This is a genomic window from Marinobacter sp. B-12 (assembly GCF_056857915.1).
On sequence record NZ_JBSXOB010000052.1, the window covers coordinates 1 to 57,671 of the forward strand.

The following is a 57,671-nucleotide window of genomic DNA, read 5'->3' on the forward strand; positions in this document are numbered from 1 at the left end:
CGGCAGGATATCTTCGATTACATTGAGATGTTCTATAACCCGGTTCGCCGACACGGCAATAACGGTGGGCTGTCACCGGTGGACTTCGAAAAGCAGTACTTCACAAAGCTGTCAGGTGTCTAAGATATCGGGGGCTTGCCAGTCTTCCGAAATAAAACTAGCCATTGGCCTGCCGACTCCATGGACCGGGTGGGTGCCAGATTTCCTCCGGTGTCTTAGCGAGCGTGCCTGCCATTACAGGGCCGAGAAATTCAATCACCGCCTTTACAACCTCCGAGAACACCTCTGGCACATGGTCTTGGCCAAGGCGTTTACGGAAAGCCTGCCACTGAGGCTGCTTGCTGTCTACAAAAGCGGCAGGAAAGGGACTTGCTTCAGGGATATCCGTCCCACGCTTCCGAAAGGTGCCCTCAACCGCACCCTTGAGGTTTTCCAACCGGAATTCGTGCTGGCGCGAGAGCAACCAGATATCATAGAAGTCCTTCATCCGGCTGTTCAGCTCACCAAGGTTCACCATCGCCTGAAATTTCTCAGCAATGGACGACTCCGGCGTGTAGCACTTGATCCGTGCAGCCGGAAAATCCAGTAAGGCCGGGAGCTCCAGCCAGGATGGAAACGGAAATATGGGATCACCAAAGCCGATGTCCAGTTGCATCTGAATCTTTGCCTTGTCGAGAATGCCGGTAAATGTCACCCGCAATCCCTGGTAGTCCGCATCCTCAGTGATAGCCTCAGCCTTCAGGCTATCCGCGTCAAAACGCAAGCCATCATCCGTCACCTCAGCCGCTATGATGTCTCGCACCTGGGCCAGAATCGACTCCGGTTCATTGCTGGTCTGGCCCAACATATCAATATCCCGTGTCGGTCGGCTGTTCGGCCCCTGCATCGCCCAGAGCATTAATGCTCCCTTGAGGGTAAAACAGTCACTACAGGGCGATTGGCTGAGCCGATACAGAAACCGCTCCATGGCGTAATACTGCAACAGCTCCTGGAAGGGGCGTTTTTCTTCCCGGGATTTATTCAGCAGATTCTGTCGAACAGATGCGGCGGTGTTTTTAACCATCGTGATCTCCTTTCACTTTGTTGATTCCATTCACAGCTTTGCTTCCACATAGGGTGACATCACCTTGGCAACACGACAGATTCTGGCGTATTCCATAAGTTTGCCTGGAAGGAAGGTTTTACGGGTACGATAAAGCTCCAGCGCCTCCAGCACCACATCCATGCCGATGCGGTTCCGGAACTTGAAACAGTCCGCCAGGGTTTTCTCCGGACTGTAGACGTTCAGGATGATGCCATCCACATACACCTGTTCAATGCCTGCAGTGAAGGCCCGTCCGGAGAAGCGGTACCCGGCCACCGGCGGATAATCGAGTACGGGCAAACGGGCATTCCGCTCCACCGCCAGATGCACCTGATGGGGAATCTGGGTGGTGATTCCGTGCCAGTCCAGCGCGGAAATCAGGCAAAGCACGGCATTGGGGAAACGGGTAGCGGCGGCCATCAGATCCGGGTTTTCAATGGATGGCAGATCCGCCAGCCGATAAAGCCCACGACTGACGGGCTCAATCAGCCCCTCGTCCCTGAGCTGATAGAACTGGTACCGACTAAAGCCCCGAGCCAGGGCCTCACTCAGGCGAAGCTGGCCGCCGTGCTGGCGGAACAGGGTTTGCAGTTGTGCCCAGGAGGATCGGGCGGAGCCGGAATCAGACAAACTGTCACCACTAATTGATATCTGGTGACAGTTTGTCTGATTACCGTTTAGTGTTCAAGCGGCGGCTTCGTCGGCGTTATCTGATTCATCACTCTGCATGGCTGGGCGTTCGCTCCGGAGGCAAGCACTATACAAAATGTGGAGGAGGCTCTAAACAACAATGCGCTACAAGGCCATAGCAAACTGGCAAATCGAAAGGTACCCTTGGCGTGTCCAGATCGATCCGCGGCAGAAGACCCACACCCAGGCTCGCCCAGAATGACCATTCCAGTAAATAGCGCCGTTCAACTTGGCAACCTGATGTGCGCCGTGACCGAAGAGGTTCTCTGGTCACCCGCCCGACAATGGGTTCGCGATCAACTACCCGCCACAACCCTGCTTTGCCGTGTCGGCTCTGGACAGGCCACCTACCATCGTTTTGACCCTCGCCTGAAACAGCACCAGATTACCTACGGCAAGCGCATGATCATGGACAAGCACCAGCCCGATGCAGTTAGCGGCTGGCTTTCCGGACGGGAGATCCGCCAGAGAGAGTATTTCGGGGGGACCGTCACCACATTGAACCTGCTGGCGCACACGTGTTGCCACGAATTTGCGCACCTGCTTCAACATGTGTCGGGCAAGCGCTATCGCGGCTCCGTTCACAATCAGCATTTCTACCGGATACTGGACGAACTTCACACTAGCGGTGGCGCCGACGCTGCCAGGCATCATCTCGCCACACGGGCCGAAGACGCGGGGCTCACCGTCCCTGACGAACCTATTCCGGCGCCGGACACTCTCCAACTCATAGCCAACTGGGCAGTGGGGGATACCGTGGCGTTTGGTGCCGGCAAACGAGAGCTCGAAGGCAGGATCATCCGGGTAAACCGGAAAACCTGCACCGTGGAGGGCACCGGGCGCTGCCGTGGCTTGCGATACCGGGTCCCCCTGGTTCTGCTACGCGCTCTCGCGGACTGATGTCGCAAGCAGATCGCGCAGCTCCGGAATACAGGAGCCGCAATTTGTGCCGCATTTCAGGTTATTACCCAGGGCTTCTACCGACTTCGCCCCGTTGGCGATGGCACCAGCGATCTGGTTTTCCCCTACCTGAAAGCAACTGCAGATCATTGCGCCCGGATCTTCCACATCTACATCCCGTGCAGCCAACAGCGCCCGGCGACTGGCGTCGCAGAGTTCTGCTTCGGCAAAACAGCCATCCAGCCAACTGGCGTCCGGTATCAACGCAGGGTCGCTGTCGACCATCAACACCGATTCCAGTTGTTCGTTGACCAGCCGGGCCGCACGGAACCTGCCCTGGGAGGCGTCCGCCATGACCAGATGCGCTTTTCCGCCCAGCCACTCAGTCATCGACGCCGACCAGTCGATCGGCTGTCGCCCAGCCAGCCACCAACTGTCGCTGTAATGCAACGGCACCTGGCACCAGTAATCGGCCTGCCAGCGCCGGGGCCGATTGCGCCTGACCAGCAATCGTGCATGCCAGCGGGCGCGAAACGGCGTTATGACGGCTCGCCCGTGTTTGGCCTCCGGCTGACCCGAGACTGGGTCTGTCACTGATTCGGTAAGCAGCGTGGCAACCCCACTGGACGCAAACTGCCGGTTCCAGTGGATGGGTATAAACACCTCGCCACGGCGTTGTTCGGGGCTCTTGCGGACTCGCCCCACGTAACAGCCGTCACCACGTCTCAACCGGGCCAGATGCCCCTCCATAAGCTGGTGCGTGACCATGTCGTCGGGATGCATGTCCACATAGGGCTCCGAGCGGTGGGTCAGTAGCCTTGGGGTGTTGGCGGTTCGGGTCATGGTGTGCCACTGGTCCCGTATACGGCCGGTATTGACCACCAAGGGGTAGTCGTCACTGGGTTGTTGGGCGGCCAATCGAGTTTCGATGGCGACAAATCGGGCGCGCTGATTCGCGGTGACAAACCGGCCATCAGAAAACAGTCTTGTCGAGCCTTCAGTCTCCGCTCCAGCGCCCTTCAGAACCGGCCATTGCACTGGGGTCAGCGCCTCATAGCCGGCATCCGAAAGGTTAGCCAGCCCGGCAAGGTTAAACAGGCGCTCGCCATTGTTCTCGTGAGCGGACAGGGCCGCGTGTTCACGAAAGATATCCGCGGGCCGCTTATAGCCAAATGCCTCGCCAAACCCCAGTTTTTTGGCCACGGCACTCATGATCCACCAATCCGGCTTTACCTCAGCCGGGAGGTGCAGAAAGCGGCGCTGCCGGGAAATTCGCCGTTCCGAATTGGTGACGGTGCCGTCCTTCTCACCCCAGCCAGCGGCAGGGAGAAGAATGTCAGCGAGGTCTGTGGTGTCGGTGTGGGCAACACAGTCTGAAACAATCACAGTGGGACAACGTGCCAGGGCTTCCCGGACCCGAGCCGAATCCGGCAGGCTGACCGCCGGGTTGGTCCCCATGATCCAGATCACCCGGATATCGCCACGGTGAACGGCCTCAAACATGTCCACCGCCTTCAGGCCAGGGCCATCGGCCACCGCACCGGTGCCCCAGAAATCCGCCACGCGTGATCGGGCACCCGGGCTGTCATAATCCATGTGAGCCGCCAGGGTATTTGCAAGCCCGCCCACTTCCCGTCCACCCATGGCATTGGGCTGGCCGGTCAGGGAGAAGGGCCCTGCACCGGGCTTGCCAACCCGGCCCGTCGCCAGGTGGCTGTTAATAATGGCATTGCCCTTATCGGTGCCGGCAATCGACTGGTTTATCCCCTGGGAAAAACCGGTGACCGTTCGCGGCGTCTGAGCAAACCAGGCATAGAAGGTTTCAACATCCTCCGGCGCAAGATCACACTGCTCTGCCACCGACTCGACGCTTGGGGCAGCCGCTTGCGCACTTGCCAATGCGTTATCGAAATCCTGGCAATGCGCATCAATGTAGGCCTGGTCCAGGCCACCGTGATCGGCGAGCCAACTCAGCAAACCGTTGAACAACACCGTATCCGTACCTGGGCGCAACGCCAGGTGAAGGTCCGCCAGTTCACTGGTGGCGGTGCGACGTGGATCAATAACAACCACTCGACGCCCATCCCGCGCACTGGCCTTCATACGCTGGTAAAGCACTGGATGCGCCCACGCGGCGTTGCTGCCAGCCAGCACCAGCAAGTCCGCCAGTTCCAGGTCTTCATAGCAGCCTGGCACCACATCGGCCCCGAAGGCCCGTTTGTGCGCCGCCACGGCCGACGACATGCACAGCCGGGAGTTGGTATCCACATGAGGGGTGCGAATGAAGCCTTTGGCCAATTTGTTGGCGACGTAGTAATCCTCGGTCAGCAACTGGCCGGACAGGTAGAAGGCCACCGACTGCGGCCCGTGAGTCTTGACGCTGTCCTGTATCGCATGAGCCACCTCGTCCAGCGCCTGCTCCCATTCGCTGCGGCGCCCCCTGACAATCGGGAACAGTAACCGTCCGTCTTCCTGACCGGTGGTTTCGTGAAGGCTGGCACCTTTGACACACAGGCGCCCCTCGTTCGCAGGATGGTTCTTGTCCCCCGCCACTGGTGTGCCGCTGTCGGAATAGGCCATCACGCCACAGCCCACCCCGCAATAGGGGCAGGTGGTATGAACCGGGTCCGGGCCAGTAGTGTTGAGTACGTCCACGATGTCTCCTGAGTGTTACACGCACAAAAAACCCGCAATGTCCGGAGCCCCCTGAGTAGACGGGAACCGGGCATGCGGGCTTCGTTGCCAGCGTTCAGTACCGGGATCAAGTAGCCCCGGGCCTGGCTGTTTATGGTTGGCGTGTCAGCTATCGCTACAAATGTTTCCCATAGCCTGTGCAAATACAGGGCCACTCCCCGCGAACACCGCCCAACAGGTGTTTCAGCGAATCCTTGGGCCGCTCACACCTCCTCGTCAGGAGTCATAACAGTGCAAAAAGCCCAAAAGTGCCCAATCAGAGCGCACGTTTGACGAATGAAAACACCCGCCTACTAGCCTGAGAAACGGCTGATTCACTGTTCGCGAGGCACTTCCCGTGACTCTGGCAGAATTATTGCTGTAACTCTGGTTGAACAGTATTGCTGACAGAGTTAAGAGAGGCATCTGATGCCTGTACATCGAGGAAATCATCATGAATTCGCCACAACCCCTTCGCATCCTTCTGATTGACAAGGACCCCGAACGGGCAAGTCAGGTCTGCCAGGCGCTACGATACGAGGGCCATGAAGTCATTCGCCAGCGCCCGGATGCCACTGGTTTGACCGCAGCGGTTGCCCGCGACCAGCCCGACATGGTGATTATCGATATGGACTCGCCAGACCGGGACACCCTGGAAAACATGAGCACCCTCAACACTCACGCGCCCAGGCCCATTGTATTCTTCGCCGACCAGCCCGGTGACCGCGCCACCATTCATGCAGCGGTCAAGGCTGGCGTGAGTGCCTATGTTGTCGACGGCATACAGCCGGAACGGGTTCGCTCGATCATCGACTCAGCCGTGGCGCAGTTCGAATCCTTTCAGGCATTGAGAGCAGAGCTGGAAGAAACCCGTTCGGCACTGGAAGACCGTAAGGTTATCGAGAAAGCCAAGGGTCTGATCATGCGGCATGAGAACTGCGACGAGGAAACCGCCTATCGCATGCTGCGCAGCTCCGCCATGGAGCACAGTGAACGCCTGGCGGTTATGGCGGGGCGTGTCGTTACCCTGTTGGAAAGACGTAGCCAGAGCTCAGTGGGCTCCATCCGGAAAGCATCCTGATCAACGCTGTTAGGGAGCCCACATGGTTCGCCCAACCCCGCTTCACAAACATCCCGGATTCAATGTCCGTCTCGGCTTTGTGCCGCTGCTGGATAGCGCGCCACTGATAGTTGCGCGAGAGCTGGGGCTGTTTGATGCCGAAGGGCTGGACGTAGAACTGGTGCGTGAAGGCTCCTGGGCTTCTTTGCGCGACAAGGTCAGCTTTGGCCTGCTGGACGGTGGCCACATGCTGGCGCCAATGCCTCTGAGTATCTCCCTGGCGAGCGACCGTCCCAAAGTGCCCGTTGTGGTCGGCATGGTGCTGAGCCGCAACGGCAACGGGATTACCCTCAGCGCTCGGCTGCATCACGAACTGGTCCGTTCAGACACGGATCTGAAGAATCCCATTGCCACCGCGCGCGCGCTGATACGCGTGGCCAAGGGCAGGGGCGAGCCAATACGATTGGCCTCCGTGGCGCCCTGGTCCAGCCATGATCTCCAGCTCCGGGACTGGCTGGCCTCTGCCGGGCCAGACTCGGAACAGCACGTGCAGATCATCCCGGTATCCCCGATACAGATGGTGGACGCGTTTCGATCAAACTCCATCGAAGGCTGCTGCGTCGGTGAGCCCTGGAACAGCTTGCTGGAGTACGAGGAGCTGGGGCATATTCTCCATTCCGGCCACCAGATCTGGCAGAACGCCCCGGAAAAAGTTCTGGGTATGCGAGCCGACTGGACTGAGCAGCACGACATGATGCACCGGCACCTGTTGCGGGCACTGCTTGCGGCCTGTCAGTGGCTGGATAACCCTCACAACCACGGCCTGCTGCGGGACGTCCTGGCCAGGCCCGAGTACCTGGGTGAACAGATCAACGTGCTGGACAACCACCCGTACAGTCTGTTCCATCCGCGATTGCACCAACACTTTTTTCGCCACTCCGCCAATTTCCCCTGGCTGTCACAGGCCCATTGGCTCGCGACTCGCCTGACCCTCCGCGGGCAACTCGGCCCGGTGGACGACACCATGGTGCGCCGGGTGATAAGGCCCGACCTGTTCCGGGACGCTGCCGCCTCCATGGGCATTGACGCACCGGTTATCGACAGCAAAACCGAGGGCCGGCACCAACTCCCCTTTACCCTGTCGGGGCGCTACGGCCCCGTGGATGTTGCCAGCGACCGCCTGTTGGGAGAGCACCTCCACGACTGGCTGGCCGACAACCCCATGGCCACGCCCAATAAAGAAGCATCACGCACTAAAACAGCCACGAAAACCCGCCCTCAATAACGCCCTTCTTTACAAAAACCCAGATATTTTTATATCTATCAAAAAATTACAAAGATGGCACGCAGACTGCTTAGTCAACATAGACGATCTTGCATTCACTGCGCGGGTAAACGGCAGTGACGAAAACTGACAGAACATCAGGCATTGAGGCCTGCGCCCCGGAAACGGGGAGCAGGCTTTTTTTTGTCTGAATAATACTCCGGGAGAGCACCATGCATTTGAGAACACTGGCAGCGACATTCTTGATCTTGACGGCGGCATGCTCTGCACACGCCGACATCGGCCCGGCCGAAAAGCCAGACCTGAAACTCGGCTTCATCAAACTGACCGATATGGCGCCATTAGCCATTGCCTGGGAACAGGGTTTTTTCCTGGATGAGGGCCTGTTCGTGGAGCTGGAAGCCCAGGCCAACTGGAAAGTCCTGCTGGACGGCGTCGTGACCGGCACCCTGGATGGCGCCCACATGCTGGCGGGCCAGCCACTGGGGGCCACTATCGGCTACGGCACCCAGGCGGACATCATCACTGCCTTCAGCATGGACCTGAACGGTAACGGTATCACCGTATCCAACGACGTCTGGGAGCAAATGCGCCCACACATCGACGATGGCAGCGACGGCAACCCCGCTCATCCCATCAATGCCGCTGCCCTGAAACCGGTCATCGAACAGTACCGTGACAAGGGCGAGCGTTTTCGCATGGGCATGGTTTTTCCCGTGTCCACCCACAACTACGAACTTCGCTACTGGCTCGCTGCAGGCGGCCTGAACCCGGGCTTTTATGCGCCCCAGCGCGGCGATACCAGCGGCAACATCGACGCCGACGTTCACCTGTCGGTCACACCGCCACCGCAAATGCCCGCCACCATGGAAGCCGGCACCATTCAGGGCTATTGCGTGGGTGAGCCCTGGAACCAGCAAGCGGTGTTCAAAGGCATCGGCGTGCCGGTCATCACCGACTACGAAATCTGGCCCAACAACCCCGAAAAAGTGTTTGGTGTGACCGAAGCCTGGGCAGAACAGTATCCCAACACCCATCTCCGGCTGCTTCGTGCGCTGATCCGTGCCGCCCACTGGCTGGACGAGAACGACAACGCCAATCGTGAAGAGGCGGTCAAAATCCTGTCCCGCTCAAGCTACGTGGGCGCAGACGAGGAAGTGATCACCAACTCCATGACCGGCACCTTCGAGTATGAGAAAGGCGACGTGCGAAAGGTACCGGACTTCAACGTGTTCTTTCGCTACTACGCCACCTACCCGTATCCCTCCGATGCCATCTGGTACCTGAGCCAGATGCGTCGCTGGGGCCAGATTCCCGAGCCGAAATCCGACGACTGGTATATGGAAACCGCAGCCAAGGTCTATCGCGCGGATATCTACAAGGAAGCAGCCCGAACCCTGATCGAGGACGGCACGCTCAAGGCCGAGGATTTCCCGGACCTGGATGCAGAAAACTTTGCGCGCCCGCACCAGGGCGAGCTGATCGACGGCGTGGCCTTCACTCCGAGGGAACCGAACGCCTACATCGACAGCTTTGAGATTGGCCTGAAAGGCTCGCAAACCCCATAAGACTTGAGTGTCAGGAGACATCACATGACCACGCTCAGCCAGACCGACTCGTTATCATCAGGCCAACGCTGGCTCCGTGCGCTGATGGAAAAGCTGTCCGGCCAGAACCTGGCCGAAACCTTCCGCCAGTTGCTGCTGCCAGCCATCGGCATCGCGCTGTTCCTGGGCTTCTGGCACTTGGCCGCGCCTCAGGTGCAAACATCGCTGGGCGCCTTCCCGGGCCCGGCCGATGTATTGGAGCAGTCTGGGCAATTGTGGCAGGAACACAGCAACCAGCGGGACCGGGCAGCGCAGTTCGTCACCATGCAGGAGGAGCGCAACGAGCGCATCCTGGCAGAGAACCCGGACGCGGAGGTGAAAATACGCGACTATCCCGGCGCACCCACGTTCATCGACCAGATCTTCACCAGCCTGGGCACCGTACTGGCCGGTTTTGTGCTGGCCACGCTCATTGCCGTGCCTTTGGGCATTATCATAGGCCTCAACCGCCATTTCTCGGCGGCCGTCAATCCGTTGATCCAGATCTTCAAGCCGGTATCGCCACTGGCCTGGCTGCCGCTGGTGACCATGGTGGTGTCCGCCACGTACGTCAGTGACGACCCGATGTTCGAGAAGTCGTTCCTGACTTCGATGATCACCGTCACCCTGTGCAGCCTGTGGCCGACGTTGATCAACACCAGTGTGGGTGTTTCAGCAGTCAATCCCGATCTTTTAAACGTTTCGAAAGTACTGCAACTGTCGTTCTGGACTCACGTTCGCAAGGTCGTGTTGCCGTCATCTGTTCCGATGATCTTCACCGGCCTGAGAGTGTCCCTGGGCATCGCCTGGATGGTTCTCATAGCGGCCGAAATGCTGGCTCAGAGCCCCGGCCTCGGAAAATTTGTCTGGGACGAATTCCAGAACGGCAGCAGCGAATCCCTGAGCCGAATAATGGTGGCGGTACTGGCCATCGGTTTTATTGGCTTTTTGCTGGACCGAATCATGTTGTTGATTCAGAAGCGGGTTGCCTGGAACGAGTAGCCTCTGACTTTGGTGAAGGCCGCACCGGGCGGTATTGGCCTCCCGGGACACGCGGTGAATACGTCCCTGTACGCTCGACAAAAACATCCATGTTTTTGACGGTCCCGGGAGGCCAATACCGCCCGGCGCTCCGCAAGTTTGAGGAGATTGTTATGAGTAAGTCGCATCTAGAATTGACCAATGTGCAGATGGCCTTTGATACCAAGGATGGACCGTTTGTGGCATTGGAAAACGTAGACTTGAAGATCCGCAAAGGTGAATTCGTATCACTGATCGGGCATTCCGGCTGCGGTAAATCGACCGTGCTCAATATTGTCGCCGGGCTTTTACAGGCTACGCGAGGAGGTTGCGTACTGGATGGGCATGAGGTGAACACACCGGGGCCGGAACGTGCGGTTGTGTTCCAAAATCACTCACTGATGCCCTGGCTGACCGTGTACGAGAACGTTGAATTGGCCGTACAGCAAGTGTTCCGAAAATCCATGAGTAAAACCGAGCGGAAGGAATGGATTCTTCACAACCTCAAGCTGGTCAACATGGACCACGCCCTGGATAAACGCCCCGGAGAGATATCCGGCGGCATGGCCCAGCGGGTCGGGATTGCCCGGGCACTGGCGATGAAGCCCAGCGTACTGTTGATGGACGAGCCTTTTGGCGCACTGGATGCGCTGACGCGGGCCCACCTGCAGGATTCGCTGATGAAAATTCAGCAGGACCTGAACAGCACGGTGATCATGATTACCCATGACGTGGACGAGGCCGTACTGCTGTCAGACCGCATTGTAATGATGACCAACGGGCCGGCCGCCACCATCGGGGAGGAGTTGCACATTGAGCTGGATCGGCCCCGCAACCGGGTCACCCTGGCCGACCATCCAGAATATGTGCGCTACCGTCAGGCGGTATTGTCCTTCCTGTATGAAAAGCAGCGCTTCCCCGGCAAACGCGAGGATGAACAGGATAAGCCCACTGCTGAAGCCGAAGCGCCCAAGCAGGAAGGCAGCTCACCGGATGGGGAGAACGAGCGTTCTGAGAGCCCGGTTCGCCGCATTGCATGAGATCAAACGGAGAAGCTCGCGCCCTTCAGAAGCACTCATCCGGTGCACGTCGCCCTGTCAGAGCGCACAGCTTTCAGGTCGAGTTCAAAGCGAAATCCTTCAACTTGCTGTAAATAAAGGACTAATAATTTTGGCACGGCGTTCGCTACTGTAGATACAGGGAAGAATGTCCCGGCTAAGGATCGGCCGGACCATCAGATCATTGTTGTTGGCATTGGCGCCGGACCATCGAGTTCCTTCGGGGATCAGATGCTCCGGCTTTTTTCGTTTTGGACACAAGAAGGGCATCACCATCATGAGCGCAAAGGCAGAACAGACTCTCGTTATCTGCGGGCACGGCATGGTGGCCCAGCGCCTGCTCGAAAAACTGGTTGCTCAGCCGCACCAGCCTTTTGAGCGCATCGTGGTATTCAATGGCGAAACAAGCCCTGCCTACAACCGCATCCAGCTTTCGGCCCTCCTGGCCGGCGATGCCAACGAAGACAGCCTGCAACTGCAGCAACCGGACTGGTACCGGCACAACAACATCACCGTGAACCAGGGCGACCCCGTTACCGCCATTAACCGGGAAGACCGCACGGTTACCACTGCCAGCGGGCAGACTCAGCGCTACACCAGCCTGGTTCTGGCCACGGGCTCCCGCTCCGCCAGTCTTTGCCTGGAGGGCGAGAGCCTGGAAGGTGTCATGGGTTTCCGCGACCTGAAAGATACTCGCCAGTTGATCCAAACCAGCCAGCGCCATCGCCGCGCGGTGGTCATCGGCGGCGGCTTCCTGGGTCTGGAGGCAGCTGAAGGACTGCGCAGCCGGGGTATGGCGGTCACCGTTCTGCACCGCGGCAGCCATCTGCTGAACCGACAACTGGACGAGACCGGCGGCGCACTGTTGGAACAGGCCCTGACCGAACGCGGCCTGACCATTCGCACTCAAACGTCCCCAGTAGCCCTTCTCGGTCGCAACCTGGTGAGAGCGGTGCAACTGGACAATGAAACCCTGATCAGCACCGATTTGGTGGTGATTGCCGCCGGAATTACACCGAATACCGAACTGGCACGGGAGGCGGGTCTGGATTGCGAACGCGCCATCCGCGTGAACCCACAACTGCAAACCAGCGACCCGTACATCTATGCCCTGGGGGAATGCTGCCAGGTGGAAAACCAGACCTTCGGGCTGGTGGAGCCGGGCTACCAACAGGCCGATGTGCTGGCGCAGATATTGTGTCACTCCGACAGTCAGGCCGCCTTTGCGCCGTCCACCATCCCGACGCGCCTGAAAATCAGCGGCATCCCGATATTTTCCTGCGGCCAGACCGAAGCAGACCCCAACACCGAATCCGTGGTCTGGCAGGACTACGACACCAATCGCTACTGCCGCCTGCTGATCCGCGACCAAAGACTCACGGGCGCGGTGCTCTTCGGTGAAACCAGTGACGGCGCCTGGTACAGCGAACGCATTCAACAGGCCGATGACATCAGCCCTTACCGGGCCCATCTGGCCTTTGGCAAGCACTACTGCGAAGCCGCGTAAAGCGGCCAGGAACAGAGAGAGGAATTACCATGAGCAAGAAAACCCTGATCGTGATTGGCAACGGCATGGTCGGCCACCACTTCCTGGAACAGCTGGTGGAAACCCCGGCAGCGGCTGACTTCGACATCAAGGTGTTTGGTGAAGAGACACTGCTGGCGTATGACCGGGTTCACCTGTCTGAGTACTTTGGTGGTTCCACCCACGCCGATCTGGCCATGGGCACCGCCGACTGGTACGCCGAGAACCACATCGACCTGCGCCTGAGCGAACAGGTGACCGGCATCGATCGCGCCAATCAGACCATTACCACACCCATGGGTGATTACGCCTATGACGAACTGGTTCTGGCGACTGGCTCATACCCGTTTGTTCCGCCCATCAAGGGTAACGAGCACCCCCATTGCCTGGTGTACCGTACCCTGGAAGACCTGGACAGCATCCGCGCCAGCGCCGACGGCGTTAAAACCGGCGTTGTGGTGGGTGGCGGCCTGCTGGGCCTGGAAGCCGCCAACGCGCTTAAAAGCCTGGGCCTGGACGCCCATGTGGTGGAATTCGCGCCTCGCCTGATGCCGGTGCAGCTCGACAGCGACGGTGGCGCACTGCTGAAACGCAAGATTGAGGAACTGGGTGTGCAGGTGCACACCGAAAAGGCGACCACCGAGATCGTGGAAGGCGAAAAAGCCCGCCTGCGGATGAACTTCAGTGACGACACCCATCTGGAAACCGACCTGATTGTGTTCTCTGCCGGCATCCGCCCCCAGGATGCCTTGGCGCGTTCCAGTGAACTCGCCATGGGTGAGCGCGGTGGTATTGTCATCAACGATCAGTGCACCACCTCTGACCCGCACATTCACGCCATCGGCGAATGCGCTCTGTGGAGTGAGAAGATTTTCGGCCTTGTGGCGCCGGGCTATACCATGGCCCGCACCCTGGCCTCAGTGCTGAACGGTGACACGGAAGCGGCCTTTACCGGCGCCGACATGAGCACCAAGCTCAAGTTGCTGGGTGTGGATGTGGGCTCGATCGGCGATGCCCACGCCCAAACCCCAGGTGCCCGCAACATCCGCTTTAACGACGAGCAGGCCGGCCACTACCGTCGCATGGTGATCAGCGAAGACGGCAAGACCCTGCTGGGCGCTATCCTGGTGGGTGACAACAGTCACTACGACACGCTGCTGCAATACGCCTTGAACGACATTGAACTGCCGGAAAATCCGGAAACCCTGATACTGCCGGAAAGCCAGGGCGGCGCTCCCGCGCTGGGCCCGGACGCCCTGCCGGAAACCGCCTCGATCTGCTCCTGCCACAACGTGTCCAAAGGCGATATCTGCGGTGTGATCGACGCCGGCTGCGCCGACCTTGCCGGTGTGAAGGCAGAAACCAAGGCCAGTACCGGCTGCGGCGGCTGTGCAGCGCTACTGAAGAACGTGGTGGACAGTGAACTGGAAAAACGCGGCGTGGAAGTCAGCAAGGATATCTGCGAGCACTTCCCGTACAGCCGCCAGGACCTGTTCAACATCGTGAAGGTCAATGGCATCCGTACCTTCCGGACATTAATCCGTGATCATGGCAAGGGCCACGGCTGCGACATCTGCAAACCGGCCGTAGCCTCCATCCTTGCCACCTGCTGGAACGAGCACATCCTGGCCACCGACCACGTGCCCCTGCAGGACACCAACGATACCTTCATGGCCAACATGCAGAAGAACGGCACTTACTCCATCGTTCCCAGGGTGCCGGGCGGCGAAATCACCCCGGACAAGCTGATTGTGCTGGGTGAAGTGGCCAAGGAATACAACCTGTATACCAAGATCACCGGGGGCCAGCGCGTGGACCTGTTCGGCGCCACCCTGAGCGAACTGCCGGAGATCTGGGAGAAACTCATCGCCGCCGGCTTCGAAACCGGCCATGCCTACGGCAAGTCTCTGCGTACGGTGAAGTCCTGCGTTGGCAGCACCTGGTGCCGCTACGGCGTACAGGACAGCGTGGGCATGGCGATCTTTCTGGAGAACCGCTACAAGGGCCTGCGCTCGCCCCATAAGCTTAAGATGGCGGTGTCCGGTTGCACCCGCGAATGTGCGGAAGCCCAGAGCAAGGACATTGGCGTGATTGCCACGGAAAACGGCTGGAATCTGTATGTGTGTGGCAACGGCGGCATGCGGCCGCGCCACGCGGATTTGTTTGCGACGGATCTGTCCGATGAGGAGCTGATCAGCGCTATCGATCGGGTGCTGATGTTCTACGTGCGCACGGCGGACCGTTTGCAGCGGACCAGCGTGTGGATGGAGAACCTGGAAGGTGGCCTGGAGTATCTGAAGCAGGTGGTTCTGGAGGACAGCCTGGGCATTGGTGAGGAGCTGGAGAAGCACATGGCGGATCTGGTGGATACCTATCAGTGCGAGTGGAAGACGGCGGTTGAGGATCCTGAGAAGCGGAAGCGGTTCCGGGAGTTTGTGAATGCGCCTTCCAAGAAAGACCCGGTTCAACAGTGGACTACCGAACGGGATCAACGTCGGCCTTTGCTTGAGGAGGAGCCTGCTTAGGACTAGTGGCTCGGGGTGGAGCGCGGGGGTCAATAATTTTTCCCTTGGGAAAAAGAACTCGCTGCGCTCGGACACCTTTTTCCTGGCGGGAAAAATTATTGACCCCCACGCTCATCGGATCACCAGTTATCGCTGGTTAAAAGCGCATCAAATCAAGAGTTAACGCCTTTGGCGAATCTGAATGAAATTGGAGAACGTTATGAAAGCACGCACTTCCTGGGACGTTGTTTGTACGGTTGATGATCTTGTGCCGGAATCGGGGGTTGCGGTCTGGACCGAGGATGGTCCGGTGGCGGTGTTTTATCTGCCGCATCGGTTGCCGGCGTTGTTTGCGGTCAGCCATACCGATCCGTTTACCGGTAAGAACGTGCTGGCGCGGGGGATTACCGGGGATCTGAAAGGTCAGCCGGTGGTGGCGTCTCCGTTGTACAAACAGCACTTCAACCTGGAAACCGGTCAGTGCTTGGAAGACGAGGCGGTAGCCGTAAAAACCTACCCAGTCCTGCTGGATGGCAACAACGTCCGCGTGGAAATCCCTGCAACCAACAAGGAATCAGCCGTGGCCTAACCCGTTAGTTTCCCCGGGCAGGCTTCTGCAAGGGCCCGAAAAGCCGATTTGGGGGGTGGGGTTATTTTTTCTGCCAGGAAAAAGGTGTCTGAGCGAAGCGAGTTCTTTTTCCCAAAGAAAAAATAACCCCACCCCCCGAAGCGGCGACTCCCCCCAAGACCAACAAAACAGGTCTGTTCAGCACAAACCCGAAACTTCCCCCAAACCAGAAATGCTGCAACACTGACTCCCAGACAATAATCACAACAAGGCGAGATCTGTTCCGTGAAAGCACTGAGCCCGGTAGACCAGGTATTTCTGTGGCTGGAAAAACGCCAGCAACCGATGCACGTCGGCGGCCTGCAGCTATTTTCGTTCCCCGACGATGCGCCCGACGATTATGTCGCCCAGCTTGCGGACCAGCTGCGGGAACAGACCATTGTCACAGCTCCCTTTGACCGGCGCCTGGGCAATCGGTTCGGCCAACCGGTCTGGGTAGAGGATGAGCAACTGGACCTGGAGCATCATTTCCGCTTCGAAGCCCTGCCCACCCCTGGCCGGATCCGGGAGTTGCTGGCGTTTGTCTCCGCCGAACACAGCCACCTGATGGACCGGGAACGGCCGCTGTGGGAATTTCACCTCATTGAAGGCTTTCAGGAGCGGCAGTTTGCCGTTTACACCAAGGTGCACCATTCGCTGGTTGATGGCGTGTCCGCCATGCGACTGTTTCAGCGTATGCTCTCGCAGGATCCGGAGCAGCGTGACATGCCGCCTATCTGGTCGCTGCCAGAACGCAGCCGCAACCATGGCGACTCCGATGGCCCGTCTATGTGGCGTAACGTTGCGCATCTGCTCGGGGAATCCGGCAAACAGCTGGGTACCGTGCCTGCGGTATCAAAAGCGTTGCTGCGCACCGTCAACCGGGCCAGAAAGAACCCGGCCTACGATTCCATTTTCCACGCGCCGCGTTGTGTGCTTAACGGCAAGATCACCGGCTCCCGCCGCTTCGCCGCCCAGTCCTACTGCCTGAAACGTATCCGCGCCGTGTGCACAGCATTCGGCACAACGGTCAACGACGTGGTCATGACCATGTGTGCGACGGCGTTGCGAACCTACCTGATGAATCAGGACGCGTTGCCGGAAAAACCGCTGGTCGCCATGGTACCGGTTTCCCTGCGCACGGATGACAGCTCCGGCGGCAATCAGGTGGGCATCATCCTAGCCTCGTTGGGCACTCATCTGAACGATGCCGGTGAACGGCTGCGCTATATCCATGACGACGTGAAAACCGCCAAGGAGCGTTACGCGACCATGTCGCCGGAGGAAATCCTGAATTACACCGCGCTGCTGCTGGCTCCAGCAAGCTTCAATTTGCTGACGGGCCTGGCCCCGAAGTGGCAGACCTTCAACGTGGTGATTTCCAACGTACCGGGGCCGAAAGAACCCAGTTACTGGAACGGTGCGAGGCTTGAGGGGATGTATCCGGTCTCTATTGCCATGGACCGGATTGCCCTGAACATGACCCTGACCAGCTACTGCGACCAGGTGGAATTCGGCCTGATCGGCTGTCGCCGCACCCTGCCCAGCCTGCAGCGCATGCTGGATTACCTGGAAGAGGGCCTGACCGAGTTGGAGCAGGCGGCTGGGCTGTAGCGCCTAACCGAACTTCATTTCCTGATTGCGTTCCGAGATCTGGCTGTTCAGTGTCCAGAAATCATAAAGCACCCCCACCAGGAACAGGCCGCCCGTCAGCAAATAAATGATTCCGGTGATCCACTTGCCCATGTACATTCGGTGGATACCAAACACCCCGAGGAAGGTCAGTAGAATCCAGCAAATATTGAAACTGACCTCGCCCTCGCGGAACCGGTGATCCGCCTCCCGGTCCATGGCCGGGATCAGGAACAGGTCGATGATCCAGCCGATGAACAGCAGCCCCAGGGTGAAGAACCAGATGGTGCCGGTGATGGGTTTGCCGTAGTAGAAGCGGTGCGACCCCAGGAATCCGAAGATCCAGAGCAGGTAGCCGATGAGTTTACTGTGGGTGTCCTGATTGTCTGCCATTTGCGTTCCTGTTGGCTCGGATGCGGGCTTAGGTTTTTGCCAAAACCGACAATAGATCAATCAGATGCAGGCTTCAAACAAAGCTCGCGTGTTTTCCGCTGTCATCTTCACCGGGTTACCACCGGCGCTTGGGTCTGCAAGGGCCATTTTGGTCATTTCCTCAATGCGATCCGTGCCCACGCCCATGTCACGCAAGCGCTCGGGCACGCCGAGCGATTCCCGTAACGTCATGATGAACTGGGTGAACCCGTCAAAGCCATTGGCAATGCCCAGGTAGCGGGTAATGTCGTCGACCCGGTTTTCGATCGCTGGCCGGTTCATGGTGATGACCGACGGCAGTACCACGGCGTTGGTCATGCCATGGTGGGTGTTGTAGATCGCGCCGACCGAATGGGAGACCGCGTGGGTCGCCCCCAGGCCTTTCTGGAAGGCCACCGCGCCCATGGCAGCAGCGACCAGCATCTGCCCGCGCGCCTCGATATCGGCGGCGTCCGCATACACCCGGGGGAGGTTTTCCTTCACCAGCCGCATGCCCTCCAGCGCTATGCCCTGGCTCATGGGGTGGAAGTGGGGGGAGCAGAACGCTTCGAAACAGTGAATGAACGCATCCATGCCCGTTCCGGCCGTAATGAACGGCGGCATACCGACCGTCAGTTCCGGATCAGAGATCACAATCGACGGCAGTATCCGGGGGTGAAAGATGATCTTTTTGACGTGGGTCTGGCTGTTGACGATGACGCTGGCACGCCCCACCTCCGACCCGGTGCCAGCGGTCGTCGGTACCGCAATGATGGGGGCGATCACGTCGGCGTCAGCGCGTTTCCACCAGTCACCGATATCCTCGAAGTCCCACACCGGCCGGGTCTGACCGGCCATGAAGGCCAGCAGTTTGCCCAAGTCCAGCCCGGAGCCGCCGCCGAAGGCGATGACCCCGTCATGGTTGCCGTTGAGGAAGACGTGCCGGCCCGCTTCCATGTTGATTTCCGTGGGGTTGGGGTCAACGTCCGAGAACATGGCCCGCCCAAGACCGGCTTGCTCCATTAAATCGAGCGTCTGCTGGGTGATGGGCAGGTTTGCCAGCCCCCTGTCGGTCACCAGCAACGGCCGTTTAATGCCGGCCTCCGCGCAGCATTCGCCGAGTTCAGCGATGCGACCGGCGCCAAAACGAATATCCGTGGGATAGGACCAGTTTGCGGAGAGTGTCATTGTCAGCCCCTCGTCAGAGAATCGGGTTGTCGGTTGATCCGGATATCAGTTCACCGACTTTTTCAGGTAATACGATTTCGGGCGCGTCAGGTTGTGGTAACCGATGATAGAAAGCCCGCCACCGCGACCGGTGTTCTTGCAACCGGTCCAGCACAGCGCCGGGTCCAGGTAATCACAACGGTTCATGAACACGGTGCCGGTTTCAATCTGACCGGCCACCCGCTCTGCGCGTTCAATGTCTTTGGTCCACAGTGACGCGGTCAGGCCGAATTCGCTGTCGTTCATCAACGCGACCGCCTCGGCGTCATCTTTGACTTTCATGATGCCAACCACCGGGCCGAAGGATTCCTCTCGCATGATTCGCATGGAATGATCCACATCAATAAGGATCTGCGGCATCAGATAGGCCCCGCCCTGTTCAGGGAAAAGCTCGGGGGCGATCAGGGCCCGGGCGCCGCTGGCAACGGCTTCCTCCGTCTGCTTCCGGACATGGTCGGCAAATCGGACATGCGCCATCGGGCCGAGCGTTGTATCCCTGTCCAGCGGATTGCCAAGCCGGTAGGCACTGACGATGGCAACGGCTTTCTCAATGAACGCATCGAACAGGTTCTCTGCCACGTAAATGCGCTCAATGCCACAGCAACACTGGCCGGCATTGAACATGGCGCCGTCGATCAGTGTCTCCACGGCGGCACCCAGATCCGCATCGTCCATCACATAACCCGGGTCCTTACCGCCAAGCTCCAGCCCAACGCCGGTAAAAGTGCCGGCAGCGGCTCGCTCGATGACCTGCCCCCCATCCACCGAACCGGTAAAATTCACAAAACCGAAGGCTTTTTCCGCGATCAGCTCGGACGTGGTCTCGTGGGACAGAAATACATTCTGGAAGATCTCCCGGGGAATGCCAGCGGCGTGGAACGCCTCCGCCATGTGCTCACCGACCAGGGGCGTTTGTGACGCGTGTTTGAGAAACACCGCGTTACCGGCAATCAGGGCCGGAACGACCGTGTTCACTGCCGTCATGTAGGGGTAATTCCAGGGCGCAACCACCAGCACGGCGCCATGAGGCTCGCGCCGAATGTAGCGGTGAAAGGCGGCACTGTTTTCGATCTCGATGGAAGCCAGCCCTTCTTCCGCCAGATCGGCCATCATCCCGGCACGCTCGTCCACGCCCCCGAACTCGCCGCCATAGCGCACGGGCCGCCCCATCTGCCAGGCCAGTTTTTCCACGATGTCGTCATTCATGTCACCCAGCCGGGCGATGCCGTCGCGAACCCGTTGAACCCGGTCCGAAAGCGGCAGGGCGGCCCAGTCCGGCTGTGCGTTTTTTGCCCTGGCGACGGCCTCCCGCGCGGCTTCGAGGGAAAGTGTTGTGCGCTCCACATACACGGAACCATCGATGGGCGATATGCATTGAATGGTCGTACTCATAGCTGTGTCCTACGCTTGCTCAAACCCACGTTTGACTTCGTAATCGGTAACAACACGATCAAAATCTTCCTGCTCCCACTCCGCACAACGCACGTAGTGATCAATCACGTCGTTGCCCATGGCTTCCCGCAGCATGTTTGAGCCACGCAACGAATCGGTGGCTGCTCTCAACGTGGAGGGGATACTGCGGGCAGACTCGGCGCCATACGCATTGCCGGAGAACTCCGGTTCCAGCTCGAGCTTGCCTTCGATGCCGGCGATGGTGGCGGCAATCTGCGACGCCAGCGCCAGGTATGGATTGAGATCGGAACCGCCGATGCGACACTCCACCCGCACGGCGTCCGTGTTCGGTGCGACAACGCGATAACCGGCGGTGCGGTTGTCGATGGACCAGACCGTGCTGGTCGGGGCAAAGGTGCCGGCAGCAAACCGCTTGTACGAGTTAACGTAAGGCGCGAGAAAGAAGGTGGTGTCGTTGGCGTATTCCAGTAGCCCCGCCAGCGCATGCTCCATGGTTTTGGACATACCATGGGCACCATTGGGGTCATAGAACACTGATTTTCCGGTACTGTCCGAGAGGGCCTGATGGATATGGCTGGACGACCCGGCGGCGTTGTGATTCCACTTGGCCATGAAGCTGACACTGCGCCCGTGCTGCCAGGCGATTTCCTTGACCGCATTTTTCACCAGAACGTGGGTGTCGGCCATGGTGAGCGGGTCGGAGTAGTGGATGTTGAGCTCGGCCTGCCCGGCGTCGGCCTCACCTTTGCTGCTCTCAACCGTGATCCCCGCCTGATAGAGTCCGTTGCGGATGGGCCGCATCACGTCTTCCTCACGGGTGGTCTGGAAGATGTGGTAGTCCTCGTTATAGGGGCTGATGGGCGTCATATGGTGATACTGACGCTTCTGCATCTCCTCAAACGTCTCCCGGAAAATGAAAAACTCCAGTTCGGTGGCGGTGGTCATCTGCAACCCCATGGCTGACAGCCGCTCCAGCTGTTTTTTCAGTACCGCCCTGGGCGAGTGTGGTACGGGCTCATGGGTGGCGTGATCAATCAGGTCACACAGGATGAAGGCGGTACCCTCAAGCCACGGCAGGCGCCGCAGCGTGGTCAGATCCGGCTTCATCACATAGTCGCCGTAACCGGCCGCCCAACTGGTTGAGGCATAGTTCTCCACCGTTGTCATTTCCAGATCGGTGGCCACGAGGTACTTGCAACAGTGACTCTCTTCCCAGGCGGTGTCGATAAAGTACTGGGCCTGAAATCGTTTGCCCATGAGACGCCCCTGCATATCGGGGATCGCGGCCACGACGGTATCAATCGTGCCGTCTTCGACACATTTTTTCAGTTCTTTAAAAGACAGTTGAGCTGCCATCTCACGGCTCCACAATATCAACTAGGCTAAAAGGCGCCGCGCTCAGTGATGGGTTGATCCGGGAGTGATCGCCACTGAACGCAGGGTTGCTCCGTGACCCGCTCAGGTATAACGATAGGGCCGCCCCGCCTTCTCCATTTTTTCGTTGTATTCCTTGAGTATCTTGACGACCCGGGCCTTGGTTTCGGATTCCTGGGCGACCTCATCCCAGAAAACACGCGCCGCCTTTTCCACTTCTGCCCACTCCTTGTCCGGAATGGTGGTCAGTTTCATCTTCGTGCCGTCTGTACGCAGTTTGGCCTCGCCTCCCCAATACCACCACTGGCGGTAATAGTGCGAGCTGTCCATGGTCAGCTTGAGCAGTTCCTTGAGATGATCCGGAAGCTCGTTATAGCGATCCATATTGGCGAAGAAGGATCCCGCCCAGGCACCAGAGATGTTGTTGGTCAGGAAGTAATTGGTTACGTCCGCCCAGCCCACCGTGTAGTCCTCGGTAATGCCGGACCAGGCGATACCGTCCAGCTCACCTGTCTGCACCGCGACTTCGATGTCTTCCCAGGGCAGTTGAACCGGTACCACCCCGAACTGGCTCATGAAACGGCCGGCAGTGGGGAAGGTGAAGACGCGCTTGCCTTTGAGGTCCTCGAGACTGTGAATCGGCTCTTTGGTGGCAAAATGGCAAGGATCCCAGGCACCGGCGGACAGGTGTTTCACGCCCACCTTGGAATACTCTTCGTCCCAGATTTCATTCAGTCCGTACTGATTGAACAGCACGGGCACGTCCAGCGAATAGCGGCTGGCGAACGGGAAGTAGCCGCCGAAAACAGTGACCTCGGTGGGCGATGCCATGGAATCGTCATCGGACTGAACCGCGTCAATAGTGCCTTTTTGCATGGCGCGGAACAGTTCCCCGGTGGGAACAAGCTGATCGGCAAAATAGAGTTCGATCTGCATCTCTTTGCCGGCAATACGGTTGAAACTGTCGATCGCTGGCTTGACCACATGCTCTGCCAATGCCGGCCCGGCGTAGGTTTGCAGTCGCCATCGTATTTTCGGCTCCTGGGCGTAAAGTCTGGGCGGCGTAAGGGCGGCGGCCCCCGCCAGTGCTGCTACGGATGCTGATGCGAGAAAGTTACGTCTTGTGGTCATGGCGACCTCCTTGACTGACGCTTGTTATGGAAGCCAACCCGGCTTCCGGGGTGTTACTCGACATTCGTGTTCATCCAAAAACGTTGACGATTCATCGGTTGTAAACGTACTCCGGCAGCCAGAGCGCAATCTGTGGAAAGGCCATGATCAGCGACAGTGCCACCAGCATCACGCAGACAAACGGGAGAATTGAACTGTAGATATCGCGCAGTGAAATTTCCGGCGGCGCCATGGCCCGCATCAGGAACAGGTTGTAACCGAAAGGGGGCGTCATGTAGGCAATCTGGGTGGTAATCGTGTAGAGCACGCCATACCAGATCAGATCAAAGCCAAGAGCTGCCACCAACGGCACGTACAGGGGCGCCACAATCACCAGCATTGCGGTATCGTCCAGGAAGGTACCCATCAACAAAAACGACAACTGCATCATGATCAGGATCATCCAGGGGTTGAGCCCCAGTTGCTCGGTAAACAGATTGTCGATGGCCTTTACCGCACCCAGCCCGTCAAACACGGCACCGAAACCGAGGGCAGCGAGGATGATCCACATGAACATGCAGGAAATGGCCAGCGTCTGGCGCACGGAGGCTTCGAACACGGTCCGGTTCATCCGGCCCTTGAGGATCGCCGCGGTGAACGCCGCCATGGCGCCGATGGCCGAACTTTCCACCAGGCTGGTCCAGCCTTTCACGAACGGCACCATCATGGTGGCAAAAATAACCACCGGGAGAACGCCGGCACGCAACAGGCGTAACTTCTCGCCCAGGCTGACCTGGCGCTCCTCTTTGGGCAGCACAGGCCCGAGTTCCGGCTGAAGGCGACACCGCACGGCAATGTAGACGATAAACATAACGGCCATGATCAGCCCGGGCACAACGCCCGCAAGCCAGAGTTGCCCCACCGGCTGGCGGGCAATCATGGCGTACAGCACCAGCACCACCGAGGGCGGCACCAGAATGCCCAGCGACGAACCCGCCTGAACCACGCCAGTCACCATGCGCTTGTCATAACCCCGCCGGAGCAACTCGGGCAGGGCGATGGTGGCTCCAATGGCCATACCGGCAACCGATAGTCCGTTCATAGCCGATACCAGCACCATCAGGCCAATGGTGCCAATGGCAAGCCCGCCATGAATGGGCCCCATCCAGACATGGAACATTCGGTAGAGGTCGTCGGCGATTCTCGATTCCGACAGCACATAGCCCATGAAGATAAACATCGGCAGCGTCAGCAACGGATACCAGTTCATCAGCTTCATGGCGGATGAGAAGGGGATATCGGAACCACCGGTTCCCCACAGCGCCAGTGCTGACACCGCGGCGACGGCACCAATGGCACCAAACACGCGCTGGCCGGTCATCAGCATCAGCATCATTGAGGCGAACATGAAAAAAGCGATGAGATCGTAAGACATCAGATGTCTTCTCCCCGAATGCGGGCGATGTCTTTGAAAAGCTCCGATACCGCCTGCAACAGCATGAGTGAGAAGCCGATGCACATCACCACCTTGATCGGCCACATGTAGGGTCGCCACGCCGATGGGCTGCGTTCGCCATATTGAATCGCATAGCTCGTGCTGTCGTAGGCGCCGTACAGGAGCACGCCCAGAAAGAAAATCAGGAAAAAAATGGTGAAGACATCGAACCAGGCTTTTTGACGAACCGACCAGTTACCGTAAAACAGGTCCATGCGTACATTGGCGTCCAGCTGGATTGAATAGGGACCGCCCAGGATGTAGTACGCCACCATGGCAAACTGCGCGGCTTCGAGTGTCCATAAAGAGGGAAGGAAGAAGGCTTTGGAAATGGATGACCAAAGCAGAATAGCGACCATGACAAAGATGCCGTACATCACCGCCCTGCCAACACGGTAATTTACGGCATCCACGAATCGGATGTATCCGTTGACGAAAGGTGGCATCTACAGACCCCACTCAATGCATTAGCGAGCCAGTCAGACAGCCGCACGGCTATGGACTGCTGTTTTTCTGTAGCGAACTTTTAAGCTAGCACAGCATTTTTAATCTGTCGCATTAGCAGGGAGGCGTGGTCAGGGACCGACCTCGGGTGCCGGGTCCGGGCCGCCTTCGCGGAATTCGCTGGCCGACTTGCCAGTCCACTTGCGAAAGGCCCGGCTGAAGTTGGACAGGTCCGCGTAGCCAAGCTCATAGGCGATCTCGCTGACGGACTGGTTGGTGTACCGCAGGAGTTGGATGGCACGGTCTTTCAGCACCGCTTCCACGATTTCGCGGTAGGTTGTGTCCTTTTCCGCCAGCCGCCGTTTCAGCGTGCGGGACGACACGCAGAAACGCTCGGCCATGGACTCCAGGGACGGCAATGGCCCGGGCATCACGTGGAGCATGTTGCGGATGGCGTAGGAAATGTCGCCCTGGTCTTTCAGGGCTTTCTGCAGTTCGAACTCACACTGGTCCCGTGCCATCCGCGAGGCCTCGGCATCCGCCAGTCGCATTCGGGTATCCAGCAGTCCCTTGGGAAACACCATGGTTTCCTCAGGTTGGCCGTATTCGAAGGGCACCGGCAATTGAGGGGCGAACCTGGTGTAGTAGGTGGGTTCCGGGGATGTCAGTTGAACCTTCACACCCGGGAGCTTGCCGTTTTCCAGCGCGAATCCGCGTTTCTCCGCGTCGTCACGGTCGATCAGCTGTTCCGCCAGCATCATCAGGGTGGCACTGACGGTTTCTGCCAGGAAGCGGTACTGGGTAGGCACGTCGAATTCCGTGCGCAACCGCACCAATACATGGTCACCGGCATCGGTCACGGTCATGGTGAGAAAGGGCACCCGCAGTTGCAGGTAGCGCCGCACCGAGTCCAGGGCGCCGGCCAGGGTGGGGCTGGTCAGAGCCGCGAATCCGAGGGTGCCGTGGATGGTAACCCGCAGCTCGCGAGCCAACGTAAAGCTCAGGCCGTCTTTTCCCGCCAGGGTCAGCGCCCGTTCCACCATCACGATGGCGTCGGTAACAAACACCCGGCTGTCATTGGATTTCAGATCCTGGGGCGTGAACGCCATGCCTTCGTACAGAACACGGTCATTGTAGCCCAACTGCCGCACCACATCGGCCAGCACCCGGAGGTACACACCGGGAACCAGGAACAGTCCCAGCATCTGCCGTTCTTTTTCCGGGCCCGGGTTTGCCATGCAGGTTCCTTCTCGTTGTGTGAGATTTGTTGTGGGAAGACTCACTGCCACCGATGCTATCAGAAGCCCGGCACAGCCACACTGTGACTGGAGTCACCGGCAACCACGTCAGCATAGTCAATTGAGGCCGCCCCTGGCCCTTCCTCCACGATGGCCGTCCCCTTTTCGCATTCAAAGCCCGCGTTGACTCACACACACTGGTCCCATCCCATCAGCCATAGTGCCCAAGCGCAGGAGTAATGACATGCTGAGAACGAAAACCACTGAGTCAAAGCCGGTTGCACGCACCCCGGACAACGTTGCCATCAAGCCACAGCGTATGGGGTTTGAATTCGGGGAGAAGGTTCCCCACTACTGGCTGGACAACAGCTACATCCTGAGCCACACGATGAATGCCCTGTCTGTGCTGTTCCCGCAGGGCGAGCAGTTTTTCGTCGATGCGGTGCGGTACTACCAGGACCAGATCAACGATCCCAAGCTGAAAAAAGAAGTCAGGGGCTTTATCGGCCAGGAAGCCATGCACTCGCTGGAACATAAGTCCATGAACCAGCATGTGCGGGATCAGGGGATGCCGGTGGAGGAACTGGAAGAACACCTGGAAGTGGTGCTGGGCATTGCCAAGAAGCTGCCCAAGCGACACCAGTTGGCCATCACCTGCGCCTTGGAGCATCTAACGGCGATGATGGCAGACATGCTGCTGGAGCGCAGCGATGTTCGCGAAGACATGCACGAAACCATGCGCCCGCTATGGGTGTGGCACGCCATTGAGGAAACCGAGCACAAGGCGGTCACTTACGATGTGTTCAAACAGGTGGGCGGCACTTACGCCGAGCGTACGTTCTATCTGGCGTTCAGCACTGCCGCACTGGGTGTGGTGGCCAGCTACTTCACCACCCGGATGATGCTGAATGACCGGAAGAATTTTTCACTGAAGGATTCCGCCCTTGGCTTGTGGCGCATGTGGGGCAAGAACGGCACTTTCTCCAGCCTGGTCCCCACCTGGCTGGAGTATTTCAAGCCGGGCTTCCACCCATGGGACCACGACAACAGCGAACTGATTGCTCGCTTCAAGGAGCAGATCAACGAGTACATTGCCCCGCAGTATCAGAAGGGAAATCGCCGGACTATTCAGTAACCCTGTATGTCAGTAACCCTGTATGTCAGTAACCCTGGATGATCACTAAGTCCGTGCTGTCGCACGCGGGCCTTTGACCGGCGAAAGGCCCGCCCTGGCGACCCTGTTGCGCCCGGACCGTTTGCTGCTGAACAGGCAGCGGTCGGCAATCCGGAACAACGTCTCGGCGTCGATGGCGTGATCGGGATAATGTGCAATTCCGAACGATGCGGTCACCCGGATCAGGGCATCACCATAGGGTAGTTCGCTGTCGGCAATACGCTGACGCAACTCGTCCATTAACTGGAAAGAATCCTCGAGTTTCACATCCCGCAGAATCAACCCGAATTCCTCTCCACCCAATCGCCCCACTGCGTCGGTGATGCGCAGACGTTCGGTGAGCTGCTTGCCGATGTTTTGCAGAACATGGTCTCCAGCGTCATGGCCCATGGTGTCATTCACGACCTTGAAGTGGTCGATGTCCATAATAACCAGGGCAAATCCCGAGCCACTGCGGGCGCACTCCGCGAGGGTGCGGTCCAGCGTGCTCTGGAAGTTCGCACGGTTGGCCAGTCCGGTAAGCGCATCGGTCTGTGCAAGGGTGAACAACTTCTGCTCGGCTTCCTCACGACGGGTTTCGTATAGATGGATAAAACCCAGCATCAGGATGGCGCAGAGCACCATGTTTAGCAGGTCAATCACGCCGCCGGCATCAGCGACGAACTCCAGGTGGAAGTAGTAGGTGACACAGCCTGCTGCAACGAACGGCGCACTGAGCAGGAAACCTTCTCTCTTCCCCAACAGCAAATACGCCAGAACCGGTATCATCAGCACCCACACGAAGGCAGACACCGAGGCTTCGGGTACCAGCATGATCAGCAAGGCGAAGGAAAATCCCGTCACCAGATAACTGTAGATCCAGACCTGAAGGCGAGGCGTGCGATTGATTCGGGTGATCCCAAAGAACAGGATCAAGCTTGCAATGAGTTCCCCTGTCGCGAGCCAGATATAGCCGTTCAGAATCTGCAGGCAACCAAAAATCACCAGCGCAGAACCGGTCACGAGAAACAACGATCGCATCAGCGAACGACGTTGAGTGTCCCTGAGTCCTGAGCGGCTTTGTTCCAGCGACGCGCCAAGATCCGGGTGCAAGGGTGTATTCATGCTGCCTCTTTCCCTGAAATACAGCGAGGTTCGGGTATCGACGACTGTATGGAAAATATACAGCGGCTGCCACCGGGCTTCAATCAAATCCGTATGCTATCGCCCGGTGGCACGGTAAAGGCAGGTTAAATAACCTCAAACGTACAGGTTTTTGCGGGAAAAACGCTCCACCAGCGGCTGATAAGCGGATCCCAGCACCCGGTTCAGGGCATCTATTCCCCAGGCATCTGGCCCTACGAGAATTCGGGATTCATTCTTCAGGATGCCTTTAACGATGGTTTCAGCCGCCTTTTCAGGGGTGGTCATGGCGAGCTTGTCGAACCCCTTGCGTTGAGCATTGGCGTTTTCCGATTTACCCATACGTGCGGCGTTGGCAATGTTGGTGCGGATGCCGCCAGGATGCACGCAACTCACCGCAACTGGCTGTTTTTCAAGCTTCATTTCCTGGCGCAGAGACTCGGTAAAGCCCCGAACCGCAAATTTGGCAGCATTGTAGGCACTCTGTTTGGGCACACCGATCAGCCCGAACACACTGGAAATGTTCACCACGTGCCCGTCACCTGAGGCAATCAGGTGTGGCAGGAAGGCCCGGGTGCCATGGGCCACGCCCCAGAAATCGATGTCCATGACCCATTTGAAGTCTTCGTCAGTCATCTCACGCACTGACGCCGAGAGAGCAACACCGGCGTTGTTGATCACCAGGTTTACCTGGCCAAAATCCTTCATCACCTGTTCGGCATGGGCGTAAATGGCATCCCGGCCTGACACGTCCAGAGTATAGGTGCGAACCTCAACGTTACTGCAACCGGCTGCCGTTTCGGCAAGGCCTGCCTCATTGACGTCGGACAGCGCAAGGCGACAGCCCTTTTCCGCCAGCGCGACGGCCAGCGCCCGGCCAATACCGGAACCTGCGCCGGTGACTACCGCTACTTTGTTGTTCAGATTTTTCATGGTCCACGATCTCTTGTTGTGCGATGTGTTGCTTACTCTATCAGGTGTCGGGCTACGGGATATGGCATAAGCGCACTGCCCATCGGGGCATTCGGGCCACCTTCCGGCCACTGTCGGAATCGTGACTCCCACTCAATGAACGTGCACAATTCACCACGATCCGGTCCGATTTGGTTACAATCGCCGATCTACCCCTTTTTCTGTCACCGACGGATGTATTTTATGGAATGGAGTCTCACGCACTTCTGGCTGATACTCGCGCTCGTACTGAGTCTCACCGAGCTGACTTCCGGTGTGCTGGTGCTACTGGCACTGGGCATAGCAGCAGCATTGACTGCGGTTTTGACCGCGTTGGGCGCCCCTTTTGAATGGCAGTTGGTAGGCATGGGGGGGTTCTCCGGCGTTCTGGTTCCCATTGCCATTCGCTGGATCCGACCAAGGTTTTCGCCCAAAGGCGTCGCTTACGGAACAACGGGCACCGGAGTTGAGCACGGCAAGGCTTTCAGAACACTGAAACGGGATTTCGACGGGGCCAGCGGCATCAAGGTCAATGGTGATTTCTACCGTATACGCACCAGCGATACCGGTATGACCGAACTGCCTGAAGCCACCGACGTCATTTTCGAACGGTTTGACGGCAGCACGGCCGTTGTTCACACGATCACTCACAAGGAGCAGTAAACATGGAAAACGTTGTTTCCCCGGGGCTGGTTATCAGCCTTATTTTCGTTGTCATCGGTATTTTCATCATCACCAAGGGCCTGGTAATTGTGCGCCAGTCAGAGGTAATGGTGATCGAGCGGCTGGGTTCGTTCCACCGCGTACTGGAAAGCGGTGTGAACATCATTATCCCCTTTATCGAACGTCCCCGTGCCATCACCATGACCCGGTATGTGCGCATCGGCGACGAGTACCATCCCAGCAGCAGCTTTGAAACCCGCATTGATCGACGCGAGACGGTGATGGACTTTCCCGGCCAGCCGGTGGTCACGACCGACAACGTGACAGTTACCATCAACGGTGCTCTGTATTACCAGATCATCGACCCACGTCGGGCAGTCTACGAAGTGGCCAACATGAGCCAGGCAGTCGAGGTGCTGGCAAAAACCACCCTGCGCTCAGTGGTGGGTAAGATGGAACTGGACAAGCTGTTCGAATCGCGCAGTGAGGTGAATAACGCCATCCAGGCTGAAATGGAAGAAGCGGCATCAAAGTGGGGAGTAAAGCTCACCCGTGTCGAAGTTCAGGACATCAGCATGCCGGAGGAAGTCGAGGAAGCCATGCGCCTGCAGATGGCGGCCGAGCGTAAACGTCGCGCCACGGTAACCGAAGCAGAGGGTGAAAAGTCCGCGGCCATTGCCATGGCCCAGGGCCAGCGCGAGTCGGCCATTCTCAATGCCCAGGGTGACAAGGAATCCGCTATCCTCCGTGCCCAGGGCGAGCAGGAATCCATTCGCCTGGTATTGAGCGCCATGGGTGAGACCGAAGAGAACAAACAAACCGTCATCGGCTATCTTCTGGGGCAAAGCTACATCAAGGTACTACCGAATATGGCCAAAGACGGTGAGCGGGTCTTCGTGCCCTACGAGTCTTCCGCACTGCTGGGGTCCATGGGTATGTTCCGGGAACTGGCTGGCAGCCCCGAAGATATCGTACGCCAGAGTGTGAAACAGGATGGCCTGCGCGGTGGCATGGTGGCGTCAGCCGGTAACAGCTAGCCCCCGAACCCTCAGCGGCTCCGGCAACCCCTATTCCAGGAGGTTGTCGAGCGGCTGCTGGTATCCCGGCGCAAACACTTCCAGGAAATACATCACTTCCGGCAGTCCGTCATCCTCCAGCTTTTTCAGGATGTGACCCGCCGCTGGCTCAAACTCCTTGTTGCCAGCCTGCATCTCAGCCTGGCATTTCAACAATGCCGAGAGCCGGTCGGCCGCTTTGATCAATTCTTTCTCCTCATGGCCCCATCCGGATTCGCGAACATAGGGCGCAAAATCCTCCCGCAGATCCGCCGGTAGTAGCGCCAGTAATTCGGCCTCAGCCTTGTGTTCGATGTCTCCGAACGCTTCCCGCATAACCCGGGAATGGTATTTGACCGGTGTCGGCATATCACCTGTAATAACCTCTGTGGCATCGTGGTAAAGCGCTGCGGCAGCGATCCGGTCAGCGTTGACCCGGCCGCCAAAATGGCGGTTACGGATAATCGCAAGCGCATGAGCCAGGGTAGCCACCTCCCAGGAATGAGTGGCAACATTCTCCTCGATCGCGTTGCGCATCAGCCCCCATCGCTTGATCCACCGCAGGCGAGACACATAGGCAAAGAAATGGCTGAGAGGGCGCTTCATATCGGACGCTTCCCGTTTTGCATGAGTTTATGGTTGGCCTCTTTTGACTAAGATTAAACAATGGTAATGTGAACAGACGTTCAAACCTTGCTGCCGGGAAGCACTCCACCTTGAAACTCCGACACCGATTCAATCGCAGACATATGCCGAAAGCCACTCTTTTAATACTGGGCCTTACGCTGACTATCGTTTTTAAAACCACGGTTTCCGCACAGACCGAAATTGCTGTCGGCGTCTATGACTACCCTCCTATTGCCAGTGTGAACAGCAAAAACCAGGCCGAGGGCCTACTCGGTGATCTGCTGAGGGAGCTGGATTCAACAAACAACAACGTCACATTCCGAGTTGTCTACACCTCCCCCAAGCGCCGGCACATGGATTTCCACGCGGGATTGTACGACGTTATTTTCTTTGAAAACCCGAGCTGGGGTTGGGAAAACCTGCCCGTTAGCACCTCCCGACCGATCCTGATGGACGACGATGTCTATGTCGCGCTCAGCAAACCCGGTCGTGACCAAAGTTTCTTTGACAACATCACCGAGCGACACATCGTTGCCATCTCGGGCTATCACTATGGCTTCGCCGGCCTGTCCACGGATAACGCCGAGCTTGAGAAGCGGTTCAGCATCGAGTTTTCCCACAGCCACAGCCGCAATCTTGAACTGATCAAGGCAGACCGACCGTCACTGGCCGAAGTGGCCGTAATCAGCCGCTCCTATCTTCAGAGTCACCTGAACGACCATCCCGAGGACAGGGGCAGGTTCCTGGTGTCCGATACCCCCGATCAGACCTACCTCTTACATATCATGGCACGGAAAAATGGCCCCATCGACACGGACAACCTGGAACAGCTGCTGTCACCGCTGTTCAAAGACGGGCGTTACCAGCAATTTGTCGGTCAACGCAACCTCCAGTTACCGCCGGGCATCCCCAACCCGGCAGCGCCCTGATCCCGACCGCTGTCACCGCACATCCAGCTCAAAGCTGATGGTTACGGTGGCGGCCTCATCGGCCGTGGCATCGCGAACGGGGTCAAGCAGGTATACCTGGTTTTCCGACGCTCCATGCTCCTGCAACATTTGTTTCCGGAGCCATACCCCCCGGGATGTTGCCAGGTTGCCCAAGGCCTCCGGCGGCAGTTCTACATTCGCTATCAATCGCTTCACCAGCGCCTGCTCCCATTCCCGTTCGCCGGGTTCTGCGTTCCCGCCGGCAACGTCGTTTCGGAAAGCCTCCACCGACGCCACATAATCAGAGTCCGCGTACGCCTGCTCAAGCCGATCGATACGTGCCGACGCGGCAGCTCCATTCGCGATGCCCAGTTGCTCAAACAGTTTCTGCCGCCGCAACGCATCTCCGTCCGCCTCCGGTGCGACCGCTCCACGAACTTTGAGTGCAAGATCAGGGCGTTCATTCAAAGCCTTGCCCAGTGCCTCCAGTTTGACGTCTTCCCCATCGGCAAGCTCGGTGCGCCCCGCTTCAAAACGCACACTTCCCAGCTCTTCTCCCGACAGGCCCGCAAAGTCCGCAATCGACCCCAGCATGCTGAATGGCGAAGTGGCCGCTTTGGCGACGAGGTTTACGAATGTTCTCATCACAACCTGACCAATATTGAAGTCCGGACTTTCCAGGTCTCCGCTGATGGGCAGGTCAATATCTATGACACCTTGCCGGTCGCGCAGCAACGCCAGGCCAAGCTTGACCGGTGCACTGACGGCCTCGTCACTCGGAACGGGGCCGCCAAGCTCCAGCCGATCCAGGATGACGCTGTTTGCAGCATCCAGACGGCTGCCGGAAAACTTATAATCCAGATCAAGCTTGAGCTTGCCGCTGTCCACGCTGTATCCCAGGTAACGGCCAAAATACGGCGACAGCATGGGCAATGAAACGTTCTCCATAGTCAGCTTCAGATCGCTGGCACCATCGGTTCCCAGTGTGCCCACAGAACCATCCAATGCCATGGTTGCCACATCGCCAACCCGTCCCTGGATCGAGACCTGGCCCTGTTGCGGCGCCACGTTGCTAAGCCCGGTCACCGAGCCGCGCAACTGATCGAACCGGGTTGCGAACGTCGGGTCCAGGGTCCGATCGGTGTAGGAGATGTCACCCTCTTCCAGCATCAGCTGGCCAATACGGAAGATAAAGTCGGGTTCGCCGTCGCTACTGGTTGTTTCCTCGGCTGGCGAGGATTCATCCGAGGGCGAAGATCTGACAATCCGCTCAACATTGTGAACGCCATTGCTGTCACGAACCACGTTCACCGCGGGACCCGCCAGGGTAATGGTGCCAATTTGCAGCCGTGCAGGCGCGACGTTGTATTCCAGTGGCTCCAGGCGCACGCTCTGCCAACGGATCAGGGGCTGGTCACTGTCGCCAAGGCGCAGATCCAGGGATTCCACCCCGCCAGTACCACTAAACGTACCCGTCATCGGGTCTTGTTGTTGGTCCAGATCCAGGTTGCCATCGACGGACAACAGGCCATTCCTGACTTCCAGGTTCGCCGCCTGATTGATATAGGCCCCAAACTGCGCAAGAGCAATCCCACTGCCAGATAGCCCGGCTTCCAGCGTGAAAGGCGCCAATGTGGCCTGACCGTTGATCGAAAGTCTTCCACCGCCGTTCAGTCCAGCATTGGCGCTGTAGTTGACGGGTTCCTCCAGGCGATTGGACATCCTATCGATACTGATCGACAGGTCTTCAAGGGCCAGTTCAGCAGGAATTTGCGGCTGCTCGTCCCGCCAATTCACGTTGCTGTTGGCCAACTCCACGCCGGACACCGACCAGCGAAATGGCGCACCTGCTCCACCATCGTCACTGCCTGTTCCGTCCGTACCATCCTGGAACGGTGCTAGCAGATTGAGCTGGCCATCCGTGTCGCGATGCAGGGACAGGCTGACACCATCAATATTCACGGTACCTGTCGACAGTTCCCGTTCGTTAAGCCCGAAACGGATACCACCCACGCTCAGGCGGTCCGCGCTCAGCAGCTCATCGTCGTTTCCAGTCTCGAGGCCGAGATCGACATCGTTAATGGTGAGCTGGCCCTCCGAGGTGGTTAGATACAGCTCACCGGAAGAACGCAGTTCGTACTGCGAGCTGAGAGTCACACTGCCGTTACGAAGCTGGTAGGGAAGATAGGGCTTGAGGAAATGCTGCAGGGTTTCGTGGGACACGTTACCCAGTTTGAGGAACCCTTTTGAATAAAGAGGGGCGATACTCAGGTTGCCTTCCCACTCAATGGTCTGGCTGCCGACGGCCGCCAACAGATAATAGCTGCTGTCACCGTCGTCACGGGGCCAGGTTGCCAGGTCGTTCAATGCCAGATCCAGGGGCGTAACCCGGAATTCCTCCTGACCTTGCTGACTGAAATCCCGAAACAGCAGTTCGCCGCCAGAGATCCTGACCCGGTCAAAATAGACTTTGGGCGGCTCGCCGGGATCCGCGTCGTCGGTCGCCGGTTCTTCGCCAGCCGGGTTGTTGGCCTGCCAGTCCCGGGCGAAGTTAACACTGTAGTCCTCCAGCAAATCCAGGCGAACATAGGGTTCTTCCAGTTCGATGTCCTGCAGCCCGATGATTCCGGTGAGCAATCGCCAGACGCCGAGGTTGGCATAAAAGCTGTCAAAGGCAACCACCGGTTCCCCTTCAGCGTCCTTGGCCTCCAGCCCAAGGGCTTCGACGCTCATGGCAAAGGGATTCACCTGGATCTCTTCAATCTCGGCCTGCCATCCCATGTGTTGTTCCAGCCGCTCCGGCAGCGTTCGCTCCAGCCACCATGGCAGTATCGCAAACCCGGCGAGGGCATAGATCACTACCAGAACCAGTACCACTATCGAGATGTTTCTGGCAGACAATCGTCGTTTGCGGTTCGCAGCCACCGGGCTCTCCTTGTTTTTCATTGCTGACAGGCGCAGTCTGTCGCCAATCTGTCCACCAAGGATAGCCCGCCAGTCACCGGTTTGTCAGCCGGACAGGACGATGGACTGACATGGAGCGACGAACCCGATATTCTGTTTTCACCGTATCAGGCGACGAAATCCCTCATTCAGGAAACCCGGATGGATATTAGCGATATGCGCCGCGACTTCGAAAGCGAAGGCCTTGAGCGCGACGCCCTTGATGACAACCCCGTCAGACAATTCCAGGCCTGGTTCGAGGATGCCCGTGAGGCCGGCATTCTGGAGCCCAATGCCATGTCACTGGCCACCTCAGGCGGAGATGGTATGCCTGACATACGAACCGTACTGTTGAAATACTTCGACGACGCCGGCTTCGTGTTCTATACCAACTACGGCAGCCGCAAGGCCCACGAGCTGGCAGAAAACCCAAAAGCCGCCCTGCTTTTCCCCTGGATCGGGCTGAACCGCCAGGTGCGGATTCAGGGCCATGTGGAAAAGGTCAGCAAATCCGAATCCCTGAGGTACTTCACCTCTCGCCCTCGGGGCAGCCAGATTGGCGCCTGGGTGTCGGAACAGAGCAGGGCGATCAACTCCCGCGGTCTGCTGGAACAGAAAGTGGCGGAGATGAAGCGCCGGTTCAAGGACGGAGCGATCCCGCTACCGGATTTCTGGGGCGGCTACCGCGTGGTACCGGAACGGATCGAATTCTGGCAGGGACGGCCAAGCCGCCTGCACGACCGCTTCGAATACGTCAGACAAGACGATGGCTGGCACATCGACCGTCTACAGCCGTAATCCGCACGGCTTCACCAACCTCAGGCGAACAGGCAGGACTATGGACAATCAACAACGCTGCCCCTGGTGTGGCGATGACCCGCTCTACGTTCACTACCATGACACCGTATGGGGCCGGCCCGAATACAACGACCTGGCGCTGTTTGAAAAATTGTGTCTGGACGGCCAGCAGGCGGGCCTGAGCTGGATAACCATACTCAAGAAACAGGACAACTACCGCGCCGCCTACGATCATTTTGACCCTGAACGGATCGCCCATTATGACGAGGCCAAAGTCGAGTCCTTGTTGCAGGACACGGGCATCGTCCGTAACCGCCTGAAAGTCGAGTCCATCATTCGCAACGCGCGGGGCTATCTGGAGCTGCAGGATCAGGGCCACTCTTTCAGTGACTTCCTGTGGTCGTTTGTCGGTGGAGAGCCTATCCAGAATCACTGGCAGCGCTTTGCCGACGTACCGGTTTACACGCCCGAGGCCGAAGCCATGTCCAAAGCCTTGAAAAAGAGCGGTTTCAACTTTGTGGGGCCCACCATCGTGTATGCCTTTATGCAGGCCACGGGCATGGTCAATGACCACCTCGTTCAGTGCCCCCAACACGCCGCCTGCCGCGCGCTCGCCGATCATATCTGACCACTAGTTCCGCGGCGTTGCTCGGTTGGACTGATCTCAAACGATCCGTTGCTCGTAAGTCCGTGGGTAGCACATCATCCCCGCGTTTTACGATGAGAGTCATACGGTGAGAATAACCCTGGAAGAACTCAGGCAGTCGACCAACCCGGCCATTCAAATGGTGGGTATTATGGAGCCTGACGCTATTGAACCAGTAAAGAGTCAGGTTCAGGGGAAACACTCGTGATTGCCGTTGCCAGACTGGCGATCGTCGTGGGCGTTGGCGGCCTCCTGCCGTTCCTTGCCGCCATTCTCGGGCTTTTTGCGTTGCCTGAACACAGCGTGGCCATCTCCAGCTACTTCTACCTCTACAGCGCAGGCATTCTGGCCTTTATGGCGGGCATCTATTGGCCACTGGCCATGCAGCTTGAGAACCGCTGCTACCCTATTTCTCCCCTGGTAACCATGTTGTTGAGCCAGGTGTTCTTCATCACCGCCGGCATTGGTCTGCTGTTGCCTATTGCCGCTCAGATTGTGGTTTACACACTGGCCTATGTCGCGCTCTACGTCGTCGACGCCCGCTGGATGAGAGGCTATTGGCCGGACTGGTATCTGAAATTGCGGCTGGCACTGACGGCTGTCGTGCTGGTATGTCAGGTCGCGGCAGGCGTCTGGTTCGTGATGGCTCAGGGCTGAGCAGGCCGAAGCCCGCTCCGGACACTAACCCCGAACCTCCTCATTAGGGTCGACAAATCGGCCCTGCAACTTTTTCAGGGCACTTTTCTCTATCTGTCGCACTCGCTCCCGACTTATTCCCAGATCATCGGAGATGACCTGCAGAGTTTCCGGTTCTGGGAGCCCCAGGCCGTAACGCCTGGCCAGGACATCCTTTTCCCGCGAACTCAGTTCCGCCAAGAGAGTGGCCAGTGTCCGCTTGCGGTCACGCTGGGCCATGTCGTGGTCCGGCGCGGACTGATCGTCTGCACTGAGACTGTCACCCAGCGTAATGCTACCCTCCGTGCTCACCGGCAGATCCACCGACACTTCCATACTAGCCAGCGCCCGCAGTTCACCAATGCGGGACGGCGACACCTCAATCTCCCGCGCCAGTTCAGTCTGCGACGGCGTGCGGCCTAATGTCTGGTACAGCACCAGGGATTTTTTCTGCAACAAGCGGATTTCATCGACCACGTTTTCAGGGGTATGCACAAGCCGGGTTCCGCGCTTCATGCACCGCTTCACCTCTTCGCTGATCCACCAGTAGGCATAGGTCGAGAAACGAAAACCCTTGGTAGGATCAAACCGCTCCACGGCCTTGATCAGCCCCACATTGGCATCCTGAATGACATCCGGCATGGGAATGCCGCGGTTGGCGTAGCGCCTTGCGATATGCACCGCAAGCCGGAGGTTACTGCGAATCAGCCGCTGACGACTTGAGGTGGCAAGATGGTAGGCACGACGACACCGCGTCGAAAAAGCACAGGCGTCGCCCAAGCTTCCAACCACTTTTCGGAATGTCTGAGGGGTATCTTCCGGCAAGGCCAGCTCGGCAGATATGATCCGATAGCAGAAGGTCAGGCGCCGTGAAAGTCGGCGCTCGCCCTCATTGGTGAGCAATTCGTAACGGGACGCATCCCTGAAGTACAGCCCCACCAGGGATTCCATTTCGCCGGAATGGGCTATGGTCGGAGACGGCCCCGGGCTCTGAACATCAGTCATGGCACAGGTTCCGATCGCGAATTTCCATAGGATACGCGCGGAAAAACGCCATGGATCCCCCTGCACAGAGGAACCCGAAGCCGATAACGGCAATTACGGACAGAGTTATACCTGTTCGGATCAGGCCGCGACGATCGCGTACTCGTGGTTATGGGGTTCGATCAGAATGCCGTGGAGCGCCACAATGGTCTTCTCATAGGCATCCTCATCCACCACGAACTGGATGTCCACCTGCCGCATACACTGGTGCAGGGCCAGAACGCTGATGTCCTCGTCCGCCAGGGCCTTGACTGACCGAGCCAGGATGCCCGATACCTTGATATCACTGCCAATGGCAGACACGATCGCCACCTTGCGAGTGCTGATTTCGGCGTTGGGAAACTCGTCTTTCAATGCCCTGACCACCCGTTTAACGTGTTTGAGCGTGCTGTCCACGTAGTGGGTAATGGTGTTGGCGTTGGTGTCCTTCGATACGAAGCGCACCTTGAAGCGACCAAGCACTTCCAGAATGCGACGATCGGAACCGGGCTCACCCTGCATGTCCTGGTCGAACACCTCAATGGCAAACACGCCTTTGTTACCGGCGATAATTTCCACCTGCGGCTTTTCACTGACGTAGTCGCCGGTGATCAGCGTACCGGTGTGCTCCGGCTCGAAGGTGTTCATCACCCGCAGCGGAATTTCGTTCTGACGCATGCCCTTGCCAGCGCGCGGGTGGATGGCTTCCATACCAAGGTTCGCCAACTGGTCGGCAACGTCATAGTTGGTGCGCCCCAGGGGCACGACCTTGTCCGCACCGACAATGTTGGGGTCCGCGGAGCTGAGGTGGTATTCCTTGTGGATGATCGCTTCGCGGGCGTTGGTGATCACCGCAACCCGGCTGAAGGTCATCTCGCTGTAGCCCCGGTCGAAGGTGCGCATCAGGCCTTCCTTGCACTGGGCGTACCCCGTCACGATCGGTAGCTCACGGCTCAGATCAACGGCATCAAACGCCTGCTTGAGCTTTTCATCCAGCGGCAACAGTTCATTGTCGCGCCACCCGGTCAGGTCCACAAACCGTGCGTTGATGCCTTCCTGCTGAAGCTTCAGGGCAGTGTTGAAAGCACTGTGGGCCTCACCAATGCCGGCCAGCATTTCACGGACCGTCAGCAGATGCTCCTCAAGCTGGAACTGCCCGTAGGAACACAGACGCTGCAGATCAATCAGGCAGCCGCGAACGCCTTCGATGCGGTCGGTGATGAACTGGTCCGCCTGCTGCTTGAGCATCGGGTCCGGGAACAGCTCGCCATTGATGTCGGTCAGGAACTGGATCAGTTTGGTGAGGTCATCGCCCCAGGCCCAGTCGGACTCGGCATCGGCAAACAGGGCATAAACGCCCGGCTCACCGGTTTTCTTGTGCTCCAGCAGTTCGTCGGTGACACCGCCATAAGCGGAAACCACGAAGATGCGCTGATAGAGATCGTCCTGTTCGCGCCCGCCGAGAATGATGTTGTCGCGCACCGCCTCGTAATTGCTCATGGAGGTGCCGCCAATTTTCTCTACGGTGTGTTGTTCGCTAGTCATAGTGTTACCGTCGTTATCCTGCAGAATGAGTTTTGGGGAATGGCGAGCGTCTCAGGACGCCTTGCTCATTCCTTCCTGCATGATTTCGTCCACGCTTTGACCAAGAAGTTTAGCACCTTTGCGCAGATCATCCTCGCTGGTGGTCAGCGGCATCAGGCATTTGATCACTTCGTCATTGGGGCCGCTGGTTTCAATAATCAGGCCCTTCTCAAAAGCCCGACCGGTGATCTTGTCCGTCACTTCGGCGTGGGTGGCTTCAATGCCACGCATCATGCCCCGGCCTTTCATCTTGAACTCGCCCGGGTACTTGTCACAGATTGCCTGCAGCCCTTCAGCCAGTACCTGGGTCTTGGCTTTCACTTCATTGGCAAAGGCATCGTCTTTCCAGTAGGTCTCAACCGCAGCGCGGGCGGTTACAAAGGCCATGTTGTTGCCCCGGAAGGTGCCGTTGTGCTCACCCGGCCCCCAGACATCAAGCTCCGGTTTGAACAGCACCAGTGCCATCGGAAGACCGTAACCACTCAACGACTTGGACACCGTCACAATATCCGGCTTGATGCCCGCAAATTCGAAGCTGAAGAACTCGCCGGTACGGCCGTTGCCTGCCTGAATATCATCGACAATCAGCAGAATGTCGTGCTTCTTGCACAACTTATCGAGGCCTTGCAGCCATTCGGCACGGGCGGCGTTCAATCCGCCTTCGCCCTGGACCGCCTCAACGATGACCGCTGCCGGCAGCTCAAAACCGGAGGAGCCGTCGGACAGCACCTTGTCCATGATTTCCAGGGTATCTACGTTCTCACCCAGGTAGCCGTCGTAGAACATGAAGTCCACATTGCCCAGCGGGGTGCCAACACCACCACGATGGTGCTTGTTGCCTGTGGCCGCGACCGCGCCCATGGTGACGCCGTGGAAGCCGTTGGTGAAGGACACGATGCCATTACGGCCTTTCACCTTGCGAGCCAGTTTCAGGGCCGCTTCCACACAGTTGGTGCCGGTAGGGCCGGTAAACTGCATTTTGTAGTCCAGGCCACGGGGGTCCAGAATGTGCTTCTTGTACGACTCGATGAAATCGTGCTTGGCGGTGGTAAACATATCCAGGCCCTGGCTGACACCATCGCTTTCAATGTACTCGAGCAGCGCTTTCTTGAGAATGTCGTTGTTGTGGCCATAGTTCAGTGACCCGGCGCCGGCCAGGAAGTCCAGGTATTCCTTGCCATCTTCGGTGAACAGGTGCGCGTTCTTGGCACGGTTAAAAATCACCGGAAAGGCACGGGAATAAACGCGTACTTCGGATTCGGTCGACTTGAAAAGTTCCATTGTCTTGCCTCTTAGCATGTCAGGTTCGAGGTAACTGTGCGGTAGCACGTTGGTTGAAGCCGTTGTGACAGATTCACCTCAGCAATCTGTCGGCTAGCCCAAACAGGGGTATCGGTCGTTCAGGAAGGCTGCTACGCCGCCTTTGTGAAAGGCCCGATGCGGAGCAGGAACTCGGAGTCGTGCTTGCCGCCAAAGTGGGTGTCTTTCTCAAAGTGCTCGTGGTAGGTCAGTTCAGCACCCATGTCACGGGCAAAGGACCGGAACAGCGCCCAGGAAGCCTCATTGTCTTCGGTGATGGTGGTTTCCATGTGGGTCACGGCTTTGCACGCGTCCCTGGCCACAATCGCCTTCAGCATCCGCTTGGCGAGGCCCTGCCCACGACCTTTCTCGTGAACGGCCACCTGCCAGACAAAAACGGTTTCGGGCTGTTGGGGGGGAATATATCCGGAAATAAAGCCGACCAGATCGCCGTCTATCTCCGCGGCCACGCCGGTTTCGGCAAAGTGGCTGCACTGCAGGAGGTTGCAGTAAATTGAGTTGGGGTCCAGCGGGGGACACTGTGCCACCAACTGGTGAAGCCTGTAGCCATCATCCTTGACCGGCGTGCGGAGGGTGATGGCGGTGGTATTCGAGCCTTCTGATGTCATAACGTGATCGATTCGCCTCAAAAAGTTAGCGTTAAATTATATAGACCACAAAATATATTTCAAGTCGGCGCTCCGGAGCCGCCAGCCCCGATGACTACCTCTCACCTTTAGAATAGACATAATTACATCAACCGCCAGTGACAAATTCGTTACCCCATTGAGGACCCCATAGAGGCCCCTATAGAGGGGAACGTAATGTCGTCTGCGGTTATCGAAGTCCCTCCAACGATCCGGTCCCGGTACGACACAGCGGCCGCCGAACCAGCCGGCCAAAGCCGGTCGAACTGCGCCAACCAGCTGTCGACATCATAGGCCACGGGCAGCAGTGAGACACTCAAGCTCTGGCGCTCAAGACCGACAACCGGCTCAACCACGGGGCTCGCCAGACCAATCCGGGTAATCAGCCCACGGGGGTCCTGCAACAGGTTCCCCATTCCGGCCGACCCGTTGTTGGCAACCACACAACTTCGCTCGCTCATCATGCCCGACCACAACACTGGCAGGCAGGTGTGGGTGGAGACAATCACATCAGCGCCGCTGGCGCGGAACCACTCCGCCAGCTTCACCTCGTTACCAGCCACAAAGGATTCATGGGCCAACCCCCAACCGGCGAGGGATTCCGGATCTCCGTGAATCACCAAAACCTTTAGGCCTCCAAATAACAGGCAGCGATAACGGGGCAAAAAGGATAACCGCGCCTGAATATCGGAATGCCCTCCGGCCACCCCTTGCAACCGCTCCATGATGGCGTTGGAACGTGCTACGACGCCCTCATCCACGAAGTCTGGATAGGCACAGCCGCAGCCAGCGCCGTCATTGGGGTTGGCCAACTCATAATCCACGTTACCCAGGCTGACAGTGTGCTCCAGCACCCGATTGTTGATCTCACGGAACAGCCCGTCGGTGGCGTTAAACCAGTTAAAATCGCCGTTGAACACCAGCGTCACCCGGCGGCCCTGGCGCTCCTCTGCCAGTGCCATTCGCTCAATTTCGTCCAGAGCGTATGGGTTGCCATAGAGGCCGCCGACGATATACACCACGTCCCCTGACACCGACTCCGGTTCAGCGCACAGGGAAGCAGGATCGTAACGGTACGCCAGCGGACAACTTCGGCCCTCGGTCATGACACCACCTCCTAAACTTCACCGGCCGCCAGTGAGCGCCCGGCAAGCCGGCGGACGACCAGCGGCATAAAGAAGCCAGCGGTACAGATCAGGAAACCATAGGCGTTTACACCCAGCAGCATGGCATACTTGCCGTCACCGATGGCCCAGCTGGCGGGAATCAGCCCCGTTGCCAGCAACACGCCCAAGCCCAGGCCGGTCCAGAAGCTGAGATGGAAGCTCCAGGGCGACCAGCGGGTAAACCCGTAAAACAGGAACACCGGTGCCAGCCCCATCACCATGGTGCCGGAAATGGTGGTGGCCTTAAGAATGTCGGTGCCGGCAAACATCGGCAGGTTGCCCAACAGCGCGAACACAATCATGATCACCGCGCCCACGCGAACACTCGGCAACCGGTCTTTTGCCCGCTTCGCCAGCCGTGGCAGATCCACCGCCAGGGATTTGGCCAGTGAACTGAACGTGGAATCCAGCGTGGAGCCGGCGGAGGTCATCATCACCACACTCATGAAGAAGAGCGCAGCCAACCCAAGCGATTGCCCGACAGCCGCGGGTGCATTACCCATGGCTTCAATACCATTGAGCCGTGCGTGAACACCGACAAGACTGAAGATAAACACCGCCACAAAGCCCAGCAGTCCGGCCACCACGAAGCTCTTCAGCATGGTTTTTTCCTTGTTCACAAAGCCGCGGTCGGTTAGCACCGGGTCGTGGAAGGGGTAGCTGAACATCTGCAACAGCGCGACCAGCAACAGGTCAAAGCCGGCATTGAGTTTGAACTCACCGTCGGTGAGCAGAGCACTGGTATCATTGGCCGGCACAATCAGGAACAGCACCGCGCCGACAAAGAACACAAACACGAACGCCTGGATCACATCCGTGAAGATCGACGACCGCAGGCCGCCTTTCAGGCTGTAGGCGAGGGTAAAGACAGTAAACAACATCGCCGCAGAGTAATACTCCCACTCACCCGGCAGCCCGAAATAGCCGCCCACCACGGCGGTGTTACTCCATACTTCGTTGTACAGACGGATCAGGATCGCCGCCGCAAACGCCAGACTGGCCAGCCGACCAAAGCGCGACGTAAGGAAGTCCTGCAGGCTGCGGGCCCCGGTCTGGGTCCGAATCAAATAGATGATGTAGCCGGCCACGGGAATCGACAGCCAGTAACTGGCGTAAGCCAGGCCGCCGGTAACACCGTAAGCCGCACCAAGATTGGCGGCGTTGGTCACCGACTTGGCAAAGATCCAACTGATGAAAATACTCGCCGTCAGCGACCACTGACTTACCGGGTTACCCTGATCATCCGCCCCTTTATAGAACGAGTTGGGGTTTTTGCTCTTCGGCGACAGCACATACATCACCACGCCATAAACCACCAAAAACCCCCAAAACAGGGTCGCTTCCGTAAAGTTCATTGTCTGTCTTTTCCTCGTTATTTGTTTTAATCCAACGACTTGCAGTGACTCAACCGCGGTCTGGGGGTGGTGTTTTATCTCCGCCAGGAAAAAGGTGTCTGAGCAAAGCGAGTTCTTTTTCCCAAGGAGATAAAACACCACCCCCAGACCGCCAACTCCAAGCAACCAGTCTTAAAAAAGTCACCCAGGCGCCGAACAACTAGCCCCAAACCGGTAACAGGCAAAACACCGGTGATGCCGCAACATAATCCGCTCATCCATGCTCTCCGCCAGCGTCCCGCCAAGGTCATACTGCGGATCATCATCCACCAACGTACAGGCATACACCCGCACCCGGTCATCCCGCTTCACCAGCATGCGCGTATAAGTGCACATGAAGTGCGACCGCGCCTCTTTGGTGGGATACTTCTCCATGCAGGTTTCGGTAATCTCCGGACTGCCGTCCTCTGAGCCGGGCGTTCCCAGGTCAGGGAAGGCGGTAAATGCCAGCGTTTCAGGAATGCCCCAGTCCCGCAGAATCTCGCGGAAAGCCGCTTCCACATTCGCTGGAATCTCATCCGCGTCTGTCTGGCGAGCGATGGACACCTCAAACCCCTGATCCACCAGCCAGCGGATGCCTTCAAGTGCCTTGTCAAAGCTGCCCTCGCCCCGGTCCACGTCATGGCGGGCCCGGTCAGGAAAGTCCAGACTGACGCGGAAATGGATCGGATAGGGGTTGTCCAGCAAAGGCAGCACCTGATGGCGGCGTTTGAGCAGCGGGTCGGTGGCATTGGTTAGCACGAAACAGGGACGGTGCTGGCTGGCGTAATCGAGGATATTGATGAAATCCTTGATCACGAAAGGCTCACCGCCGGTGAAGGAGAACTGCTCCACACCCATACCCAAGGCTTCGTGAATAAAGGGTTTCACGTCACTCAACTTCATGCCCGGAATGCGGCCATCGCCGGGGTGTGACCCTTCCAGGCAAAACGGGCAGGCCAGGTTGCAGGCGGTGCCGGTATGAATCCACAGTTCCTTGAGCTTGTCGGAATCAATGTAGCCGCGCGGGTCGCCGTTGCGGGTGTGGGTCCAGCTGTCGCGGGCCCTCGGTTCCAGCACTTCCACGGCGGGAATACGTCTTTCGGCGGTTTCGGTCAGGGGCATAGCTGCTCCGTGTTGACGATGAATCTATGGGTGCCAAGAAAAGGTGCAGGCCCTATAACACCTGCACATTTTCTGTTTTACGTTGTGACTTCCCGGCCGGCCTTGTCGCCGGTCTGTTTGCCACGGCGCCAGCCGTGAAGTTTCTCAAGCAGTTTGAGAATGCCCTGGGGTGCGTGTTCACGCTTCCACTCTCCAGCGGCATATTTTGCTGATTCGTTCCAGGTCGGGTAGGGGTGGATAGTGCCCAGAATTTTGTTCAGGCCCAGGCCGTGCTTCATGGCCAGGGTGAACTCGGCCAGTATCTCGCCAGCGTGCATGCCTACCACCACGGCCCCCAGTATCTTGTCCTTACCCGGCTGGGTGAGCACTTTGATGAAGCCGTAATCTTCGCTCTCAGCGATGGCACGATCCAGGTCGTCCAGGCCATAGCGGGTAACCTCATAAGCCACGCCTTTCTCCTTTGCTTCGGCCTCACTGAGCCCAACTCTGGCCACTTCCGGCGACGTGAAGGTCACCCACGGCATCACCCGGTAATCGACCTGAAAACGCTTGAACTGACCGAACAGGCCATTCACCGCCGCATACCAGGCCTGGTGGGCAGCCGCGTGGGTAAACTGGTAAGGGCCCGCCACATCACCACAGGCAAACACGTTGGGGAAGCGCATGCTCATGTCTTCTTCCACCGGAACCGTGCCATTGGGCAGCGTTTCCACGCCAATGTTTTCCAGTCCCAGCCCCTTGGTATTCGCGGCGCGGCCAACCGCAACCAGAACCTGATCAAACGCAATCCTGACACGCTCACCGTTGTATTCGCAGTAAGCCACCTTCTCTCCATCCTCGACGGCAAACTCTTTGGCGGCGTGCCCCAGTCTCAGGTCAATACCATCCTGCACAAACTGCTTCTTCACTACCTCCGAAACATCGCTGTCTTCCTTCATCAACAGTCGGTCAGCCATTTCCACCTGGATCACCTTGCTGCCCAGTCGCGCAAAAGCGTGGGCCAATTCGGAACCAATAGGCCCGCCACCGAGTACCAGTAAGCGCTCCGGCTGGGCATCCAGAGACCACAGGTTGTCGGAGGTCAACGGCTCCATGTCGGCCAGCCCGGGAATAGGCGGCACCGCCGGGCGCCCACCTGTAGCCACCACAATACTGCGAGCGGTCAAACGCTCCGTACGGCCGTCGTTGTGGGCCACCTCCAACTCCCAGGGAGATACGAAGCTGGCGGTACCGGAGATGCACTCAACACCCAGTTTGCGATAACGCTCAGGCGAGTCGTGGGGCTCCACCTTTGCGATCACGTCTTTCACGCGGGCCATGATGTTGGCGAACGAGCCTTTTACCGGTACCGATTCCAGACCATAACGATTGGCGTGGCGCATGGTGTCCGCGGCCTTGGCGCTACGGATCAGCGCTTTGGACGGCACACAACCGGTATTCAGGCAGTCGCCACCCATTTTGTCTTTCTCGATCAGTGCAACCTTGGCTTTTACCGCGGCTGCAATGTACGACGATACCAGGCCGGCGGAGCCGCCACCGATCACCAGCATGTTGTAGTCAAATGACTCGGGCTTCTGCCAGCCGGCATACACCCGGCGCTTGCGAATAAAACCGACAATGAATTTGGCAATCAGAGGAAATACACCCAGCAGTGCGAACGAGAGCAAAATGTTCGCCGACACAATATCGCTGGTGGACTCGATGGTGGATAACTGGGTGCCGGCGTTCACATACACAAAGGTGCCGGGCAACATCGCCGCCCAGCTGACCAGTGCATAGGTTTTGAGCTTCATGGCCGTCAGACCCATGGCCAGGTTGATCAGGAAAAACGGGAATACCGGAACCAGGCGCAAGGTGGCGAGATAGAACGCACCGTCTTTTTTGATGCCACGGTCCATCTTTGCGACGGTTTCCGCGTACTTCTCCCGCAAGGTATCCCGCATCAGGAACCTGGCCACCAGGAACGCTAGAGAGGCGCCGATGGTCGACGCAATGGACACGGCAACCAGTCCATAGACATTGCCGAAAAAGGCGCCGCCGGCCAGCGTCATGATAGCCGCACCGGGCAACGACAGGGCCGTCACCACCACATAAACCGCCGCAAAACCAAGTACCGCCACCAACAGATTCTGGCTGATCCACTGTTCAATGGCAGACTGGTGCTTCTGCAGGTTTTCCAGAGTCAGTATATCGTGGCCACCAAAACTGACAAACAGCGCAACCACGATACCAATGACCAGAAGCAGGACGAGCTTTTTGGTGTTCATAGATTAATCCATAGGTTAAGAATGAAAACGGTTGCTCTGAAGACACGACACGACGCTGGATGTTACAGCGACTTCAATCTAAACTTTTTTGAGCGGTTACTCATTAGTGCCGGAACTAATAGTCGCGCATATGGACATACGATTGTCCAGGCAGTTCCAGAAGTCCAATAACATCTTTATAACAAGGCTCTAACGCAGGTGTCCTGGAGTATACGGAATGGGAACCGCAACACATCACCCTGACGAAGACATCCTCATCAATGGCCTGAAGTCGGGAAACCAGGGCGCTTTTCGCGAGGCTGTGCGTTTATACACCCCCGGAATGATGGCCGTCGCCCGCTTTTACCTTGATCACGCCTCGGCGGAGGAAATTGTCCAGGATTGTTGGGTGACGGTTATCGATGCAATTCAGACATTCGAGGGCCGTTCCGGCCTGAAGACATGGCTGCACCGTATCGTGGCAAACCGGGCCAAGAATCATCTGCGGAAGGCGAAGCGGGAAGTGAACGCGGATTTCTCGGAAGCGCTGGACCCGGACCTCGCCGCCCGCTTTGCGCCAAATGGACGCTGGGCCACACCGCCGAGCCTGAAATCCAACGAGTCCGCCCAGGCGCTGATGGAGAACGGCGCGCTGAGTGACTGCCTCGATCAACACCTGTCCGCACTGCCGGAAACACAGCGATCAGCATTGATGCTTTACGAAGCCCATCAGCACAAATCCGACGACGTGTGTAACATTCTGGATGTCAGCGCCTCTAACCTGCGCGTGCTCCTGCATCGGGCACGGCAGAAAATATTTCTGATGGTCGAGACATTTCAGGAGACAGGCGAATGTTAATGTGCCGGGACCTGGCTCGCATCGCCAGTGACTACATTGACGGCGAATTGGGCACCAGTAAGGTGATGTCTGTAAAGATGCACCTTCTGATGTGCGGTCGCTGCCGCAGCTTCATCGGCAGCTTACGGGCCAGCATAGAGCTTATGAGCGCCCACTCGAGCCAGCAGCTGGACGAAGATCTGGTGCGCCGGATCGACGAGCGCGTCAGTGAGTCGCTCAATGCCCGGAACTCCGGGGGCACCAAACCTGAGTGATCATTCAGATTCGTTCTAAAGTGCCATTGCTGGCACTGTATTTACCGGATCAAATGGAAATGAAGCGAACACTCATGCCAAAACGAGGTCTCCGGCAATGATCAAAGTCAGCGTGCTGTACCCCAAAAGTGAAAACACCCACTTCGACATCAACTACTACCGCGACACCCACATGCCACTGGTCCGCCAAAAGCTGGGCAGTGCCTGTAAACGCACAGCCATCGAATCCGGCATTGCCGGCGGGGCACCGGGGGAAGCCCCTGCTTTCATCGCCATGGGGCACCTGTACTTCGATTCAGTCAGTGAGTTCGAGACGGCCTTTGGTCCACACGCCGAAGAGATACTGGGAGATATTCCCAACTTCACCAATGCCCAGCCCACAGTGCAGATCAGCGAAGTTATTGAGTAACCCTACCTCAAAGACTTTCATCTGCCTCGAAAATCTGTGTCTCGGGATGAAAGGTATACCAGGCAAACCAGAACGCTCTGGTAGCGGGAATGAGCGTACCTGACTCGTCCCGCAGCTCTGCAGAAGGTACGTCGGCATCAAAGTGAATGCTGACCTTTTTACCTCCGATTCGGTCTTCAAGCACTCCGTCCCCATGCTCGGCAAGCTCTGGAAAAGGCCAGGCCTTACTTACACCATCATGGGTCCAACCCAATACCCAGGTTTTCGGGTGATATTTCCGGCTGGTGCTGGATACCGGGAAGTACAGTCGTTCAGAGTGGTCGTAATCCCCGTAGGGTGACTGGCGATAATTCCGGCGATGTCCGGTATCGGTGGAGAGCACTCTGCCATCATCTCCCACGCGCTGTCGCCACTTATGCCAGAGCTCATGGCGGATGGCGATCGGCTCCAACGTTGTGCCCGCGAGGGGGCCGGAAATGGCACGCCCCTCGATCTGAGACCAGAGCGATTCAGTCTGGTGATCGTACATCAGCAGGTCGCTGTTATAGAGCAGGCCTGAAACGCCGAAGGTCAGATCACGCCCGTCCACTTCCGGATCAAATGCCATACCGGTACCACATAAGGGGCAGAAAGTGATGAGAACGGCCTCTCCGTTTGCTTCGTGGTTAACGATCTCATGCCAGTTCAGAATACCTATCGGAAAAGCGTATCGCGCCTGCTCCTGGTCATAGGTCATGACCAGGTCGCTCTCCCGCCACGGCAGCGCCCCGTCAGCAGGCTCAAACTTTGGGTTGTCAATGGAGGGGATTCCGTCGCGGGGCGGCCCGCCCTGTTGCTACTCCGGCTCGGCGTTTTTGTTGTTTTTCTGTTCTGGACCCTGGATAAACTGGTTCAACCCGAGCACGCCGTTAAGGTGTTCGCCTCTTTCTACGGGCTTGGTGGCCTTGGCGAAACGGCCTTCTACATCATTGGCATTGCGCAACTCGTACTGATTCTGCTGTTTGTGGCGGGCCTGCTGAAAACCTGGACCTACGGCGCGATCCTGATCTTCCACGGTGTTTCTACGCTGTCCGCTTTCGCGAAGTACCTGCAGCCCTTTGATAATCTTCTGTTTTTTGCGGCCTGGCCCATGCTCGCGGCCTGTGCGGCGCTGTTTCTGCTTCGCGATTACGATACCCTTACGCTGTCCAGGCAACCGGTTCCCACCACAGCGTAGAACAGACCTTCGGCGCTGTAACAGTTACCCCGGTTGCTTGTCTTGAGTATCAAACCCGCGCTCTAACGAACAACAATCGGGGTAACCGATGCTACTGAACTGGCTATCACGGCGCCTGGCCGCCTATCTTTCGAAACAGGTCACCGAGCAGTCGGTGCGCACATGCGCCTGGGAGGCTCTGGAAAGGGTGATTCAGCCCGGTGATGTCCTGCTGGTGGAGGGAAACACCCGAATCAGTGTGGCTATCAAATACCTGACCCAGTCAACCTGGTCACATGCCGCTTTATACCTGGGGCCGGATGCAGGACTTGGAGCCGCAGACAATGGCGAGCCGCATGTTTTGGTCGAGGCGGATCTTGAGGAAGGCATTCGCCCACTTTCACTCTCGTTTTACCGCAACACCCATACCCGTATCTGTCGCCCGGTCGGGCTCAGTGACCACGACATCAGCAAGCTGATTGACTACTCGACAAGCCGGCTCGGCCATCAGTACGACCTGAAAAACGTCTGGGATCTGGCACGCTATCTTTTCCCGACGCCACCGGTACCGTCCCGTTACCGACGTTCACTGCTGGCCCTTGGCAGCAGTGACCCCACGCGGGCGATCTGCTCTACGTTCATTGCCGAGGGATTCCAGTCGCTCCGGTACCCGATATTACCGGTAAGCCTGTCCGAATCAGAGGACGATCTGGTTTGCGCCGCCCAGAAGCGCGAGTACTTCCGGATTCGCCATCACTCTCTGTTCGCACCCCGGGATTTCGACGCTTCCCCCTATTTCGACGTCATCAAACCCACTTTGGAGCAGGGGTTTGATTACCGGAAATTCCAGTGGGCGGAGTAAACCCGCCCATTCAGCTGTATTCGAAATTTGTTTCGCCCCGAAAACCCTGAAAATCCGGTTTGCCCAGCAAAAAGCCCTGCAGTTCATCGCAACCAGCCAGCGCCAGCCAGCTTGCCTGCGCCTCGGTTTCGACACCTTCGGCGATAACAGCACAGCCCATATTGTGAGCCATGGCAATAATGGTTTTACAAAGAGCCTCATCCTGCTCGTTATCAGGCAAACCTGTTACGAAAGTACGGTCGATCTTGATGCGAGATACCGGCAATGCCTTGAGGTACGCCAACGATGAATAACCGGTGCCAAAATCATCCACCGCCAGAGCGAGGCCCAATTCGCGGAAGCGTTTCAGGGTAGCCATGGCGCACTTAACATCCTCCATCAATGCGGTTTCGGTAATTTCCAATTCCAGTTGTCGAGCCGTGACGCCATAACACTGCAGCAGAGCCGAAATCCGGTCGGCGAAATCCTGATCGTGCAGCTGCAACGCGGACACGTTCACCGCAATACGCCCCGTAAATCCCTGGCCGATCCAGCCTTTCAAGGTAACAACAGCCTGCTCCAGGACCCATTCCCCGATTCTGACGATAAGCCCGGTTTCCTCCGCCAGCGGAATGAACTCCGCCGGTGATACCGGGCCATGCACGGGGTGATACCAGCGAAGGAGCGCCTCATAGCCAGTGCACCGTCTCAGTCGGTCAAACTGGGGCTGGTAATACAGTTGAAACTGCTGATTCTGGATCGCCACTTTCAGGCTGTGGATCATCTCCTGCCTGCGTAGGACCTGCTCTCCGAACTCCGACGCAAAGAACTGTATCCGTTGGCTCGGTGACTTTTTTGCCCGATGCATGGCAATTTCCGCATGACTGAGCAGGGTTCTGGCGTCCTGGCCGTCCAATTGCCTGACAGCCACCCCTGCACTGACCTCGCATTCATAGGTTTTCCCGCTCACCGGAACCGACCTCTCACACGCTTCTATGATCGAGGATATCCGGGCTTCGATACTCTCGGCCGGGGCTCGGCCAGCCTCTCCAACCAGCAACCCGAATACATCACCTCCCAGCCGGGCCACATGGCCATGATCGGCGATGTAACCTGCGATCCGCCGGGCTATCTCCTGCAACACACGGTCACCGGTGTCATGGCCGGCCAGGCCGTTAAGCGCCTGGAAATCATTCAACCCAAGAACCAGAACGGCTTCTTTGCGAGGGGCATCATGGCGGGCTTGATCAAAGTAGCGGTCCAGCTGCTCCTCGAAGAGACTGCGGTTGGCAAGGCCGGTCAGTTGATCGTATAAGGTGCGGATCTCCAGTTCCTGCTCCGTTCTCCGGAGGCTGCGGGTTCGCTCATCCAGCAATTGGTCAAGCTCCCGGTTCAGCAACCGAAGCCGTGCAAGATAAGAGGCACTCTGTTTCAGCATGCTATTGAAGGCACCTTCCACCTCGCCGAATTCATCACAACGCCCGGCGGGCATAAGGTACCTCAGAGGGTGTTCGGCATCATCACCGGCACGGGAAATACGCGCTCTGAGTTTCAGCAACGGAGACAGCATCATTCGATCGACCACAAACATGGTGACAACCGTGACAAAAACCGCAATCAGTAGTGACAGGCCTAGGATGCGAAAGACAAACGCAACCAGTTCAGAGGGCACATCACTGACATCCACCCGCCCCAGAACCTGGTAATCCGACAGCATCGGATCAGAGCCCCAGGAAAGATCAATCGTTCCCCTCGGCGTTCTTGGTGCGGCCCGTAATACCCCGTCGGCAGGCTGTGGCGACTCAATGGCCTCTCCCGCCCCATATCCGACACCCTCTCTGCGCAGGGAAACCCCAACCAGCGGACTACTCGCTATCAGGGTTTCAAGTGCTGCAGGGCTTATCTCACGGCTACCGATATGTTTAAGGAATGTGATGATCGCCTGACTGGCAATATCTACCCGCTCACTCAGCAGATCCTCCTCATAATTGCGATAGGACGGTATGAGAATGGCCACCTCAATGGCGAGAATGGCGACGAAGGCCGCCACTGTGAGATTTCGGCACAAACGGCAGCCCGCCAGCTGTCTGGCCCACTCCTGGAAAGAGCGCTTTGAAGGCGGTTGATTCACTACAGCTAATTCTTCGCTGATCCTTTCCGTTTCTGGTCCCACAACCGGTTTCATAGGCCCCTCGCCGTTTCTCTGTGTTTCCAGAGAGACACTCAAAACGCAGATTGATTACAAAAAAGGGTGGGGTTTTGGCCCCACCCAGGATCGACAGCAGACTCACTGATGCAAAGCGACGTTATTGCTTGTCGATGAATTTCTTTTGCTCCACTCGTGAGTATTCGGTCAACGCAGCCAACTCTTCAGACCCCCATTCCAGAGGCTCAGCCGCCATCGGCGCCACCATGCAAATCTGGACCATTTCATCCAGATACACCATATCCATGCCGAAATCACGTTGGCCCATGGCCACAACGTGGGGATACTCGTTTTTGAACGTCGGGTTGTAGAGCCCTCCGTTTACATGACAGGTGGCACAGGCAAGACCGTTGGAGGACAGGTTGGTGTCGTTGAACAACTTCTCACCCTGGGCTCTCAGATCGGCTACATTGCCCTGATAGGGCGTGTAATCTTCAGGCCGACGAACCGCCTTCTTGAGACTGGCGGATACACCTTCAGCCTCGCCTTCCGCTTCTCCCTCAGCCTCTCCTTCCGCTTCGCCTTTAGCGCGACCCTCCGCTTCTCCTTCGGCACGGCCCTCGGCTTCGCCTTCTCCTTTGGCAGAACCTTCTGCCTCACCTTTAGCCTCTCCTTCTGCTTCACCCTGCGCGGCTTCAGCGGATGGGACCAGCCCGAAAGGCGCGCCAGAGCCAGCACTGAAACCGGCTACTGCCACCACCGTCATCATGGGAACGGACACCATGAGGTTCCGGGATAGTTTGCGTAAGAGCGCCTTTCGATGTTCGTTGGTAGACATATCAGTAACCTCTCGTGGTGTTGTTTTTTGCGCTCGGATTCAAGCGCTTCTGGCCATGTCCGACGTCTGCCTTTGCAGGTAGCGCAAGGTCGAGGGATGGACTCCGAAGTCGCCACCAACGTCCACACCGGCCTGCTCGGCAAGCATTCCGATAATGGCCATGTGGTGAATGGTGTGGCTGGCCAGAAACACCAGTTCACGATCCACGCTGGTGGTTACCACCTGCCTCTGGCCGTCACTGTTGTGCAACATTGCAAGCTCGGCGGCATACTTTGTGCCAAACCTGTTGCGCAACGTCTCCAGAATGTCTGAAAGACGGTTGCCTGCGGTCTGGCGGTCTGTTTCCAGCAACAGGTCCCTGTTTCGGTTTTCATAGTCAAGCAATACCCCGGGGGACGCGGTCGCCGCCAACAGGGCACTGTAATGATCAATGATGTGACGGACGTGCTTGCCAATCACATGTTGCTTCCTGTGACCAAAACGTTGCCGGTAGAGGTTTCCGGGCAAGGCTTCCAACAGGTCGACAAGCTGCCCGATGGCGTGGGCACTCTCTTCAACAACATCATTCACGACCCGACGTCTGTCTGAAACTGGCTGTGTCATGGTAGTCATCCGTTGTCTATTGGTCGGTTGATTTCTGGAAGCGACCGTGTGGGCACAGGCGCTACCCGTGCCCACCCGACCAGCGGCTCAGCTCTCGGCTTCTCCTTCGGCCTCACCCTCTGCTTCGCCTTCTCCCTCTGCTTCACCTTCACCTTCACCTTCACCTTCGGCCTTGCCTTCCGCTTCGCCTTCGCCGTAGCCTTTCTTCCCGGCTTCACCCTCAGCTTCCGCCTCTCCGGCGGCAAGCATCAGGTAACCCGGTTCTGCCGTAACATCAGCGGCTGAGACGTTGAACGCCGAGGCACCCATAACAACTGCGATTACGGGGCCGGTGTAGGCCATGCCCCGGGCAAGCTTGCCGAGCAGTCTGTGTCTCTGTGTTTCTCTGGACATGATGTGTCCCCTCTGGTTGTAACGTGACTGCCAGGTTTCGTACCCGGCCTTTCTATACCCGGAGCCGAAGAGCGCATGGGCTCAACGGCTCCCGGATGCCTGTTGCGGCGCCTTCTCAGAACACCGCCCGGACAGCGCCGCAGCAGCGGCCTCCAGATTATTCATATCCACCAGATAGCGTTCGCAGCTTTCCAGCCAGACCGCCAGCCTGGTGAAACCTTCCGTATTCAATGGCAGACCGCCTTCCGAACAACAGCAGGGAATCAGATGCCTGAGTGCGTCGTTCACGGTCATGGCCTGTAACCCGGCTTTGTGCGGAAGTGACTCTTCCGTGGGCACAAGCACCGCGAATACCTGACCGGTGTTGCCGGTCAGGCCCGATTGCGCGGGCACAAACACGCCCTCCCGGCCGATGTCCTGAAGCGGCAATCCCAGCCCCTCAACGCGATACTCGTCCGAAGCCGGCAGCAGCGCCCCGCGGCCAGAATCAACACGCCAGTGAGCAGACAGCGCCAGGGTGAACGCGTCACGCAGGGCCGGCTCGCAATGGCCGACCATAAACAGCGGGGCAGACTGGCCAGGGCCAACGAGCAGGCCGGCGTCAACGGCGATGTCATCACGCCTGGCGGCGTGCGTTGCCAGGCAGTTGGCAAGCGCAGCAGCGACCGCTGAAAGCGGCAACCGGGAATGGATCACCTGGCCATCGAGAATCAACGTGAAGCCTGGCGTATCGCGGACAATTTCGAGCCGGGGGAGCGAGTCCCTACCCGCCTCATCGGAAACAGCCATCGGTTCAAGCAGGTTTTCGATCCGATTGACCAGCGGTGCGCTGTCGGTAAAGAACCGGGCCCGGAAGCGACCGCAGGACAGCACCATCGACATCATGGCGGACGTCTCCGGGAACGGTGGCCGGAGGGCTTCCGGAGTAGCCCGGGCCGCCGATTGCCCCTCCGACTGAATCAGAAACCGATTGTTGACCCAGTCGGCCAGCGTGTTCCAGACATCGTTGCGGATCGCCCAGGCATCCGGGGCGGCAGGCATGCTTTTGGCGGCGGAATCGACCAGTGCAGACGCGATGTCGTCTGGCCCGGCGCCCTCGGTGGCCATCAGCCAGATCAGCGAAGCGGTCTCATTCAGGCTGCTCAGATGGCCCAGGCGGGTGTCATAGAGATAGACCTGATCTTCACTGAAGGTGTCCTCAGCCGACCAGCGCTCAAGCTGAGGCTGTTGCAGGGGACGGTCCAACAGCGCCTGTGCGACAACCCAATCCGAAAGCCGTGGCAAGGCCATAAACGGGAGGTATGCCGACGGATTCACCCCCGGTACCAGATTCCTGAAGCCACCGCTGCGGGCCAACTCGCCCTGCGCTTCCCTCACCAGTCGCTCAACCATTGTGCATGCGGAATCCTCGTCGGCCGGGCGATTCAGACCCACCAGTTCAACCATGTCGGCAACCAGGGCACCCTTGATGGACTCCTCGATGTCGCCCCCACTTTCCGGGCCAGCACACACCTCAAGGGAAGGGCTCAGATTGCATTCGAGAACCCAGGGTTTAAGACTGTCATCAATAAGACAGTCAATGCCCATGAGTTCGTAACAGCCACGGGTGTCGGCACCGATGACCCGGGAACGTTCACGCATGGGTTCAAGCGCTGCCAGACAGGTCAGGGCAACCATGTCCTCGACTTTGGCAAACAGAGCCTCATCGTCATGGCCCTGCTCCCTCAGCCAGGCCCGGTAACGGTCAAAAT

Annotated in this window: 52 protein-coding genes (1 of these 52 running past the window's edge); 23 read left to right on the top strand and 29 right to left on the bottom strand. The window is 58.0% G+C overall.

Annotation, left to right across the window (positions count from 1 at the left end; all coding sequences use genetic code 11):
- A partial coding sequence (locus AC13D2_RS09420) for an IS3 family transposase (RefSeq protein WP_482938565.1) occupies positions 1-123 on the top strand: 123 nt, incomplete at its 5' end.
- A gap of 34 nt (positions 124-157) precedes the next feature.
- Here the strand turns inward: AC13D2_RS09420 and AC13D2_RS09425 are convergent.
- Positions 158-1,063 carry a nucleotidyl transferase AbiEii/AbiGii toxin family protein gene (locus AC13D2_RS09425; RefSeq protein ID WP_292047142.1) on the bottom strand — a complete coding sequence of 302 codons (906 nt, stop codon included), beginning with the start codon at positions 1,061-1,063 and terminating at the stop codon, positions 158-160.
- A 30-nt stretch (positions 1,064-1,093) separates the two neighbouring features.
- Complete coding sequence (locus AC13D2_RS09430; RefSeq protein ID WP_292047141.1) at positions 1,094-1,714, bottom strand: type IV toxin-antitoxin system AbiEi family antitoxin domain-containing protein; 621 nt, start codon at positions 1,712-1,714, stop codon at positions 1,094-1,096.
- Positions 1,715-1,972: 258 nt separating this feature from the next.
- On the opposite strand from AC13D2_RS09430, the gene AC13D2_RS09435 reads away from it, so the two are divergent.
- A complete protein-coding gene (locus AC13D2_RS09435) occupies positions 1,973-2,674 on the top strand; it encodes a hypothetical protein (protein WP_292047140.1) in 702 nt (233 codons plus the stop codon).
- Here the strand turns inward: AC13D2_RS09435 and AC13D2_RS09440 are convergent.
- Positions 2,654-5,329: a nitrate reductase gene (locus AC13D2_RS09440; protein ID WP_482938535.1), complete on the bottom strand. Its 2,676-nt coding sequence runs from the start codon at positions 5,327-5,329 to the stop codon at positions 2,654-2,656. The genes AC13D2_RS09435 and AC13D2_RS09440 overlap by 21 nt on opposite strands.
- 472 nt (positions 5,330-5,801) lie before the next feature.
- Between AC13D2_RS09440 and AC13D2_RS09445 the strand changes: the two genes are divergently transcribed.
- From AC13D2_RS09445 to AC13D2_RS09485, 9 genes are all read left to right on the top strand, one after another.
- Positions 5,802-6,428 carry an ANTAR domain-containing response regulator gene (locus AC13D2_RS09445; RefSeq protein WP_292047136.1) on the top strand — a complete coding sequence of 209 codons (627 nt, stop codon included), beginning with the start codon at positions 5,802-5,804 and terminating at the stop codon, positions 6,426-6,428.
- Positions 6,429-6,450: 22 nt separating this feature from the next.
- Complete coding sequence (locus tag AC13D2_RS09450) at positions 6,451-7,692, top strand: CmpA/NrtA family ABC transporter substrate-binding protein (RefSeq protein WP_482938536.1); 1,242 nt, start codon at positions 6,451-6,453, stop codon at positions 7,690-7,692.
- Positions 7,693-7,904: 212 nt separating this feature from the next.
- Positions 7,905-9,260, top strand: coding sequence for a CmpA/NrtA family ABC transporter substrate-binding protein (locus AC13D2_RS09455; RefSeq protein WP_482938537.1), 1,356 nt, complete (start codon positions 7,905-7,907; stop codon positions 9,258-9,260).
- A gap of 24 nt (positions 9,261-9,284) precedes the next feature.
- Complete coding sequence (locus AC13D2_RS09460) at positions 9,285-10,280, top strand: ABC transporter permease (protein WP_482938538.1); 996 nt, start codon at positions 9,285-9,287, stop codon at positions 10,278-10,280.
- A gap of 188 nt (positions 10,281-10,468) precedes the next feature.
- Positions 10,469-11,338, top strand: a complete 870-nt coding sequence (locus AC13D2_RS09465) for an ABC transporter ATP-binding protein (RefSeq protein ID WP_482938566.1) — start codon at positions 10,469-10,471, stop codon at positions 11,336-11,338.
- A 295-nt stretch (positions 11,339-11,633) separates the two neighbouring features.
- Positions 11,634-12,863 carry an NAD(P)/FAD-dependent oxidoreductase gene (locus AC13D2_RS09470; RefSeq protein ID WP_292047131.1) on the top strand — a complete coding sequence of 410 codons (1,230 nt, stop codon included), beginning with the start codon at positions 11,634-11,636 and terminating at the stop codon, positions 12,861-12,863.
- 29 nt (positions 12,864-12,892) lie between these two features.
- The gene (nirB, locus tag AC13D2_RS09475; protein ID WP_482938539.1) at positions 12,893-15,406 is read left to right on the top strand and encodes a nitrite reductase large subunit NirB; all 2,514 of its coding nucleotides are present in this window, start codon (positions 12,893-12,895) and stop codon (positions 15,404-15,406) included.
- A 199-nt stretch (positions 15,407-15,605) separates the two neighbouring features.
- Complete coding sequence (gene nirD, locus AC13D2_RS09480) at positions 15,606-15,974, top strand: nitrite reductase small subunit NirD (protein WP_292047129.1); 369 nt, start codon at positions 15,606-15,608, stop codon at positions 15,972-15,974.
- A 264-nt stretch (positions 15,975-16,238) separates the two neighbouring features.
- The gene (locus tag AC13D2_RS09485) at positions 16,239-17,606 is read left to right on the top strand and encodes a WS/DGAT/MGAT family O-acyltransferase (RefSeq protein ID WP_482938540.1); all 1,368 of its coding nucleotides are present in this window, start codon (positions 16,239-16,241) and stop codon (positions 17,604-17,606) included.
- A 3-nt stretch (positions 17,607-17,609) separates the two neighbouring features.
- Here the strand turns inward: AC13D2_RS09485 and AC13D2_RS09490 are convergent, their stop codons facing one another.
- The 8 genes from AC13D2_RS09490 to AC13D2_RS09525 form a co-directional block, all read right to left on the bottom strand.
- Positions 17,610-18,017 carry an NINE protein gene (locus tag AC13D2_RS09490; RefSeq protein WP_482938541.1) on the bottom strand — a complete coding sequence of 136 codons (408 nt, stop codon included), beginning with the start codon at positions 18,015-18,017 and terminating at the stop codon, positions 17,610-17,612.
- A gap of 60 nt (positions 18,018-18,077) precedes the next feature.
- Positions 18,078-19,223, bottom strand: coding sequence for an iron-containing alcohol dehydrogenase (locus tag AC13D2_RS09495; protein WP_482938542.1), 1,146 nt, complete (start codon positions 19,221-19,223; stop codon positions 18,078-18,080).
- A 45-nt stretch (positions 19,224-19,268) separates the two neighbouring features.
- Complete coding sequence (locus AC13D2_RS09500; RefSeq protein WP_482938543.1) at positions 19,269-20,654, bottom strand: aldehyde dehydrogenase family protein; 1,386 nt, start codon at positions 20,652-20,654, stop codon at positions 19,269-19,271.
- Between the two features lie 9 nt (positions 20,655-20,663).
- Positions 20,664-22,031, bottom strand: a complete 1,368-nt coding sequence (locus AC13D2_RS09505) for a glutamine synthetase family protein (RefSeq protein ID WP_292047124.1) — start codon at positions 22,029-22,031, stop codon at positions 20,664-20,666.
- A 102-nt stretch (positions 22,032-22,133) separates the two neighbouring features.
- Complete coding sequence (locus AC13D2_RS09510; protein ID WP_007154840.1) at positions 22,134-23,180, bottom strand: TRAP transporter substrate-binding protein; 1,047 nt, start codon at positions 23,178-23,180, stop codon at positions 22,134-22,136.
- 91 nt (positions 23,181-23,271) lie between these two features.
- A complete protein-coding gene (locus tag AC13D2_RS09515; protein ID WP_300498686.1) occupies positions 23,272-24,594 on the bottom strand; it encodes a TRAP transporter large permease in 1,323 nt (440 codons plus the stop codon).
- Positions 24,594-25,100, bottom strand: coding sequence for a TRAP transporter small permease subunit (locus tag AC13D2_RS09520; protein ID WP_300498684.1), 507 nt, complete (start codon positions 25,098-25,100; stop codon positions 24,594-24,596). Before AC13D2_RS09520 ends, AC13D2_RS09515 begins: the two co-directional genes overlap by 1 nt.
- Positions 25,101-25,229: 129 nt before the next feature.
- Positions 25,230-26,336, bottom strand: a complete 1,107-nt coding sequence (locus tag AC13D2_RS09525; RefSeq protein WP_300498682.1) for a helix-turn-helix domain-containing protein — start codon at positions 26,334-26,336, stop codon at positions 25,230-25,232.
- 244 nt (positions 26,337-26,580) lie between these two features.
- On the opposite strand from AC13D2_RS09525, the gene AC13D2_RS09530 reads away from it, so the two are divergent.
- Entirely contained in the window at positions 26,581-27,471 is an 891-nt protein-coding gene (locus tag AC13D2_RS09530; protein ID WP_292047120.1) for a metal-dependent hydrolase, read from the top strand.
- Between the two features lie 45 nt (positions 27,472-27,516).
- On the opposite strand, the gene AC13D2_RS09535 is transcribed toward AC13D2_RS09530, so the two are convergent.
- Complete coding sequence (locus AC13D2_RS09535) at positions 27,517-28,614, bottom strand: GGDEF domain-containing protein (RefSeq protein WP_300498681.1); 1,098 nt, start codon at positions 28,612-28,614, stop codon at positions 27,517-27,519.
- 135 nt (positions 28,615-28,749) lie between these two features.
- The gene (locus AC13D2_RS09540; RefSeq protein WP_292047116.1) at positions 28,750-29,565 is read right to left on the bottom strand and encodes an SDR family NAD(P)-dependent oxidoreductase; all 816 of its coding nucleotides are present in this window, start codon (positions 29,563-29,565) and stop codon (positions 28,750-28,752) included.
- A gap of 222 nt (positions 29,566-29,787) precedes the next feature.
- Here AC13D2_RS09540 and AC13D2_RS09545 point away from each other — a divergent pair, with 222 nt between their 5' ends.
- Positions 29,788-30,246 (top strand): NfeD family protein, encoded by a 459-nt coding sequence (locus AC13D2_RS09545; protein WP_482938544.1) that lies wholly within the window; start codon positions 29,788-29,790, stop codon positions 30,244-30,246.
- Between the two features lie 2 nt (positions 30,247-30,248).
- Complete coding sequence (locus AC13D2_RS09550) at positions 30,249-31,283, top strand: SPFH domain-containing protein (RefSeq protein ID WP_292047113.1); 1,035 nt, start codon at positions 30,249-30,251, stop codon at positions 31,281-31,283.
- Between the two features lie 30 nt (positions 31,284-31,313).
- Here the strand turns inward: AC13D2_RS09550 and yfbR are convergent, their stop codons facing one another.
- Complete coding sequence (gene yfbR / locus AC13D2_RS09555) at positions 31,314-31,907, bottom strand: 5'-deoxynucleotidase (RefSeq protein WP_292047112.1); 594 nt, start codon at positions 31,905-31,907, stop codon at positions 31,314-31,316.
- 110 nt (positions 31,908-32,017) lie between these two features.
- Between yfbR and AC13D2_RS09560 the strand changes: the two genes are divergently transcribed.
- The gene (locus AC13D2_RS09560; RefSeq protein ID WP_292047111.1) at positions 32,018-32,857 is read left to right on the top strand and encodes a type 2 periplasmic-binding domain-containing protein; all 840 of its coding nucleotides are present in this window, start codon (positions 32,018-32,020) and stop codon (positions 32,855-32,857) included.
- A gap of 12 nt (positions 32,858-32,869) precedes the next feature.
- Here the strand turns inward: AC13D2_RS09560 and AC13D2_RS09565 are convergent, their stop codons facing one another.
- A complete protein-coding gene (locus tag AC13D2_RS09565) occupies positions 32,870-35,803 on the bottom strand; it encodes a DUF748 domain-containing protein (RefSeq protein WP_482938545.1) in 2,934 nt (977 codons plus the stop codon).
- A 159-nt stretch (positions 35,804-35,962) separates the two neighbouring features.
- Between AC13D2_RS09565 and pdxH the strand changes: the two genes are divergently transcribed.
- The 3 genes from pdxH to AC13D2_RS09580 all read left to right on the top strand — a co-directional run bounded on the left by pdxH (position 35,963) and on the right by AC13D2_RS09580 (position 37,901).
- Positions 35,963-36,598 (top strand): pyridoxamine 5'-phosphate oxidase, encoded by a 636-nt coding sequence (pdxH, locus tag AC13D2_RS09570; protein WP_292047107.1) that lies wholly within the window; start codon positions 35,963-35,965, stop codon positions 36,596-36,598.
- A 40-nt stretch (positions 36,599-36,638) separates the two neighbouring features.
- On the top strand, positions 36,639-37,226 hold the full coding sequence (locus AC13D2_RS09575; RefSeq protein WP_292047105.1) for a DNA-3-methyladenine glycosylase I: 588 nt from the start codon (positions 36,639-36,641) through the stop codon (positions 37,224-37,226).
- A 222-nt stretch (positions 37,227-37,448) separates the two neighbouring features.
- Positions 37,449-37,901, top strand: coding sequence for a DUF3429 domain-containing protein (locus AC13D2_RS09580; protein WP_292047102.1), 453 nt, complete (start codon positions 37,449-37,451; stop codon positions 37,899-37,901).
- 24 nt (positions 37,902-37,925) lie between these two features.
- On the opposite strand, the gene AC13D2_RS09585 is transcribed toward AC13D2_RS09580, so the two are convergent.
- From AC13D2_RS09585 to AC13D2_RS09620, 8 genes are all read right to left on the bottom strand, one after another.
- Entirely contained in the window at positions 37,926-38,924 is a 999-nt protein-coding gene (locus tag AC13D2_RS09585; RefSeq protein ID WP_300498678.1) for a sigma-70 family RNA polymerase sigma factor, read from the bottom strand.
- Positions 38,925-39,044: 120 nt separating this feature from the next.
- Entirely contained in the window at positions 39,045-40,487 is a 1,443-nt protein-coding gene (locus AC13D2_RS09590) for an aspartate kinase (RefSeq protein WP_300498677.1), read from the bottom strand.
- A 51-nt stretch (positions 40,488-40,538) separates the two neighbouring features.
- The gene (gene ectB / locus AC13D2_RS09595) at positions 40,539-41,807 is read right to left on the bottom strand and encodes a diaminobutyrate--2-oxoglutarate transaminase (protein ID WP_300498676.1); all 1,269 of its coding nucleotides are present in this window, start codon (positions 41,805-41,807) and stop codon (positions 40,539-40,541) included.
- Positions 41,808-41,938: 131 nt separating this feature from the next.
- Entirely contained in the window at positions 41,939-42,454 is a 516-nt protein-coding gene (gene ectA / locus AC13D2_RS09600) for a diaminobutyrate acetyltransferase (RefSeq protein WP_300498674.1), read from the bottom strand.
- A 149-nt stretch (positions 42,455-42,603) separates the two neighbouring features.
- Positions 42,604-43,578: a metallophosphoesterase family protein gene (locus AC13D2_RS09605; RefSeq protein ID WP_292047094.1), complete on the bottom strand. Its 975-nt coding sequence runs from the start codon at positions 43,576-43,578 to the stop codon at positions 42,604-42,606.
- 11 nt (positions 43,579-43,589) lie between these two features.
- Positions 43,590-44,993 carry a sodium:solute symporter family transporter gene (locus AC13D2_RS09610; RefSeq protein ID WP_292047092.1) on the bottom strand — a complete coding sequence of 468 codons (1,404 nt, stop codon included), beginning with the start codon at positions 44,991-44,993 and terminating at the stop codon, positions 43,590-43,592.
- Positions 44,994-45,173: 180 nt separating this feature from the next.
- A complete protein-coding gene (locus AC13D2_RS09615) occupies positions 45,174-46,136 on the bottom strand; it encodes a radical SAM protein (RefSeq protein ID WP_421911777.1) in 963 nt (320 codons plus the stop codon).
- Between the two features lie 77 nt (positions 46,137-46,213).
- Positions 46,214-48,403, bottom strand: a complete 2,190-nt coding sequence (locus tag AC13D2_RS09620; RefSeq protein ID WP_420390083.1) for an FAD-dependent oxidoreductase — start codon at positions 48,401-48,403, stop codon at positions 46,214-46,216.
- A 217-nt stretch (positions 48,404-48,620) separates the two neighbouring features.
- On the opposite strand from AC13D2_RS09620, the gene AC13D2_RS09625 reads away from it, so the two are divergent.
- The 3 genes from AC13D2_RS09625 to AC13D2_RS09635 all read left to right on the top strand — a co-directional run bounded on the left by AC13D2_RS09625 (position 48,621) and on the right by AC13D2_RS09635 (position 49,904).
- The gene (locus AC13D2_RS09625) at positions 48,621-49,241 is read left to right on the top strand and encodes an RNA polymerase sigma factor (RefSeq protein ID WP_292047087.1); all 621 of its coding nucleotides are present in this window, start codon (positions 48,621-48,623) and stop codon (positions 49,239-49,241) included.
- On the top strand, positions 49,235-49,495 hold the full coding sequence (locus AC13D2_RS09630; protein ID WP_300499592.1) for a zf-HC2 domain-containing protein: 261 nt from the start codon (positions 49,235-49,237) through the stop codon (positions 49,493-49,495). Before AC13D2_RS09625 ends, AC13D2_RS09630 begins: the two co-directional genes overlap by 7 nt.
- 97 nt (positions 49,496-49,592) lie before the next feature.
- Entirely contained in the window at positions 49,593-49,904 is a 312-nt protein-coding gene (locus tag AC13D2_RS09635; RefSeq protein WP_300499595.1) for an EthD family reductase, read from the top strand.
- A gap of 7 nt (positions 49,905-49,911) precedes the next feature.
- Here AC13D2_RS09635 and AC13D2_RS09640 read toward each other — a convergent pair whose 3' ends face one another.
- Positions 49,912-50,712, bottom strand: a complete 801-nt coding sequence (locus AC13D2_RS09640; protein WP_482938567.1) for a DUF3179 domain-containing protein — start codon at positions 50,710-50,712, stop codon at positions 49,912-49,914.
- A gap of 24 nt (positions 50,713-50,736) precedes the next feature.
- Here AC13D2_RS09640 and AC13D2_RS09645 point away from each other — a divergent pair, with 24 nt between their 5' ends.
- On the top strand, positions 50,737-51,120 hold the full coding sequence (locus tag AC13D2_RS09645) for a hypothetical protein (RefSeq protein WP_292047083.1): 384 nt from the start codon (positions 50,737-50,739) through the stop codon (positions 51,118-51,120).
- Between the two features lie 88 nt (positions 51,121-51,208).
- A complete protein-coding gene (locus tag AC13D2_RS09650) occupies positions 51,209-51,961 on the top strand; it encodes a YiiX/YebB-like N1pC/P60 family cysteine hydrolase (protein ID WP_292047080.1) in 753 nt (250 codons plus the stop codon).
- 10 nt (positions 51,962-51,971) lie between these two features.
- Here AC13D2_RS09650 and AC13D2_RS09655 read toward each other — a convergent pair whose 3' ends face one another.
- The 5 genes from AC13D2_RS09655 to AC13D2_RS09675 all read right to left on the bottom strand — a co-directional run.
- Positions 51,972-54,071 (bottom strand): putative bifunctional diguanylate cyclase/phosphodiesterase, encoded by a 2,100-nt coding sequence (locus tag AC13D2_RS09655; protein WP_482938546.1) that lies wholly within the window; start codon positions 54,069-54,071, stop codon positions 51,972-51,974.
- A 175-nt stretch (positions 54,072-54,246) separates the two neighbouring features.
- Positions 54,247-54,924, bottom strand: coding sequence for a hypothetical protein (locus AC13D2_RS09660; RefSeq protein ID WP_482938547.1), 678 nt, complete (start codon positions 54,922-54,924; stop codon positions 54,247-54,249).
- 39 nt (positions 54,925-54,963) lie between these two features.
- Positions 54,964-55,527: a DinB family protein gene (locus AC13D2_RS09665; protein WP_292047074.1), complete on the bottom strand. Its 564-nt coding sequence runs from the start codon at positions 55,525-55,527 to the stop codon at positions 54,964-54,966.
- Positions 55,528-55,614: 87 nt separating this feature from the next.
- Entirely contained in the window at positions 55,615-55,920 is a 306-nt protein-coding gene (locus tag AC13D2_RS09670) for a hypothetical protein (RefSeq protein ID WP_420390076.1), read from the bottom strand.
- 81 nt (positions 55,921-56,001) lie between these two features.
- Positions 56,002-57,671, bottom strand: partial view of an amylase gene (locus AC13D2_RS09675; protein WP_482938548.1) — the 3' portion only. 706 nt of this gene lie beyond the right edge of the window; only the last 1,670 of its 2,376 coding nucleotides appear in the window; its start codon lies beyond the right edge, outside the window; it ends in the stop codon at positions 56,002-56,004.

Excerpts from the sequence above, each read along its gene's own strand:
- AC13D2_RS09425 (WP_292047142.1), bottom strand. The coding sequence starts at position 1,063 with ATGGTTAAAAACACCGCCGCATCTGTTCGACAGAATCTGCTGAATAAA.
- AC13D2_RS09435 (WP_292047140.1), top strand. The coding sequence starts at position 1,973 with ATGACCATTCCAGTAAATAGCGCCGTTCAACTTGGCAACCTGATGTGC.
- AC13D2_RS09445 (WP_292047136.1), top strand. The coding sequence starts at position 5,802 with ATGAATTCGCCACAACCCCTTCGCATCCTTCTGATTGACAAGGACCCC.
- AC13D2_RS09450 (WP_482938536.1), top strand. The coding sequence starts at position 6,451 with ATGGTTCGCCCAACCCCGCTTCACAAACATCCCGGATTCAATGTCCGT.
- AC13D2_RS09455 (WP_482938537.1), top strand. The coding sequence starts at position 7,905 with ATGCATTTGAGAACACTGGCAGCGACATTCTTGATCTTGACGGCGGCA.
- AC13D2_RS09460 (WP_482938538.1), top strand. The coding sequence starts at position 9,285 with ATGACCACGCTCAGCCAGACCGACTCGTTATCATCAGGCCAACGCTGG.
- AC13D2_RS09465 (WP_482938566.1), top strand. The coding sequence starts at position 10,469 with ATGGCCTTTGATACCAAGGATGGACCGTTTGTGGCATTGGAAAACGTA.
- AC13D2_RS09470 (WP_292047131.1), top strand. The coding sequence starts at position 11,634 with ATGAGCGCAAAGGCAGAACAGACTCTCGTTATCTGCGGGCACGGCATG.
- nirB (WP_482938539.1), top strand. The coding sequence starts at position 12,893 with ATGAGCAAGAAAACCCTGATCGTGATTGGCAACGGCATGGTCGGCCAC.
- nirD (WP_292047129.1), top strand. The coding sequence starts at position 15,606 with ATGAAAGCACGCACTTCCTGGGACGTTGTTTGTACGGTTGATGATCTT.
- AC13D2_RS09490 (WP_482938541.1), bottom strand. The coding sequence starts at position 18,017 with ATGGCAGACAATCAGGACACCCACAGTAAACTCATCGGCTACCTGCTC.
- AC13D2_RS09495 (WP_482938542.1), bottom strand. The coding sequence starts at position 19,223 with ATGACACTCTCCGCAAACTGGTCCTATCCCACGGATATTCGTTTTGGC.
- AC13D2_RS09500 (WP_482938543.1), bottom strand. The coding sequence starts at position 20,654 with ATGAGTACGACCATTCAATGCATATCGCCCATCGATGGTTCCGTGTAT.
- AC13D2_RS09505 (WP_292047124.1), bottom strand. The coding sequence starts at position 22,031 with ATGGCAGCTCAACTGTCTTTTAAAGAACTGAAAAAATGTGTCGAAGAC.
- AC13D2_RS09510 (WP_007154840.1), bottom strand. The coding sequence starts at position 23,180 with ATGACCACAAGACGTAACTTTCTCGCATCAGCATCCGTAGCAGCACTG.
- AC13D2_RS09515 (WP_300498686.1), bottom strand. The coding sequence starts at position 24,594 with ATGTCTTACGATCTCATCGCTTTTTTCATGTTCGCCTCAATGATGCTG.
- AC13D2_RS09520 (WP_300498684.1), bottom strand. The coding sequence starts at position 25,100 with ATGCCACCTTTCGTCAACGGATACATCCGATTCGTGGATGCCGTAAAT.
- AC13D2_RS09525 (WP_300498682.1), bottom strand. The coding sequence starts at position 26,336 with ATGGCAAACCCGGGCCCGGAAAAAGAACGGCAGATGCTGGGACTGTTC.
- AC13D2_RS09530 (WP_292047120.1), top strand. The coding sequence starts at position 26,581 with ATGCTGAGAACGAAAACCACTGAGTCAAAGCCGGTTGCACGCACCCCG.
- AC13D2_RS09535 (WP_300498681.1), bottom strand. The coding sequence starts at position 28,614 with ATGAATACACCCTTGCACCCGGATCTTGGCGCGTCGCTGGAACAAAGC.
- AC13D2_RS09540 (WP_292047116.1), bottom strand. The coding sequence starts at position 29,565 with ATGAAAAATCTGAACAACAAAGTAGCGGTAGTCACCGGCGCAGGTTCC.
- AC13D2_RS09545 (WP_482938544.1), top strand. The coding sequence starts at position 29,788 with ATGGAATGGAGTCTCACGCACTTCTGGCTGATACTCGCGCTCGTACTG.
- AC13D2_RS09550 (WP_292047113.1), top strand. The coding sequence starts at position 30,249 with ATGGAAAACGTTGTTTCCCCGGGGCTGGTTATCAGCCTTATTTTCGTT.
- yfbR (WP_292047112.1), bottom strand. The coding sequence starts at position 31,907 with ATGAAGCGCCCTCTCAGCCATTTCTTTGCCTATGTGTCTCGCCTGCGG.
- AC13D2_RS09565 (WP_482938545.1), bottom strand. The coding sequence starts at position 35,803 with ATGAAAAACAAGGAGAGCCCGGTGGCTGCGAACCGCAAACGACGATTG.
- pdxH (WP_292047107.1), top strand. The coding sequence starts at position 35,963 with ATGGATATTAGCGATATGCGCCGCGACTTCGAAAGCGAAGGCCTTGAG.
- AC13D2_RS09575 (WP_292047105.1), top strand. The coding sequence starts at position 36,639 with ATGGACAATCAACAACGCTGCCCCTGGTGTGGCGATGACCCGCTCTAC.
- AC13D2_RS09585 (WP_300498678.1), bottom strand. The coding sequence starts at position 38,924 with ATGACTGATGTTCAGAGCCCGGGGCCGTCTCCGACCATAGCCCATTCC.
- AC13D2_RS09590 (WP_300498677.1), bottom strand. The coding sequence starts at position 40,487 with ATGACTAGCGAACAACACACCGTAGAGAAAATTGGCGGCACCTCCATG.
- ectB (WP_300498676.1), bottom strand. The coding sequence starts at position 41,807 with ATGGAACTTTTCAAGTCGACCGAATCCGAAGTACGCGTTTATTCCCGT.
- ectA (WP_300498674.1), bottom strand. The coding sequence starts at position 42,454 with ATGACATCAGAAGGCTCGAATACCACCGCCATCACCCTCCGCACGCCG.
- AC13D2_RS09605 (WP_292047094.1), bottom strand. The coding sequence starts at position 43,578 with ATGACCGAGGGCCGAAGTTGTCCGCTGGCGTACCGTTACGATCCTGCT.
- AC13D2_RS09610 (WP_292047092.1), bottom strand. The coding sequence starts at position 44,993 with ATGAACTTTACGGAAGCGACCCTGTTTTGGGGGTTTTTGGTGGTTTAT.
- AC13D2_RS09615 (WP_421911777.1), bottom strand. The coding sequence starts at position 46,136 with ATGCCCCTGACCGAAACCGCCGAAAGACGTATTCCCGCCGTGGAAGTG.
- AC13D2_RS09620 (WP_420390083.1), bottom strand. The coding sequence starts at position 48,403 with ATGAACACCAAAAAGCTCGTCCTGCTTCTGGTCATTGGTATCGTGGTT.
- AC13D2_RS09625 (WP_292047087.1), top strand. The coding sequence starts at position 48,621 with ATGGGAACCGCAACACATCACCCTGACGAAGACATCCTCATCAATGGC.
- AC13D2_RS09630 (WP_300499592.1), top strand. The coding sequence starts at position 49,235 with ATGTTAATGTGCCGGGACCTGGCTCGCATCGCCAGTGACTACATTGAC.
- AC13D2_RS09635 (WP_300499595.1), top strand. The coding sequence starts at position 49,593 with ATGATCAAAGTCAGCGTGCTGTACCCCAAAAGTGAAAACACCCACTTC.
- AC13D2_RS09650 (WP_292047080.1), top strand. The coding sequence starts at position 51,209 with ATGCTACTGAACTGGCTATCACGGCGCCTGGCCGCCTATCTTTCGAAA.
- AC13D2_RS09660 (WP_482938547.1), bottom strand. The coding sequence starts at position 54,924 with ATGTCTACCAACGAACATCGAAAGGCGCTCTTACGCAAACTATCCCGG.
- AC13D2_RS09665 (WP_292047074.1), bottom strand. The coding sequence starts at position 55,527 with ATGACACAGCCAGTTTCAGACAGACGTCGGGTCGTGAATGATGTTGTT.
- AC13D2_RS09670 (WP_420390076.1), bottom strand. The coding sequence starts at position 55,920 with ATGTCCAGAGAAACACAGAGACACAGACTGCTCGGCAAGCTTGCCCGG.